The 57,122-nt window shown below is 72.1% G+C and carries 51 protein-coding genes and 1 riboswitch (1 of these 52 running past the window's edge); of the genes, 42 read left to right on the forward strand and 9 right to left on the reverse strand.

Annotated elements, in window-relative coordinates; genetic code table 11:
- Positions 1-361: 361 nt before the first annotated feature.
- From aroC to nusB, 7 genes are all read left to right on the forward strand, one after another.
- Positions 362-1,546: a chorismate synthase gene (aroC, locus tag AB0E07_RS24725; RefSeq protein WP_362256101.1), complete on the forward strand. Its 1,185-nt coding sequence runs from the start codon at positions 362-364 to the stop codon at positions 1,544-1,546.
- Positions 1,543-2,061, forward strand: coding sequence for a shikimate kinase (locus tag AB0E07_RS24730; RefSeq protein WP_362256104.1), 519 nt, complete (start codon positions 1,543-1,545; stop codon positions 2,059-2,061). Before aroC ends, AB0E07_RS24730 begins: the two co-directional genes overlap by 4 nt.
- Positions 2,058-3,149, forward strand: a complete 1,092-nt coding sequence (gene aroB, locus AB0E07_RS24735) for a 3-dehydroquinate synthase (protein WP_362256106.1) — start codon at positions 2,058-2,060, stop codon at positions 3,147-3,149. The genes AB0E07_RS24730 and aroB overlap by 4 nt, the downstream gene beginning before the upstream one ends.
- 163 nt (positions 3,150-3,312) lie before the next feature.
- Complete coding sequence (locus tag AB0E07_RS24740) at positions 3,313-4,173, forward strand: Pro-rich N-terminal domain-containing protein (RefSeq protein ID WP_362256109.1); 861 nt, start codon at positions 3,313-3,315, stop codon at positions 4,171-4,173.
- 90 nt (positions 4,174-4,263) lie between these two features.
- Positions 4,264-5,370 (forward strand): aminopeptidase P family protein, encoded by a 1,107-nt coding sequence (locus tag AB0E07_RS24745; protein WP_362256112.1) that lies wholly within the window; start codon positions 4,264-4,266, stop codon positions 5,368-5,370.
- 51 nt (positions 5,371-5,421) lie between these two features.
- Positions 5,422-5,988, forward strand: a complete 567-nt coding sequence (gene efp / locus AB0E07_RS24750) for an elongation factor P (RefSeq protein WP_055522452.1) — start codon at positions 5,422-5,424, stop codon at positions 5,986-5,988.
- A 2-nt stretch (positions 5,989-5,990) separates the two neighbouring features.
- Entirely contained in the window at positions 5,991-6,425 is a 435-nt protein-coding gene (gene nusB, locus AB0E07_RS24755) for a transcription antitermination factor NusB (RefSeq protein WP_362256115.1), read from the forward strand.
- Between the two features lie 236 nt (positions 6,426-6,661).
- On the opposite strand, the gene bldD is transcribed toward nusB, so the two are convergent.
- Positions 6,662-7,162 (reverse strand): transcriptional regulator BldD, encoded by a 501-nt coding sequence (bldD, locus tag AB0E07_RS24760; RefSeq protein ID WP_019059743.1) that lies wholly within the window; start codon positions 7,160-7,162, stop codon positions 6,662-6,664.
- A gap of 252 nt (positions 7,163-7,414) precedes the next feature.
- Between bldD and pyrR the strand changes: the two genes are divergently transcribed.
- From pyrR to AB0E07_RS24830, 14 genes are all read left to right on the forward strand, one after another.
- A complete protein-coding gene (pyrR, locus tag AB0E07_RS24765) occupies positions 7,415-7,972 on the forward strand; it encodes a bifunctional pyr operon transcriptional regulator/uracil phosphoribosyltransferase PyrR (protein ID WP_362256119.1) in 558 nt (185 codons plus the stop codon).
- A gap of 84 nt (positions 7,973-8,056) precedes the next feature.
- Positions 8,057-9,034 carry an aspartate carbamoyltransferase catalytic subunit gene (locus tag AB0E07_RS24770; RefSeq protein WP_362256122.1) on the forward strand — a complete coding sequence of 326 codons (978 nt, stop codon included), beginning with the start codon at positions 8,057-8,059 and terminating at the stop codon, positions 9,032-9,034.
- Between the two features lie 4 nt (positions 9,035-9,038).
- Entirely contained in the window at positions 9,039-10,334 is a 1,296-nt protein-coding gene (locus AB0E07_RS24775; RefSeq protein ID WP_362256125.1) for a dihydroorotase, read from the forward strand.
- The gene (locus tag AB0E07_RS24780; RefSeq protein ID WP_362256127.1) at positions 10,331-10,891 is read left to right on the forward strand and encodes a hypothetical protein; all 561 of its coding nucleotides are present in this window, start codon (positions 10,331-10,333) and stop codon (positions 10,889-10,891) included. The genes AB0E07_RS24775 and AB0E07_RS24780 overlap by 4 nt, the downstream gene beginning before the upstream one ends.
- A complete protein-coding gene (carA, locus tag AB0E07_RS24785) occupies positions 10,888-12,030 on the forward strand; it encodes a glutamine-hydrolyzing carbamoyl-phosphate synthase small subunit (RefSeq protein ID WP_362256130.1) in 1,143 nt (380 codons plus the stop codon). Before AB0E07_RS24780 ends, carA begins: the two co-directional genes overlap by 4 nt.
- Complete coding sequence (carB, locus tag AB0E07_RS24790) at positions 12,023-15,331, forward strand: carbamoyl-phosphate synthase large subunit (protein WP_362256133.1); 3,309 nt, start codon at positions 12,023-12,025, stop codon at positions 15,329-15,331. Before carA ends, carB begins: the two co-directional genes overlap by 8 nt.
- 68 nt (positions 15,332-15,399) lie before the next feature.
- Positions 15,400-16,506, forward strand: coding sequence for a quinone-dependent dihydroorotate dehydrogenase (locus AB0E07_RS24795; RefSeq protein ID WP_362256136.1), 1,107 nt, complete (start codon positions 15,400-15,402; stop codon positions 16,504-16,506).
- Entirely contained in the window at positions 16,503-17,345 is an 843-nt protein-coding gene (pyrF, locus tag AB0E07_RS24800; protein WP_362256139.1) for an orotidine-5'-phosphate decarboxylase, read from the forward strand. The genes AB0E07_RS24795 and pyrF overlap by 4 nt, the downstream gene beginning before the upstream one ends.
- Before the next feature lie 375 nt (positions 17,346-17,720).
- Entirely contained in the window at positions 17,721-18,044 is a 324-nt protein-coding gene (locus tag AB0E07_RS24805; RefSeq protein ID WP_003977346.1) for an integration host factor, read from the forward strand.
- A 60-nt stretch (positions 18,045-18,104) separates the two neighbouring features.
- Positions 18,105-18,698, forward strand: coding sequence for a guanylate kinase (gene gmk, locus AB0E07_RS24810; RefSeq protein WP_362256143.1), 594 nt, complete (start codon positions 18,105-18,107; stop codon positions 18,696-18,698).
- A gap of 50 nt (positions 18,699-18,748) precedes the next feature.
- Positions 18,749-19,021, forward strand: a complete 273-nt coding sequence (gene rpoZ / locus AB0E07_RS24815) for a DNA-directed RNA polymerase subunit omega (RefSeq protein WP_067025681.1) — start codon at positions 18,749-18,751, stop codon at positions 19,019-19,021.
- Between the two features lie 139 nt (positions 19,022-19,160).
- Complete coding sequence (gene coaBC / locus AB0E07_RS24820) at positions 19,161-20,363, forward strand: bifunctional phosphopantothenoylcysteine decarboxylase/phosphopantothenate--cysteine ligase CoaBC (protein WP_362256146.1); 1,203 nt, start codon at positions 19,161-19,163, stop codon at positions 20,361-20,363.
- A 239-nt stretch (positions 20,364-20,602) separates the two neighbouring features.
- Positions 20,603-21,811 carry a methionine adenosyltransferase gene (gene metK, locus AB0E07_RS24825; RefSeq protein WP_362256149.1) on the forward strand — a complete coding sequence of 403 codons (1,209 nt, stop codon included), beginning with the start codon at positions 20,603-20,605 and terminating at the stop codon, positions 21,809-21,811.
- Between the two features lie 122 nt (positions 21,812-21,933).
- Entirely contained in the window at positions 21,934-24,090 is a 2,157-nt protein-coding gene (locus tag AB0E07_RS24830; RefSeq protein ID WP_362256153.1) for a primosomal protein N', read from the forward strand.
- Between the two features lie 250 nt (positions 24,091-24,340).
- Here the strand turns inward: AB0E07_RS24830 and AB0E07_RS24835 are convergent, their stop codons facing one another.
- Positions 24,341-24,871 (reverse strand): hypothetical protein, encoded by a 531-nt coding sequence (locus AB0E07_RS24835; protein WP_362256156.1) that lies wholly within the window; start codon positions 24,869-24,871, stop codon positions 24,341-24,343.
- 304 nt (positions 24,872-25,175) lie between these two features.
- Between AB0E07_RS24835 and fmt the strand changes: the two genes are divergently transcribed.
- The gene (fmt, locus tag AB0E07_RS24840; RefSeq protein WP_362256159.1) at positions 25,176-26,108 is read left to right on the forward strand and encodes a methionyl-tRNA formyltransferase; all 933 of its coding nucleotides are present in this window, start codon (positions 25,176-25,178) and stop codon (positions 26,106-26,108) included.
- A gap of 96 nt (positions 26,109-26,204) precedes the next feature.
- Entirely contained in the window at positions 26,205-27,623 is a 1,419-nt protein-coding gene (locus tag AB0E07_RS24845) for a transcription antitermination factor NusB (protein ID WP_362256161.1), read from the forward strand.
- Positions 27,624-27,654: 31 nt separating this feature from the next.
- Here AB0E07_RS24845 and AB0E07_RS24850 read toward each other — a convergent pair whose 3' ends face one another.
- Positions 27,655-29,793: an MMPL family transporter gene (locus AB0E07_RS24850; protein WP_362256164.1), complete on the reverse strand. Its 2,139-nt coding sequence runs from the start codon at positions 29,791-29,793 to the stop codon at positions 27,655-27,657.
- Between the two features lie 160 nt (positions 29,794-29,953).
- On the opposite strand from AB0E07_RS24850, the gene rpe reads away from it, so the two are divergent.
- The 7 genes from rpe to AB0E07_RS24885 all read left to right on the forward strand — a co-directional run bounded on the left by rpe (position 29,954) and on the right by AB0E07_RS24885 (position 36,275).
- On the forward strand, positions 29,954-30,640 hold the full coding sequence (rpe, locus tag AB0E07_RS24855; protein ID WP_362256167.1) for a ribulose-phosphate 3-epimerase: 687 nt from the start codon (positions 29,954-29,956) through the stop codon (positions 30,638-30,640).
- Between the two features lie 86 nt (positions 30,641-30,726).
- On the forward strand, positions 30,727-31,770 hold the full coding sequence (locus AB0E07_RS24860; protein WP_362256170.1) for a sugar-binding domain-containing protein: 1,044 nt from the start codon (positions 30,727-30,729) through the stop codon (positions 31,768-31,770).
- A 40-nt stretch (positions 31,771-31,810) separates the two neighbouring features.
- A complete protein-coding gene (locus AB0E07_RS24865) occupies positions 31,811-32,185 on the forward strand; it encodes a ribonuclease domain-containing protein (RefSeq protein ID WP_362256173.1) in 375 nt (124 codons plus the stop codon).
- Positions 32,182-32,472, forward strand: a complete 291-nt coding sequence (locus AB0E07_RS24870) for a barstar family protein (protein ID WP_362256176.1) — start codon at positions 32,182-32,184, stop codon at positions 32,470-32,472. Before AB0E07_RS24865 ends, AB0E07_RS24870 begins: the two co-directional genes overlap by 4 nt.
- 131 nt (positions 32,473-32,603) lie before the next feature.
- Positions 32,604-34,046, forward strand: coding sequence for a GuaB1 family IMP dehydrogenase-related protein (locus AB0E07_RS24875; RefSeq protein ID WP_362256179.1), 1,443 nt, complete (start codon positions 32,604-32,606; stop codon positions 34,044-34,046).
- A gap of 296 nt (positions 34,047-34,342) precedes the next feature.
- Positions 34,343-35,812: an amino acid permease gene (locus tag AB0E07_RS24880; protein ID WP_362256182.1), complete on the forward strand. Its 1,470-nt coding sequence runs from the start codon at positions 34,343-34,345 to the stop codon at positions 35,810-35,812.
- A gap of 10 nt (positions 35,813-35,822) precedes the next feature.
- The gene (locus tag AB0E07_RS24885) at positions 35,823-36,275 is read left to right on the forward strand and encodes an Lrp/AsnC family transcriptional regulator (RefSeq protein WP_362256185.1); all 453 of its coding nucleotides are present in this window, start codon (positions 35,823-35,825) and stop codon (positions 36,273-36,275) included.
- Between the two features lie 25 nt (positions 36,276-36,300).
- On the opposite strand, the gene AB0E07_RS24890 is transcribed toward AB0E07_RS24885, so the two are convergent.
- Positions 36,301-36,756 carry a hypothetical protein gene (locus AB0E07_RS24890; RefSeq protein ID WP_362256188.1) on the reverse strand — a complete coding sequence of 152 codons (456 nt, stop codon included), beginning with the start codon at positions 36,754-36,756 and terminating at the stop codon, positions 36,301-36,303.
- Entirely contained in the window at positions 36,753-37,499 is a 747-nt protein-coding gene (locus tag AB0E07_RS24895) for a GntR family transcriptional regulator (RefSeq protein WP_362256191.1), read from the reverse strand. Before AB0E07_RS24895 ends, AB0E07_RS24890 begins: the two co-directional genes overlap by 4 nt.
- Before the next feature lie 223 nt (positions 37,500-37,722).
- Here AB0E07_RS24895 and AB0E07_RS24900 point away from each other — a divergent pair, with 223 nt between their 5' ends.
- From AB0E07_RS24900 to AB0E07_RS24935, 8 genes are all read left to right on the forward strand, one after another.
- On the forward strand, positions 37,723-38,877 hold the full coding sequence (locus AB0E07_RS24900) for an extracellular solute-binding protein (protein ID WP_362256194.1): 1,155 nt from the start codon (positions 37,723-37,725) through the stop codon (positions 38,875-38,877).
- Positions 38,874-39,758, forward strand: coding sequence for an ABC transporter permease subunit (locus AB0E07_RS24905; protein WP_362256197.1), 885 nt, complete (start codon positions 38,874-38,876; stop codon positions 39,756-39,758). Before AB0E07_RS24900 ends, AB0E07_RS24905 begins: the two co-directional genes overlap by 4 nt.
- Complete coding sequence (locus AB0E07_RS24910; RefSeq protein WP_362256199.1) at positions 39,746-40,558, forward strand: ABC transporter permease subunit; 813 nt, start codon at positions 39,746-39,748, stop codon at positions 40,556-40,558. Before AB0E07_RS24905 ends, AB0E07_RS24910 begins: the two co-directional genes overlap by 13 nt.
- A gap of 3 nt (positions 40,559-40,561) precedes the next feature.
- Positions 40,562-41,617 (forward strand): ABC transporter ATP-binding protein, encoded by a 1,056-nt coding sequence (locus AB0E07_RS24915; protein ID WP_362256202.1) that lies wholly within the window; start codon positions 40,562-40,564, stop codon positions 41,615-41,617.
- A gap of 11 nt (positions 41,618-41,628) precedes the next feature.
- Positions 41,629-43,089 carry an HAD-IA family hydrolase gene (locus tag AB0E07_RS24920; RefSeq protein WP_362256205.1) on the forward strand — a complete coding sequence of 487 codons (1,461 nt, stop codon included), beginning with the start codon at positions 41,629-41,631 and terminating at the stop codon, positions 43,087-43,089.
- A gap of 108 nt (positions 43,090-43,197) precedes the next feature.
- Positions 43,198-44,388, forward strand: coding sequence for an MFS transporter (locus AB0E07_RS24925; RefSeq protein WP_362256208.1), 1,191 nt, complete (start codon positions 43,198-43,200; stop codon positions 44,386-44,388).
- Positions 44,389-44,626: 238 nt separating this feature from the next.
- Entirely contained in the window at positions 44,627-45,415 is a 789-nt protein-coding gene (locus tag AB0E07_RS24930; RefSeq protein ID WP_362256211.1) for a carbon-nitrogen hydrolase family protein, read from the forward strand.
- A 45-nt stretch (positions 45,416-45,460) separates the two neighbouring features.
- Positions 45,461-47,161 (forward strand): NAD(P)/FAD-dependent oxidoreductase, encoded by a 1,701-nt coding sequence (locus tag AB0E07_RS24935; RefSeq protein ID WP_362256213.1) that lies wholly within the window; start codon positions 45,461-45,463, stop codon positions 47,159-47,161.
- Positions 47,162-47,171: 10 nt separating this feature from the next.
- On the opposite strand, the gene AB0E07_RS24940 is transcribed toward AB0E07_RS24935, so the two are convergent.
- On the reverse strand, positions 47,172-47,858 hold the full coding sequence (locus tag AB0E07_RS24940; protein ID WP_362256216.1) for a DUF5995 family protein: 687 nt from the start codon (positions 47,856-47,858) through the stop codon (positions 47,172-47,174).
- A gap of 173 nt (positions 47,859-48,031) precedes the next feature.
- Here AB0E07_RS24940 and AB0E07_RS24945 point away from each other — a divergent pair, with 173 nt between their 5' ends.
- On the forward strand, positions 48,032-49,162 hold the full coding sequence (locus AB0E07_RS24945) for a glycoside hydrolase family 6 protein (RefSeq protein WP_362256414.1): 1,131 nt from the start codon (positions 48,032-48,034) through the stop codon (positions 49,160-49,162).
- Here AB0E07_RS24945 and AB0E07_RS24950 read toward each other — a convergent pair.
- The gene (locus AB0E07_RS24950; protein WP_362256219.1) at positions 49,141-50,520 is read right to left on the reverse strand and encodes a solute carrier family 23 protein; all 1,380 of its coding nucleotides are present in this window, start codon (positions 50,518-50,520) and stop codon (positions 49,141-49,143) included. The genes AB0E07_RS24945 and AB0E07_RS24950 overlap by 22 nt on opposite strands.
- Before the next feature lie 120 nt (positions 50,521-50,640).
- Here AB0E07_RS24950 and AB0E07_RS24955 point away from each other — a divergent pair, with 120 nt between their 5' ends.
- On the forward strand, positions 50,641-51,099 hold the full coding sequence (locus AB0E07_RS24955) for a hotdog domain-containing protein (RefSeq protein WP_362256222.1): 459 nt from the start codon (positions 50,641-50,643) through the stop codon (positions 51,097-51,099).
- Here AB0E07_RS24955 and AB0E07_RS24960 read toward each other — a convergent pair.
- The gene (locus AB0E07_RS24960; protein WP_362256225.1) at positions 51,059-52,270 is read right to left on the reverse strand and encodes an MFS transporter; all 1,212 of its coding nucleotides are present in this window, start codon (positions 52,268-52,270) and stop codon (positions 51,059-51,061) included. The genes AB0E07_RS24955 and AB0E07_RS24960 overlap by 41 nt on opposite strands.
- Positions 52,271-52,389: 119 nt before the next feature.
- On the opposite strand from AB0E07_RS24960, the gene AB0E07_RS24965 reads away from it, so the two are divergent.
- Positions 52,390-53,580 (forward strand): ROK family transcriptional regulator, encoded by a 1,191-nt coding sequence (locus AB0E07_RS24965; RefSeq protein ID WP_362256228.1) that lies wholly within the window; start codon positions 52,390-52,392, stop codon positions 53,578-53,580.
- A gap of 178 nt (positions 53,581-53,758) precedes the next feature.
- Here the strand turns inward: AB0E07_RS24965 and AB0E07_RS24970 are convergent, their stop codons facing one another.
- Positions 53,759-56,101, reverse strand: coding sequence for a chitinase C-terminal domain-containing protein (locus AB0E07_RS24970; RefSeq protein ID WP_362256231.1), 2,343 nt, complete (start codon positions 56,099-56,101; stop codon positions 53,759-53,761).
- 175 nt (positions 56,102-56,276) lie between these two features.
- Positions 56,277-56,407: riboswitch (FMN riboswitch) on the forward strand.
- Between the two features lie 150 nt (positions 56,408-56,557).
- Between AB0E07_RS24970 and AB0E07_RS24975 the strand changes: the two genes are divergently transcribed.
- On the forward strand, positions 56,558-57,122 hold the 5' portion of the coding sequence (locus AB0E07_RS24975; RefSeq protein WP_362256233.1) for a riboflavin synthase. Its footprint extends 38 nt past the window's final position; only the first 565 of its 603 coding nucleotides appear in the window; it begins with the start codon at positions 56,558-56,560; its stop codon lies off the right edge, out of view.

Below are 57,122 nucleotides of genomic sequence, written 5' to 3' on the forward strand. Positions count from 1 at the left end.
AATCCACACCGAACCGGAAGGCCCTCGCCCGTTCAAGACGCCTCAGCCGAGACCTGGCTCACCCGTCCCCAACCTCACAGGGCAATACAGCTAGGACCCCTCCGGCTTCGCAGGGCGCGGTCCGGCGGAACCCCCTTCTGGGCCCCTGAGCCGCGCACGGAGGTCGGCTCCGCCCGATGCCGCAGCCGCGTCGCGGGCTGACGCATTCGCGTCCGAGTGATGGACCGGCGGCCGGGGACGACCCCGGGACGTGGGAGGATCGGACATGGCGGGCCGGGGCCGCGCACCCGGACCTGCCGTCGCCGTACGCGAGGACACGTGTACGAGGAGCAGTACGGGGCGCGAGGACTGAGGAGCATCGTTGAGCAGGTTGCGCTGGCTGACCGCGGGGGAGTCCCACGGCCCCGCACTCGTGGCGACGCTGGAGGGCCTCCCGGCCGGCGTGCCGATCACCACGGAGATGGTGGCGGACCACCTGGCCCGGCGCCGGCTCGGCTACGGCCGCGGTGCGCGGATGAAGTTCGAGCGCGACGAGGTCACCTTCCTCGGCGGCGTCCGGCACGGTCTGACCCTCGGCTCCCCGGTGGCCGTCATGGTGGGGAACACCGAGTGGCCGAAGTGGGAGCAGGTCATGGCGGCCGACCCCGTCGACCCCGAGATCCTCGCCGGGCTCGCCCGCAACGCCCCGCTGACCCGGCCCCGCCCCGGTCACGCGGACCTCGCGGGTATGCAGAAGTACGGCTTCGACGAGGCCCGGCCGATCCTGGAGCGTGCCTCGGCGCGTGAGACGGCGGCCCGGGTGGCGCTCGGCGCGGTCGCGCGGTCGTACCTGAAGGAGACCGCCGGCATCGAGATCGTCAGCCATGTCGTCGAGCTCTGCTCGGTGAAGGCCCCGCACGGGGTGTACCCCACCCCGGCCGACGTCGAGAAGCTGGACGCCGACCCGCTGCGCTGCCTGGACGCGGACGCCTCCAAGGCGATGGTCGCCGAGGTCGACCAGGCCCACAAGGACGGCGACACCCTCGGCGGCGTCGTGGAGATCCTGGCCTACGGAGTGCCGGTGGGCCTCGGCTCGCACGTGCACTGGGACCGCAAGCTGGACGCCCGGCTCGCCGGCGCGCTCATGGGCATCCAGGCGATCAAGGGCGTCGAGCTCGGCGACGGCTTCGAGCTGGCGCGGGTGCCCGGCTCGCAGGCCCACGACGAGATCGTCAACACCCCCGAGGGCATCAAGCGGGTCTCCGGCCGGGCCGGCGGCACCGAGGGCGGTCTGAGCACCGGTGAGCTGCTCCGCGTCCGCGCCGCGATGAAGCCGATCGCGACCGTGCCGCGGGCCCTGCAGACGGTGGACGTCACCACCGGCGAGGCCACCCAGGCCCACCACCAGCGCTCCGACGTCTCCGCCGTCCCGGCCGCCGGCATCGTCGGCGAGGCCATGGTGGCGCTGGTCCTCGCCGACGCGGTCGCGGAGAAGTTCGGCGGCGACAGCGTGGCCGAGACCCGGCGCAACGTCCGCTCCTACCTCGACAACCTGGCCATCCGATGAGCCCGGTGCCGGTCGTCGTCCTGGTCGGTCCGATGGGCGTCGGCAAGTCGACCGTCGGACAGCTGCTCGCCGAGCGGCTCGGGGTGGGCTACCGGGACACCGACGACGACATCGTCGCCGACCAGGGCAGGACGATCGCCGAGATCTTCGTCGACGAGGGCGAGGACGCCTTCCGCGCGATCGAGAAGCAGGCCGTGGCCCGCGCCCTCGCCTCGCACCAGGGCGTCCTGGCGCTGGGCGGCGGCGCCGTCCTCGACGAGGACACCCGCGCGGCGCTCGCCGGGCAGCGGGTCGTCTACCTCTCCATGGACGTCGAGGAGGCGGTCCGCCGCACCGGCCTCAACGCCGCCCGTCCGCTGCTCGCGGTCAACCCGCGCAAGCAGTGGCGCGAGCTGATGGAGGCCCGGCGCCACCTCTACGAGCAGATCGCCTCGGTGGTGGTCGCCACGGACGGCCGCACCCCCGAAGAAGTCACCCAAGTCGCCCTGGAAGCACTGGAGTTGAAGGAAGCATGAGCGAGGCAGCGACGCGGATCCAGGTCGGCGGCACGGCCGGCAGCGAGCCGTACGAGGTCCTGGTGGGCCGTCAGCTCCTCGGTGAACTCGGCGGGTTGATCGGCGACAAGGCCAAGCGGGTCGCCGTCATCCACCCCGAGGCCCTCGCGGAGACCGGCGACGCCCTGCGCGCCGACCTCGCCGGACAGGGCTACGAGGCCGTCGCCATCCAGGTGCCGAACGCGGAGGAGGCCAAGACCGCCGAGGTCGCCGCCTACTGCTGGAAGGCGCTCGGCCAGTCGGGGTTCACCCGCACCGATGTCGTCGTCGGCGTCGGCGGCGGGGCCACCACGGACCTCGCCGGCTTCGTCGCCGCGACCTGGCTGCGCGGGGTGCGCTGGATCGCCGTCCCCACCACGGTCCTGGCCATGGTCGACGCGGCGGTCGGCGGCAAGACCGGCATCAACACCGCCGAGGGCAAGAACCTCGTCGGCGCCTTCCACCCGCCCGCCGGCGTGCTGTGCGACCTGGCCGCGCTGGACTCCCTCCCGGTCCACGACTACGTCTCCGGACTGGCCGAGATCATCAAGGCCGGCTTCATCGCCGACCCGGCGATCCTCGAACTCATCGAGTCCGACCCCGAGGCCGCCCGCACCCCCGAGGGCCCGCACACCGCCGAGCTGATCGAGCGCTCGATCCGGGTCAAGGCCGAGGTCGTCTCCTCGGACCTGAAGGAGTCGGGACTGCGTGAGATCCTCAACTACGGTCACACCCTCGGCCACGCCATCGAGAAGAACGAGCGCTACAAGTGGCGGCACGGCGCCGCGGTCGCCGTCGGCATGCACTTCGCCGCCGAACTGGGCCGCCTGGCCGGCCGGCTCGACGACGCGACCGCCGACCGGCACCGCGCCATCCTGGAGGCCGTCGGTCTTCCCCTGCACTACCGCTACGACCAGTGGCCCAAGCTGCTGGAGAACATGAAGGTCGACAAGAAGTCCCGCGGCGACCTGCTGCGCTTCATCGTCCTGGACGGCCTGGCGAAGCCCACCGTCATGGAGGGCCCCGACCCCGCGGTGCTGCTGGCCGCGTACGGCGAAGTGGGGCAGTAAGTCCACCGGGGCGATGAACGCCCGATTTTCCCTGTGCCCGGGGGCACTTCGGACCGCCCCCGGCCGTTCACCAAACGACGGCCGGGGGCGGTACCGTTCGGTAGGGAGCGGGGTTCGCCCCACGACCAGCGCCCATGGCCCGTACGAGATGGAGTGGCACCGGATGCAGCACCCAGTGGGTTCTCCGCTGCCGCCGCCCCACCAGCCGGGGCACGGACCGGCCGCCGGCTGGTCCCCGGCCGCACCGCACCAGGGCCCGCCGCAGCCGGGCCCCCACCAGGGAGCCGCCCCCGTGCCTCCGCCGCCCCCGGCCCCCGGCTTCACCGGACCGCCCCCCGGGTCGGTTCCGCCCCCGCACCAGCACGTCCCACCACCCCCGGACACCACCGGCCATGTGCCGCTGCCGCCCGGCGGCCCGGTCGCCGTGCCCAGCACCCCGCCCGCCCCGGCCGCGCCCGACCCCTCCGGCACGACCCTCGCGGTGCTGCTCATCGGCCCGGCCGGCGCCGGAAAGACCAGCGTCGCCAAGTACTGGGCCGACCACCGCCGTGTCCCCACGGCCCACATCAGCCTCGACGACGTGCGCGAATGGGTCCGCTCCGGCTTCGCCGACCCCCAGTCCGGCTGGAACGACCACTCCGAGGCCCAGTACCGCCTGGCCCGCCGCACCTGCGGCTTCGCGGCCCGCAACTTCCTCGCCAACGGCATCTCCTGCATCCTCGACGACGCGGTCTTCCCCGACCGCCCGGTGGTGGGCCTCGGCGGCTGGAAGCGCCATGTGGGTCCGGGCCTCCTCCCGGTGGTCCTGCTGCCCGGTTTGGAGATCGTCCTGGAGCGCAACGCCGAACGCTCCGGCAACCGCCGCCTCACCGACGAGGAGGTCGCCCGCATCCACGGCCGCATGGCCGGCTGGTACGGCTCGGGACTGCCGATCATCGACAACTCCCAGCTGGACGTGGCGCAGACGGCCCAGGTGCTGGACGAGGTGCTGGCGCGGTCGATAGCGAGCCCGCCGAGCTGGTAGGCCCCTTCCCCGGGTACCGACGCCTCCCGGCGCACCCCCACTCGGCTCTCCCGACCGGCGCCCCGCCCGCACAGCTCCTACGCTCGTTCTATGTCAGAGGTGTTCGCCACCCGTCGCTCCCGGCTCCGGGACCGCTGCCAAGCCGGCGGCAGCGACTCCGCGCTGGTCACCCGCCCCGCCAACGTCCGCTATCTCGCGGGCTCGGCCCCCAGGGGCGCGGCCCTGCTGATCGGCCCGACCGAGGACGTCCTGGTGTGCACGGCACCGCCGGACGACCGCCCCGGCGAGGGCCGCCCGGACGAGGCCCTGCGGCTGCACATACTGCCCGGTGCGGGCGGCGACCCGGCGGTGGCCGCCGCCGACTTCGCCGAGGTGCAGAGCGCCGAGTCGCTCGCCGTGGAGGAGCACCACCTCACCGTGGCGCGGCACCGGGCGATCCGCTCCGTCGCCCCGCGGATCCGCCTCGCCGACCTCGGCGCGGCAGTCGAGCAGCTCAGGGTGGTCAAGGACGAGGAGGAGATCTCCTGTCTGCGCATCGGCGCCGAGATCGCCGACCAGGCCCTGGGCGAACTGCTGGAGTCGATCCTCGTCGGGCGCACCGAACGCCACCTCGCCCTGGAGCTGGAACGCCGCCTGGTCGATCACGGCGCCGACGGCCCCGCCTTCCCCACCTCGGTCGCGACCGGACCGAACTCCGGCAGGCGCGCCCACCGGCCCACCGACCGGCGGGTGGAGGAGGGCGACTTCCTCTCCGTGTGCCTGGGCGCCAGGTATCGCGGCTACCGCTGCGAGATCGGCCGGACCTTCGTCATCGGCACCTCTCCGGCGGACTGGCAGATCGAGCTGTACGACGTCGTCTTCGCCGCTCAGCGGGCGGGCCGGGAGTCCCTCGCCCCCGGTGCCGCCTACCGCGACGTGGACCGCGCGGCACGGCAGGTGCTGGACTCCGCGGGGCATGCCGAGGGGCTCTCTGCGCTCACCGGTCACGGCGTCGGACTCGAAATCGACGAGGACCCGCAGTTGGCTCCCGCGGCCATGGGTAAACTGGACGCTTGCGTGCCGGTCACCGTCGAACCGGGGGTCCACCTCCCGGGACGGGGCGGCGTCCGGATCGATGACACGCTCGTCGTCCGCCCCGAGGCGGACGGCGGACCCGAGCTACTCACCATCACGACCAAGGAGCTGCTCGCCCTCTAGGCAGGTGCGTGCCCCGGGGTCGTCCACGTCAGTCCAGGAGATTCCGCAACCGTGGCTTCCACGAACGACCTCAAGAACGGCATGGTGCTCAAGCTCGATGGCGGCCAGCTGTGGTCCGTCGTCGAGTTCCAGCACGTCAAGCCCGGCAAGGGCCCGGCCTTCGTGCGCACCAAGCTCAAGAACGTGCTCTCCGGGAAGGTCGTCGACAAGACCTTCAACGCCGGCGTGAAGGTCGAGACGGCCACCGTCGACAAGCGCGACATGCAGTTCTCCTACATGGACGGCGAGTACTTCGTCTTCATGGACATGGAGACCTACGACCAGCTGATGGTCGACCGCAAGGCCGTCGGCGACGCCGCCAACTTCCTCATCGAGGGCTTCACCGCCACCGTGGCGCAGCACGAGGGCGAGGTGCTCTTCGTCGAGCTGCCGGCCGCCGTCGAGCTCGTCATCCAGGAGACCGAGCCCGGTGTCCAGGGCGACCGCTCCACCGGTGGCACCAAGCCCGCCACCCTGGAGACCGGCCACCAGATCCAGGTCCCGCTCTTCATCACCACCGGTGAGAAGATCAAGGTCGACACCCGCACCAGCGACTACCTCGGCCGGGTGAACAGCTAACCGTGGCTGCCCGCAACACGGCTCGCAAGCGCGCCTTCCAGATCCTCTTCGAGGGCGACCAGCGCGGCGCCGACGTCCTGACGGTCCTCGCGGACTGGGTCCGGCTCTCCCGGGCCGACACCCGGCAGCCGCCGGTGAGCGAGTACACGATGCAGCTGGTCGAGGGGTACGCGCAGCACGCGCGGCGCATCGACGAGCTGATCGCCCAGTACTCGGTCGGCTGGACGCTCGACCGGATGCCGGTCGTCGACCGCAACCTGTTGCGGCTCGGCGCCTACGAGCTGATCTGGGTCGACGAGACGCCGGACGCCGTCGTGCTGGACGAGATGGTCCAGCTGGCCAAGGAGTTCTCCACGGACGAGTCGCCCTCCTTCGTCAACGGCCTCCTGGGCCGTCTGAAGGAGCTCAAGCCCTCGCTGCGCCGGGACGAGGCGTAAGGGCACCCGACATCGCCTGAGGGCCCACAGCGACATGCTGTGGGCCCTCAGGCATGTCCAGGGTCCCCGCGGGCCCGTCCGGGGTGTTCCAGGGGCGGCGGGGGCTCCTGAGGCTCCTGGGCATGTCCGAGGCGCCCGGAAACACCGCGGGGGCGCCCGGAAACACCGCCGGGGGGCCGGAACCCTTCGGTTCCGGCCGCCCCGGGCGGCACGTTTCTGCTCAGTCGGCAGAAGGCTCAGTTCTCCTCGTGGGACACCGCGCGACGGGCATCGGCGTCCAGCACGCCCCAGCTGATCAGCTGCTCCGTGAGGACGGAGGGGGACTGGTCGTAGATGACGGCGAGGGTGCGCAGGTCGTCCTGGCGGATCGAGAGCACCTTGCCGTTGTAGTCACCGCGCTGGGACTGGATCGTCGCGGCGTACCGCTGGAGGGGACCCGCCTTCTCGGCCGGCACGTGGGCCAGCCGCTCCAGGTCCAGCACCAGCTTCGGCGGCGGCTCGGCGGCCCCGCCCGGAGTGGTGCCGGGCAGCAGCTCCTGCACCGGAACGCCGTAGAAATCCGCCAGCTCGGCAAGACGCTGCACGGTCACGGCACGGTCGCCGCGCTCGTACGAGCCGACCACCACGGCCTTCCAGCGGCCCTGGGACTTCTCCTCGACACCGTGGAGGGAAAGGCCCTGCTGGGTGCGGATGGCCCGGAGCTTGGCCCCGAGCTGTTTGGCGTATTCGCTGGACATATGGCTCCCCGGACACTGTGTCGACGCGGCCGGCCGTCTTCCTGCCGCGCGGCTGGTAACTCACTGTGAGGTTACGCAGCGTGACTCTTGTGCGTCAAGCCGAATGGTCCACACCGACTCTTCCGTGGTGGTGACGGTCGATTGGGCCAAGGGGGTGATCCGGGTCCGTTTCCCGGCCTGCTACGGTGGATGACGTAAACCCGACGTCCTTTAAGGTCCGTCCCGTGAGGCGGAGAAGGAGGTCCTTTTCGTATGGACACCCAAGCGTCCGATGCGCGGCCCGTTCTCGAAGGCCCCGACATCGCACGGGTACTGACCCGTATCGCCCACGAGATCGTCGAACGCGCCAAGGGCGCCGACGACGTGGTGCTCCTCGGCATTCCGACCCGGGGCGTCTTCCTCGCCCGGCGGCTCGCCGACAAGCTCCAGGAGATCACCGAGCGCACCATCCCGGTCGGCTCGCTGGACATCACGATGTACCGCGACGACCTGCGCATGCACCCGCCGCGCGCCCTGGCCCGCACCGAGATCCCCGGTGACGGCCTCGACGGCCGCCTCGTCGTCCTCGTCGACGACGTGCTCTTCTCCGGCCGCACCATCCGCGCCGCCCTCGACGCGCTGAACGACATCGGCCGGCCGCGCGCCGTGCAGCTCGCGGTCCTCGTCGACCGCGGCCACCGCGAACTGCCCATCCGCGCCGACTACGTCGGCAAGAACCTCCCCACGTCGTTGCGGGAGACGGTCAAGGTCCAGCTCACCGAGGAGGACGGTCGCGACACCGTGCTGCTCGGTGTGAAGCCGACCCAGTAGCGGCCGACGGCGCACGCACCGCCCCGGTGCGCCCTCGCCTGCCCGGAATCTCCCGATCCTGAACTGCCTTACGGAGCCTGACAGATGCAGCGTCATCTCATCTCGGCCGCCGACCTCACCCGCGACGACGCCGTCCAGATCCTCGACACCGCCGAGGAGATGGCCCGGGTGGCCGACCGGCCCATCAAGAAGCTGCCGACCCTGCGCGGCCGCACCGTCGTCAACCTCTTCTTCGAGGACTCCACGCGGACCCGGATCTCCTTCGAGGCCGCCGAGAAGCGCCTGTCCGCGGACGTCATCAACTTCACCGCCAAGGGATCCAGCGTCTCCAAGGGCGAGTCCCTGAAGGACACCGCCCAGACCCTGGAGGCCATGGGCGTCGACGCCGTGGTCATCCGGCACGGCGCCTCCGGGGCGCCCTACCGGCTCGCCACCTCCGGGTGGATCGACGCGGTCGTCATCAACGCCGGTGACGGCACCCACCAGCACCCCACCCAGGCGCTGCTGGACGCCTTCACCATGCGCCGCCGGCTCGTCGGCCGGGACGCCGGGCTCGGCCAGGACCTGGCCGGCAAGCGCATCACGCTCGTCGGCGACGTCCTGCACAGCCGCGTCGCCCGCTCCAACGTCGACCTGCTGCACACCCTCGGCGCCGAGGTCACCCTGGTCGCCCCGCCCACCCTGGTGCCGGTCGGCGTCGAGACCTGGCCCTGCGCGGTCTCGTACGACCTCGACGCCGTGCTGCCCAAGTCCGACGCCGTGATGATGCTCCGGGTCCAGCGGGAGCGGATGAACGCCGCGTTCTTCCCGACCGAGCGCGAGTACTCGCGGCGCTACGGACTCGACGGCGAACGCATGGCGAGGATGCCCGAGCACGCCATCGTGATGCACCCCGGCCCGATGGTGCGCGGCATGGAGATCACCGCCGAGGTCGCCGACTCCGACCGCTGCACCGTCGTCGAGCAGGTCGCAAACGGAGTCTCCATCCGGATGGCCGTTCTGTACCTGCTGCTGGGCGGCAACCAGCCCGCCGTCACCCACACCCGCGTCGAGGAGAAGTAAGACCATGAGCAAGATCCTGATCCGTGGTGCGAAGGTGCTCGGCGGCGAGCCGCAGGACGTGCTGATCGACGGCGAGGTCGTCGCCGAGGTCGGCACCGGCCTGAGCGCCGAGGGCGCCGAGGGCGCCGAGGTCGTCGAGGCCGCCGGACGGGTGCTGCTGCCCGGCCTGGTCGACCTGCACACCCATCTGCGCGAGCCCGGCCGCGAGGACTCCGAGACCGTCCTGACCGGCACCCGCGCGGCCGCCTCCGGCGGCTACACCGCCGTGTTCGCCATGGCCAACACCTTCCCCGTCGCCGACACCGCCGGCGTGGTCGAGCAGGTCTACCGGCTCGGCCGGGAGCACGGCTACTGCGACGTCCAGCCCATCGGCGCCGTCACCGTCGGCCTGGAGGGCAGGAAGCTCGCCGAGCTGGGCGCCATGCACGAGTCGGCCGCCGGGGTCACCGTCTTCTCCGACGACGGCAAGTGCGTCGACGACGCCGTGATCATGCGCCGGGCGCTGGAGTACGTGAAGGCCTTCGGCGGGGTCGTGGCCCAGCACGCCCAGGAGCCGCGGCTGACCGAGGGCGCCCAGATGAACGAGGGCGTCGTCTCCGCCGAGCTGGGACTCGGGGGCTGGCCCGCGGTGGCCGAGGAGTCGATCATCGCCCGGGACGTCCTGCTCGCCGAGCACGTCGGCTCCCGCGTCCACATCTGCCACCTGTCGACCGCCGGCTCCGTGGAGATCGTGCGCTGGGCGAAGTCCCGCGGCATCGACGTCACCGCCGAGGTCACCCCGCACCACCTGCTCCTCACCGACGAACTGGTGCGCAGCTACAACCCGGTCTACAAGGTGAACCCGCCGCTGCGCACCGAGCGCGACGTACTGGCGCTGCGCGAGGCCCTCGCGGACGGCACGATCGACATCGTGGCCACCGACCACGCCCCGCACCCTCACGAGGACAAGGACTGCGAGTGGGCCGCGGCCGCCATGGGCATGGTGGGCCTGGAGACCGCGCTGTCGGTGGTGCAGGAGACCATGGTGGAGACCGGACTCCTCACCTGGGCCGGGGTCGCCGACCGTATGTCCTTCAAGCCCGCCTCGATCGGGCGGGCCAAGGGACACGGCCGTCCCGTCTCGGCTGGTGAGCCCGCCAACCTCACGCTCGTCGACACGGCATACCGTGGGTCCGTGGACCCCGCGGGCTTCGCCTCGCGCAGCCGCAACACCCCGTACGAGGGGCGTGAGCTGCCGGGCCGTGTGACGCACACGTGGCTCCGGGGCAAGGCCACGCTCGTCGACGGGAAGCTCACGTGACACCTGTAACCCTGCTCGCGGCCGAACAGAAGTCGGCCGAGGTGACCGACTGGGCAGCCAGGATCGGCTGGCTGGTCGGCCTGGCCCTCTTCGTCGCGCTCGTCTACTGGCTGATGCGCGAGGGCTGGAAATGGCGCGGCACGCTCCAGGGCGACCTGCCCGAGCTGCCCGGCGCGCCGTCCGAGCCCGGCGAGGCGACACTGACGATGAGCGGCCGCTACCACGGCTCCACCACCGCCGGACAGTGGCTGGACCGCATCGTGGCGCACGGCCTGGGCACCCGCAGCCGGGTCGAGCTCACGCTGACCGACGCGGGCCTGGACGTCGTACGCCCCGGGGCGACCGACTTCTTCGTCCCGGCCGCACAGCTGCGCGAGGCCCGGCTCGACAAGGGCATCGCCGGAAAGGTGCTCACCGAGGGCGGCCTGCTCGTCGTGACCTGGGCGCACGGCGACCGCCTGATCGACTCCGGCTTCCGCTCGGACACCGCCGCCGAGCACACCGCATGGGTCGACACCCTGAACCAGATGATCAACGACATGGAAGGCGCACGATGACGACCTCCACAAGGGGAGCCACCAAGGTTCCCGCCGTCCTCGTCCTGGAGGACGGCCGGATCTTCCGCGGCCGCGCCTACGGGGCCGTGGGGGTGACCTTCGGCGAGGCCGTGTTCTCCACCGGGATGACCGGTTACCAGGAGACCCTCACCGACCCGTCGTACCACCGCCAGGTCGTCGTGATGACCGCGCCGCACGTCGGCAACACCGGCGTCAACGACGAGGACCCGGAGAGCGCGCGGATCTGGGTCGCCGGCTACGTCGTGCGCGACCCCGCGCGCGTGCCCTCCAACTGGCGCTCGAAGCGCTCACTGGACGAGGAACTGCGCCGCCAGGGCGTCGTCGGGATCTCCGGCGTCGACACCCGCGCCCTCACCCGCCACCTGCGCGAGCGCGGCGCCATGCGCGTCGGCGTCTTCTCCGGCAACGCCCTGCCCGACGAGGGCACCATGCTCGCCGAGGTCCGCCAGGCCCCCGAGATGAAGGGCGCCGACCTCTCCGCCGAGGTCGCCACCAAGGAGGCGTACGTCGTCCCCGCGATCGGCGAGAAGAAGTACACCGTCGCCGCCGTGGACCTCGGCATCAAGGGCATGACCCCGCACCGGATGGCCGAGCGCGGCATCGAGGTGCACGTGCTGCCCGCCACCGCCACCGTCGAGGACGTCTACGCGGTCGCCCCGGACGGCGTGTTCTTCTCCAACGGCCCCGGTGACCCGGCCACCGCCGACCACGCCGTCTCCGTCATGCGGGGCGTGCTGGAGCGGAAGACCCCGCTCTTCGGCATCTGCTTCGGCAACCAGATCCTGGGCCGCTCGCTCGGCTTCGGCACCTACAAGCTGAAGTACGGCCACCGCGGCATCAACCAGCCCGTGCAGGACCGTACGACCGGCAAGGTCGAGGTCACCGCGCACAACCACGGCTTCGCCGTCGACGCCCCGCTCGACAAGGTGTCCGACACCCCCTACGGCCGCGCCGAGGTCTCCCACGTCTGCCTCAACGACAACGTGGTGGAAGGCCTCCAGCTGCTCGACCAGCCCGCCTTCAGCGTCCAGTACCACCCGGAAGCGGCGGCGGGCCCGCACGACGCGGCCTACCTGTTCGACCGTTTCGTCTCCCTGATGGAGGGCCAGCGTGCCTAAGCGCACCGATATCCAGTCCGTCCTGGTCATCGGCTCCGGCCCGATCGTCATCGGCCAGGCCGCCGAGTTCGACTACTCCGGCACCCAGGCGTGCCGGGTGCTCAAGTCCGAGGGCCTGCGCGTCATCCTCGTCAACTCCAACCCGGCGACGATCATGACCGACCCGGAGATCGCCGACGCGACCTACGTCGAGCCGATCACCCCGGAGTTCGTCGAGAAGATCATCGCCAAGGAGCGCCCCGACGCCCTGCTGCCCACCCTGGGCGGCCAGACCGCGCTGAACACCGCGATCTCGCTGGACCAGGCCGGCACCCTCGCCAAGTACGGCGTCGAGCTGATCGGCGCCAACGTCGAGGCGATCAACAAGGGCGAGGACCGCGACCTGTTCAAGGCGGTCGTCGAGGCCGTGCGCGGCAAGATCGGGCACGGCGAGTCCGCCCGCTCGGTGATCTGCCACTCCATGGACGACGTCCTCCAGGGCGTCGAGACGCTCGGCGGCTACCCGGTCGTCGTCCGCCCCTCCTTCACCATGGGCGGCGCCGGCTCCGGCTTCGCACACGACGAGGAGGAGCTGCGCCGCATCGCCGGACAGGGCCTCACCCTCTCGCCGACCACCGAGGTGCTCCTGGAGGAGTCCATCCTCGGCTGGAAGGAGTACGAGCTGGAGCTGATGCGCGACAAGCACGACAACGTCGTGGTCGTCTGCTCCATCGAGAACTTCGACCCCATGGGCGTGCACACCGGTGACTCCATCACCGTCGCCCCGGCGATGACCCTGACCGACCGCGAGTACCAGGTGCTGCGCGACGTCGGCATCGCGATCATCCGCGAGGTCGGCGTCGACACCGGCGGCTGCAACATCCAGTTCGCGGTGAACCCCGAGGACGGTCGCGTGATCGTCATCGAGATGAACCCGCGTGTGTCGCGGTCCTCGGCGCTCGCCTCCAAGGCGACCGGCTTCCCGATCGCCAAGATCGCCGCCAAGCTCGCCGTCGGCTACACCCTCGACGAGATCCCGAACGACATCACCCAGGAGACCCCGGCCTCCTTCGAGCCCACGCTCGACTACGTGGTGGTGAAGGCCCCGCGGTTCGCCTTCGAGAAGTTCCCCTCCGCCGACTCCACCCTCACCACCACCATGAAGTCGGTCGGCGAGGCCATGGCCATCGGCCGCAACTTCACCGAGGCCTTCCAGAAGGCGCTGCGCTCGCTGGAGAGGAAGGGCAGCCAGTTCACCTTCGTCGGCGAGACCGGCGACAAGGAGGAACTGCTCCGCGAGGCCGTGCGCCCCACCGACGGCCGGATCAACACCGTCATGCAGGCCATCCGCGCGGGCGCCACGCCCGAGGAGGTCTTCGAGTACACGAAGATCGACCCCTGGTTCGTCGACCAGCTCTTCCTGATCAAGGAGACCGCCGACGAGCTGGCCGAGGCCGCCGAGCTGACCCCCGAACTGCTCGCCGAGGCCAAGCACCACGGCTTCTCCGACCAGCAGATCGGTGAGATCCGCGGCCTGCGCGAGGACGTCGTCCGCGAGGTCCGGCACGCGCTCGGCATCCGCCCGGTCTACAAGACCGTCGACACCTGCGCCGCCGAGTTCGCCGCGCGGACCCCGTACTTCTACTCGTCCTACGACGAGGAGACCGAGGTCGCCCCGCGCGAGAAGCCCGCGGTGATCATCCTCGGCTCCGGCCCCAACCGCATCGGCCAGGGCATCGAGTTCGACTACTCCTGCGTCCACGCCTCCTTCGCGCTGAGCGAGGCCGGGTTCGAGACCGTCATGGTCAACTGCAACCCGGAGACCGTCTCCACCGACTACGACACCTCCGACCGGCTCTACTTCGAGCCGCTCACCCTGGAGGACGTGCTGGAGATCGTCCACGCGGAGGCCCAGGCCGGCCCGATCGCGGGCGTGATCGTGCAGCTCGGCGGCCAGACCCCGCTGGGCCTGGCGCAGGCGCTCAAGGACAACGGAGTGCCGGTCGTGGGCACCTCCCCGGAGGCGATCCACGCCGCCGAGGACCGCGGCGCCTTCGGCCGCGTGCTGAAGGAGGCCGGCCTCCCGGCGCCCAAGCACGGCACCGCCACCACCTTCGCCGAGGCCAAGGCCATCGCCGACGAGATCGGCTACCCGGTCCTCGTGCGGCCCTCCTACGTCCTCGGCGGACGCGGCATGGAGATCGTCTACGACGAGACCCGGCTGGAGTCGTACATCGCCGAGTCGACCGAGATCAGCCCCACCCGGCCGGTCCTCGTCGACCGCTTCCTGGACGACGCCATCGAGATCGACGTCGACGCCCTCTACGACGGCGAGGAGCTCTACCTCGGCGGCGTGATGGAGCACATCGAGGAGGCCGGCATCCACTCCGGCGACTCCGCGTGCGCGCTGCCCCCGATCACCCTCGGCGGCTTCGACATCAAGCGCCTGCGCGCCTCGACGGAGGCCATCGCCAAGGGCGTCGGCGTCCGCGGACTGATCAACATCCAGTTCGCGATGGCGGGCGACATCCTCTACGTCCTGGAGGCCAACCCGCGCGCCTCCCGCACCGTCCCCTTCACCTCGAAGGCCACCGCGGTGCCGCTGGCCAAGGCCGCCGCCCGGATCTCGCTCGGCGCGACCGTCGCCGAACTGCGGGCCGAGGGGCTGCTGCCGCGCACCGGCGACGGCGGCGAGCTGCCCCTGGACGCGCCGATCTCCGTCAAGGAGGCCGTCATGCCGTGGTCGCGCTTCCGCGACATCCACGGCCGCGGCGTCGACACCGTCCTCGGCCCGGAGATGCGCTCCACCGGCGAGGTCATGGGCATCGACTCCGTCTTCGGCACCGCCTACGCCAAGTCCCAGGCCGGCGCCTACGGCCCGCTGCCCACGAAGGGCCGCGCCTTCATCTCGGTCGCCAACCGGGACAAGCGGTCGGTGATCTTCCCCGCGCGCGAGCTGGTCGCGCACGGCTTCGAGCTGCTGGCCACCTCCGGCACCGCCGAGGTCCTCAAGCGCAACGGCATCAACGCCGCCGTGGTGCGCAAGCAGTCCGAGGGCACCGGCCCCAACGGCGAGAAGACCATCGTCCAGCTCATCCACGACGGCGAGGTCAACCTCATCGTCAACACCCCGTACGGCACCGGGGGCCGCCTGGACGGCTACGAGATCCGTACGGCGGCCGTCGCACGGTCCGTGCCGTGTCTGACGACCGTGCAGGCGCTCGCCGCCGCCGTCCAGGGCATCGACGCCCTCAACCACGGCGACGTCGGCGTCCGCTCGCTCCAGGAACACGCGGAACACCTGACCGCGGCCCGCGACTAGCAGCCCTGAGGGGGACACCGGAAACGGTGTCCCCCTCTTGGTGAGCACACCACTTCCCGGTGAGGACCATGTACAAGATCTTCTTCAACCTCGTCTTCCAGCGGATGGACCCCGAGCGGGCCCACCACCTCGCCTTCCGCTGGATCCGGCTCGCCGTCCGCGTCCCCGTGCTGCGCACCTTCGTCGCCGCGGTCCTCGCGCCCCGGTACAAGGAACTGCGGACCGAGGCCTTCGGCCTGCGCATGCACGGCCCGTTCGGGCTCGCCGCCGGCTTCGACAAGAACGCGGTCGCCGTCGACGGCATGTCGATGCTCGGCTTCGACCACGTCGAGATCGGCACCGTCACCGGGCAGGCCCAGCCCGGCAACCCCAAGAAGCGGCTGTTCCGGCTCGTCCCGGACCGTGCGCTGATCAACCGGATGGGCTTCAACAACGAGGGCTCGCTGGCCGTCGCCGCCCGCCTGGCCTCCCGCAACCCGGTCTTCCGGACCGTCGTGGGCGTCAACATCGGCAAGACCAAGGTGGTCCCGGAGGCCGAGGCGGCCGCCGACTACGTGCAGTCGACCGAGCGGCTCGCCCCGTACGCCGACTACCTGGTCGTGAACGTCTCCTCCCCGAACACCCCCGGGCTGCGCAACCTCCAGGCCACCGAGTCGCTGCGCCCGCTGCTGACCGCGGTGCGGGAGGCCGCCGACCGGACCGTCCCCTCCCGCCGGGTCCCGCTCCTGGTCAAGATCGCGCCGGACCTCGCCGACGAGGACGTCGACGCCGTCGCCGACCTGGCCGTCGAGCTGGGCCTGGACGGCATCATCGCCACCAACACCACCATCGCGCGCGAGGGACTCGGACTGGCCTCCGCGCCCGAGCTGGTCCAGGAGACCGGCGGACTGTCCGGCGCCCCCCTCAAGGAGCGCTCCCTGGAGGTGCTGCGCCGCCTCTACGCGCGCGTGGGCGACCGGATCACCCTGGTGGGCGTCGGCGGCGTGGAGAACGCCGAGGACGCCTGGCAGCGCATCCTGGCCGGAGCCACCCTGGTCCAGGGCTACAGCGCCTTCATCTACGAGGGCCCCTTCTGGGCCCGCGCCGTCCACAAGGGGCTCGCCGCCCGCCTGCGCACCAGCCCGTACACCACCCTCGCCGACGCGGTCGGCGCCGACGTCAGGAAGGCCGTATGACTCTCGAACCCTTCGGCGCGCGACTGCGCCACGCCATGGACGAGCGGGGCCCGCTGTGCGTCGGGATCGACCCGCACGCCTCCCTGCTCGCCGAGTGGGGTCTGAACGACGACATCGCCGGGCTGGAGCGGTTCAGCCGCACCGTCGTCGAGGCGATGGCCGACCGGGTCGCGGTGCTGAAGCCGCAGAGCGCGTTCTTCGAGCGCTTCGGCTCGCGCGGAGTGGCGGTGCTGGAGAAGTCCGTCGAGGAGGCGCGGGCGGCCGGTGCGCTGGTCGTGATGGACGCCAAGCGCGGTGACATCGGCTCGACCATGGCCGCGTACGCCGAGTCCTTCCTGCGCAAGGACTCCCCGCTCTTCTCGGACGCGCTGACCGTCTCCCCGTACCTCGGCTACGGCTCGCTCTCGCCCGCCGTGGCGCTGGCCCGGGAGAGCGGCGCGGGTCTGTTCGTGCTGGCGCTGACCTCCAACCCGGAGGGCGGCGAGGTCCAGCACGCGGTACGGGCCGACGGGCGCACCGTGGGCGCGACCATGCTGGCCCACCTGGCGGCCGAGAACACGGGGGAGGAGCCGATGGGCTCCTTCGGCGCGGTCGTCGGCGCCACACTCGGCGATCTGTCCTCCTACGACCTGCGGATCAACGGGCCGCTCCTGGCGCCCGGCATCGGCGCCCAGGGGGCCACGCCCGCCGACCTTCCCCGGGTCTTCGGGGCGGCGGTGCGCAATGTCGTGCCCAACGTCAGCCGGGGGGTGCTGCGGCACGGTCCCGACACCGGGGCGCTGCGGTCGGCGGCGGAGCGGTTCGCGGAGGAGATCCGGGCGGCCGTGACCGCCGCGTGAGCCCGGGTGAGACGCGGGTGAGCCCCGGTTGAGCCCTGGGTGAGTCGCGAGGGAGGTCGGCCGGGAGTATTTAGACGCTTGTTCGAGTGCTCCGACGGGTGACTCCGGGCCGCCCTCCGTCTGAATACATCCTCAAATCCGGGGCGGTATGACCGAAATGTCCGCCCTGGCGGAGGCTGACCAGGACTTTTCCGCTGTTCTCGCTGACTCTGGCGGACTTGCCCGCTAGTCTCCGAGGCGTGGGGGCGCCTCCCACACTCTCCGAGCAGGTGGGGGAGGGCGGGCGAGCGTGTTGCTCGTGGCCCCCCAGGTGTGGGGCGACTAGGTTCCTCACCGGTCCGTATCCGACAGTTCAACATCCGAGGTGACGTAGGCGTGGCTCTTCCGCCCCTTACCCCTGAACAGCGCGCAGCCGCGCTCGAAAAGGCCGCCGCGGCTCGCCGGGAGCGGGCCGAGGTCAAGAATCGACTCAAGCACTCCGGCGCCTCCCTGCACGAGGTCATCAAGCAGGGCCAGGAGAACGACGTCATCGGCAAGATGAAGGTCTCCGCCCTGCTCGAGTCCCTGCCGGGCGTGGGCAAGGTCCGCGCCAAGCAGATCATGGAGCGACTCGGCATCTCCGAGAGCCGCCGGGTGCGTGGCCTCGGCTCCAACCAGATCGCTTCCCTGGAGCGTGAGTTCGGCAGCACCGGTTCCTGATCCCGGGCACTGCCGGGAAGGGAGTCCCGGGCACCCCGGGATTGCTGGAATAATCGCTGCATGGCTGCAACATTCCGGGGGACGACCCCCGAGCCCCCGGACGTACGTCCGCGGCTGACCGTGCTCTCCGGCCCCTCCGGAGTCGGCAAGAGCACGGTCGTCGCTCATATGCGCAAGGAACACCCCGAGGTCTGGCTCTCGGTGTCGGCGACGACCCGCAGGCCCCGTCCCGGCGAGCAGCACGGTGTCCACTACTTCTTCGTCACCGACGAGGAGATGGACAAGCTGATCGCCAACGGCGAGCTGCTGGAGTGGGCCGAGTTCGCCGGCAACCGCTACGGCACGCCGCGCGCGGCGGTGCTGGAGCGCCTGGAGGCGGGTGAGCCGGTGCTGCTGGAGATCGACCTCCAGGGCGCCCGGCAGGTCCGCGAGTCCATGGCGGAGGCACACCTGGTGTTCCTCGCCCCTCCCTCCTGGGAGGAGCTGGTGCGCAGGCTCACCGGTCGCGGCACCGAACCGCCCGAGGTGATCGAGCGTCGCCTTGAGGCGGCGAAGGGCGAGCTGGCCGCCGAGCCGGAGTTCGACGAGACCCTGGTCAACACCTCCGTCGAGGACGTGGCGCGCGAGCTGCTAGCCTTGATGGACGTTGTGTGATCGTCTCTGATCGCCTGACTGAATCTTTCCCATCCATCGGAAGGTAGAGCGTGTCCTCTTCCATCTCCGCGCCCGAGGGCATCATCAACCCGCCGATCGACGAGCTCCTCGAGGCCACCGACTCGAAGTACAGCCTCGTGATCTACGCGGCCAAGCGTGCCCGCCAGATCAACGCGTACTACTCGCAGCTCGGCGAGGGCCTCCTCGAGTACGTCGGTCCGCTCGTCGACACCCACGTCCACGAGAAGCCGCTCTCGATCTCCCTGCGCGAGATCAACGCGGGACTGCTCACGTCCGAGGCCATTGAGGGCCCGGCGCAGTAGTATTTCCTGCTCGCAGCAGACTTTTCCACAGGCCCGGCAGCACCGTCTGCCGGGCCTGTGGTCTGCTCGGGGGGCACGGAGGTCCGCCGCCCGCCGTGATGCAGCATGGGGTTGTACGTTTCCGAGCCGGGGAGAGACCGTGGACAAGCCGAGGGTCGTTCTGGGTGTGAGCGGTGGCATCGCCGCCTACAAGGCCTGTGAGCTGCTGCGCAGGCTGACCGAGTCGGGACACGACGTACGGGTGGTGCCCACCGCCTCCGCCCTGCACTTCGTCGGTGCCGCCACCTGGTCCGCCCTGTCCGGCAACCCCGTCTCCACCGAGGTCTGGGACGACGTCCACGAGGTGCCGCACGTCCGCATCGGCCAGCACGCCGACCTGGTCGTGGTCGCTCCGGCCACCGCGGACCTGCTCGCCAAGGCCGCCCACGGCCTCGCCGACGACCTGCTGACCAACACCCTGCTCACCGCCCGCTGCCCGGTCGTCTTCGCCCCCGCGATGCACACCGAGATGTGGGAGCACCCGGCCACCCAGGAGAACGTGGCGACCCTGCGCCGTCGCGGCGCCGTCGTCATCGAGCCCGCCGTCGGCCGCCTCACCGGAGTGGACACCGGCAAGGGACGCCTCCCGGACCCCGGGGAGATCTTCGAGGTCTGCCGCCGGGTCCTCGCCAGAGGCGTCACCGAGCCCGACCTCGCAGGCCGGCACGTCGTGGTCAGCGCCGGCGGCACGCGCGAGCCCCTCGACCCCGTCCGCTTCCTCGGCAACCGCTCCTCCGGCAAGCAGGGCTACGCCCTCGCCCGCACCGCCGCGGCGCGCGGCGCCCGGGTCACCCTGGTCGCCGCCAACACCGGCCTGCCCGATCCGGCGGGCGTGGACGTCGTCCGGGTGGGCACGGCCGTGCAGCTGCGCGAGGCGGTGCTGAAGGCGGCCGCCGACGCGGACGCGGTCGTCATGGCCGCGGCCGTCGCGGACTTCCGTCCGGCCGAGTACGCCGCCGGGAAGATCAAGAAGAAGGACGGGCAGGAACCGGCCCCGATCGTCCTGGTGCGGAATCCGGACATCCTCGCGGAGATCTCCTCCGATCGGGCGCGGCCCGGCCAGGTGGTCGTCGGCTTCGCCGCCGAGACGGACGAGGTGCTGGCCAACGGCCGCGCCAAGCTCGCCCGCAAGGGCTGCGACCTGCTGGTGGTGAACGAGGTGGGGGAGCGCAAGACCTTCGGCGCCGAGGAGAACGAGGCCGTGGTACTGGGCGCCGACGGCACCGAGACACCCGTTCCGTACGGCCCCAAGGAGGCCCTGGCCGAAACCGTGTGGGATCTGGTCGCCCCGCGGCTGAGCTGAACGTCGCAATCGTTTTGCAGCAGCGCGAAACCCCGCACTTTGGGGCGTGGCGCCCCTGGCCAAGGCCGCGGAGGATTGGGCAGAATGCCCGTGCCGCAGGTCACAGCGCTCCCGAGAGGCGAGACAGGTGGGCCCGCGGCCGAGCGCGACCGATAAACTGTTCTCGGACGACGCCGGGCGCAGCCCCCGTCCCGTCCGCCAATGATCAGCCAGCAGCCGCTGCAACCCCAGGGAGCGTTGTGTCCCGTCGCCTGTTCACCTCGGAGTCCGTGACCGAGGGTCACCCCGACAAGATCGCTGACCAGATCAGCGACACCATTCTCGACGCGCTTCTGCGCGAGGACCCGACCTCCCGGGTCGCCGTCGAGACGCTGATCACCACCGGCCTGGTGCACGTGGCCGGCGAGGTCACGACCAAGACGTACGCGGACATCGCGACGCTGGTCCGGAACAAGATCCTCGACATCGGCTACGACTCCTCGAAGAAGGGCTTCGACGGCGCCTCCTGCGGCGTGTCGGTGTCCATCGGCGCGCAGTCCCCGGACATCGCCCAGGGCGTCGACACGGCCTACGAGAACCGGGTCGAGGGCGACGAGGACGAGCTGGACCGGCAGGGCGCCGGTGACCAGGGCCTGATGTTCGGCTACGCCACAGACGAGACGCCCACGCTGATGCCGCTGCCGATCTTCCTGGCGCACCGGCTGTCCAAGCGTCTGTCCGAGGTCCGCAAGAACGGCACCATCCCCTACCTGCGCCCCGACGGCAAGACCCAGGTCACCATCGAGTACGACGGCGACAAGGCCGTCCGTCTCGACACCGTCGTCGTCTCCTCGCAGCACGCCTCCGACATCGACCTGGAGTCGCTGCTCGCTCCCGACATCCGCGAGTTCGTCGTGGAGCCGGAGCTGAAGGCGCTCCTGGACGAGGGCATCAAGCTGGACACCGAGGGCTACCGCCTGCTGGTCAACCCGACCGGGCGCTTCGAGATCGGCGGCCCGATGGGCGACGCCGGCCTCACCGGCCGCAAGATCATCATCGACACCTACGGAGGCATGGCCCGCCACGGCGGCGGCGCCTTCTCCGGCAAGGACCCGTCCAAGGTGGACCGCTCGGCCGCGTACGCGATGCGCTGGGTCGCCAAGAACGTGGTCGCCGCGGGCCTGGCCTCCCGCTGTGAGGTCCAGGTGGCCTACGCCATCGGCAAGGCCGAGCCGGTCGGTCTGTTCGTCGAGACCTTCGGCACGGCCAAGGTCGACGCCGAGAAGATCGAGAAGGCGATCGACGAGGTCTTCGACCTCCGCCCGGCCGCGATCATCCGCGACCTCGACCTGCTCCGCCCGATCTACGCCCAGACGGCCGCGTACGGCCACTTCGGCCGCGAGCTTCCGGACTTCACCTGGGAGCGCACGGACCGCGTGGACGCGCTGCGCAAGGCGGCGGGCCTGTAAGGTCCCCCTCCGTCCGGCCGACGAGGCCCGGTGCCCCCTGGTGGGGCGCCGGGCCTCGTCGCATGTCCCAGGGGCGCTCCGGCTCAGGACCAATGTCAGTGCCGTTTGGTAAGAATGCAGGCGTGAGCAGCGAGGACGGGCAGGTGAGCGGTGGCGCCGAGGGGGCGCCGCCGGAGCAGCTCGCGTTCATTCGGGAGAGTGCGCGCAAGGCCGGGACCCCGCGGGCCAAGCCGCGGACCTGGCGGGGGGCCGCGCTGGCCCGGGAGCTGCCGGTCGCCCGGGTGCTGGTCGACAAGGGCGTGCTCCATCTCGACCGGTACTTCGACTACGCGGTGCCCGAGGAACTCGACGCCGAGGCGCAGCCCGGGGTGCGGGTGCGGGTGCGGTTCGGGGCCGGCCGGGGCCGGGTCCGGGAGGGGCGCCGTGAGGGCGGCGGGCTGATCGACGGGTTCCTGGTCGAGCGGCTCGCCGAGTCCGACTACGCGGGGCCGCTCGCGGCGCTGGCGCAGGTGGTCTCACCCGAGCGGGTGCTCGACGGGGAGCTGCTGGGGCTGGCCCGGTCCGTCGCCGACCGGTACGCGGGGAGCCTCGCCGACGTGCTCCAGCTCGCCGTCCCGCCGCGCAGCGCCCGCGCCGAGCAGCGGCCCTCGCCCGAGCCGCTGCCGCCGCCCGCGGAGCCCGCGCCGGGGTCCTGGGAGCGGTACGAACACGGTCCCGCCTTCCTCCGGGCGCTGGCGTCGGGCGGGGCGCCCCGGGCGGTGTGGAACGCGTTGCCGGGGCCGCTCTGGAGCGAGGAGATCGCCCGCGCCGTCGCCGCGACGCTCTCCTCCGGGCGGGGGGCGCTGGTCGTGGTGCCGGACGGACGGGCCGTCGCCCGGGTCGACGCCGCGCTGACCGGGGTGCTCGGGGAGGGCCGGCACGCCGTGCTCACCGCCGACGCGGGGCCCGAGAAGCGGTACCGGGAGTGGCTCGCGGTCCGGCGGGGTTCCGTGCGGGCCGTGGTGGGCACGCGGGCCGCGATGTTCGCGCCGGTGCGGGACCTGGGACTGGTGGTCATCTGGGACGACGGGGACGACAGCCACAGCGAGCCGCACGCGCCTCAGCCCCATGCCCGCGATGTGCTGCTGTCCCGGGCCGCGCAGGACAGGTGCGGCTTCCTGCTGGGCGCCTGGAGCTGCACGGTGGAGGCCGCGCAACTGGTGGAGAGCGGCTGGGCCCGGCCCTTGATCGCCGTCCGGGAGCAGGTACGGGCCGCCGCGCCGCTGGTACGGACCGTGGGCGACGGGGACCTGGCCCGGGACGAGGCCGCGCGGGCCGCCCGGCTGCCGTCGATCGCCTGGCAGGTCGTCAGGGACGCCCTGAAGCAGGGGCCCGTGCTGGTGCAGGTGCCCCGACGGGGGTACGTGCCGAGGCTGGCCTGTGCGAACTGCCGGGCGCCCGCCCGGTGCCGGCACTGCGCGGGCCCGCTGGAGGCGCAGGACGCGGGGGCGCTGCGGTGCGGCTGGTGCGGGCGGGAGGACGGCTCCTGGCACTGTCCCGAGTGCGGCGGGTTCCGGCTGCGGGCACAGGTCGTCGGTGCCCGGCGGACCGCCGAGGAGCTGGGACGGGCCTTTCCGGCCGTGCCCGTGCGGACCTCCGGGCGGGAGCACGTGCTGGACACGGTGCCGGGGACACCGGCGCTGGTGGTGAGTACGCCGGGGGCCGAGCCGGTCGCGGAGGGCGGCTACGCGGCGGCCCTGCTGCTGGACGGCTGGGCCATGCTGGGGCGGCCCGATCTGCGGGCCGGGGAGGACGCGTTGCGGCGGTGGATCGGGGCGGCGGCGCTGGTGCGGCCGCAGGGGGCCGGCGGCACGGTGGTGGCGGTGGCCGAGCCGACCCTGCGGCCCGTGCAGGCCCTGGTGCGGTGGGATCCCGTCGGGCACGCGGTGCGGGAGCTGGCGGAGCGGGCCGAGCTGGGGTTTCCGCCGGTGTCGCGGATGGCGGCGGTGTCCGGCGGTGCGGAGGCCGTCGGGGAGTTCCTGCGGGCGGTGGAACTGCCCGCGGAGGCAGAGGTGTTGGGGCCGGTACCGGTGCCGGTCAGCGCGCCGGGCGGGGCCAGGCGGCCGGGTGGGCCGCCGCCGGGGGAGGCGTGGGAGCGGGCGCTGATTCGGGTGCCGCCGGGGAGGGGGGCGGCGTTGGCGGTCGCGCTGAAGGCTGCGCAGGCCGCGCGGATGGCGCGGGGGGGTTCGGGTGGGGAGGCGGCGGTTCGGGTGCGGATCGATCCGCCGGACATTGGTTGAGGCGGGGCGGACGGCGGGGGCGGGGGTGTCGGCTTAGGGTGCGGCGCCGTGGGGGTTGGTCGCGCAGTTCCCCGCGCCCCTGGGGTGGTGGTCGTGTTCTTGCGGGTGCGGTGTTGTGGGGGCTGGTCGCGCAGTTCCTCGCGCCCCTGGCGGGGGTGCGGCGGCTTGGTGGGTTGGGTGTGGGTGTCTGCGCACCCTGGCGGGGGCCCGTCCTCCCTGGGTCGGTGGGGGGAGGACGGGGCTCGGGGGGTCAGCCGTTGCGGGGGGAGGGGAAGGCCGGGGGGCGGGGGTCGTCCCGTAGGGCGGGGGTGGACGCCGTCGGCTGCGTCGGCATCGAGCGGGCCGCGGGCACCGTCGGCATCCCCGTGTTGACGCCCACCGTCCGGCTCGCCTGCTCGGTCGTGCGCTCCGCCTCGGCCGCCGCCTGGGTCGCCGCGCGACGGGCGCCGTAACGGCGGTGCACCGCCTGCTTGGTCACGCCGAGGGCGGAGCCCACCGCGTCCCACGAGAAGCCGAGCGAGCGGTCGAAGTCCACCGCCGCCGTCACCAGCGTCTCGACGCTGTCCCGCAGCTCCTGCGCGAGACGGACCGTCGGGGCTGGGGCACGCCCGTAGACGACGAAGCCCGTGGACGGGCCGGAGCGGCGCGGGCGGTAGACGTTGCCCAACTGGGCGGTGAGCGTGCGCAGTGCGTCCACCTGCCGGCGGACCCGCTCGATGTCCCGCACCAGCAAGTGCAGGCTGGCCCGAGCCTGGGCGTCGTGGGTTGCGTGGTCGGCCATGAACAAGCCTCTCGAACCGGCGTTGAAAGGGATCGGGCCGAGCGATGTGCGGCCCGCTGGGGTCAACTCTTTCTTGACCAACGCGGTTACGCTCCGCTGGTCACGCAGAGGGGGCGTACCGGCATATGCGTGCGCCGGGGAGGGCGCGGGTGCCCCGCCTCGGTTCGGGGGGTGCGCGGCGACCGGGGCCGCCGACGGTGCGGGTCCGGGTGGGCCCCCGTGGCCTCGGCAACCCCCGGGAGGCATCCCCCAATAGACTGGTGTGCTGCCCCACCGAACCCGACCGAGAGGCCCGTACGCACTCATGAGGCTCGTCTTCGCCGGTACCCCCGAGGTCGCCGTTCCCGCCCTGGACGCCCTGATCGCCTCCGGGCGGCACGAGGTGGCCGCCGTCGTCACCCGCCCCGACGCCCCCGCCGGGCGCGGCCGCCGCCTGGTCGCCTCGCCCGTGGCCCAGCGGGCCGAGGAGGCCGGGATCGAGGTGCTCAAGCCCGCCAAGCCGCGCGACCCGGAGTTCCTGGAACGCCTGCGGCAGATCGCGCCGGACTGCTGCCCCGTCGTCGCCTACGGCGCGATCCTCCCGCGGGTCGCCCTCGACGTCCCGGCCCACGGCTGGGTCAACCTGCACTTCTCGCTGCTGCCCGCCTGGCGCGGGGCCGCGCCCGTCCAGCACTCGATCATGGCGGGCGACGAGATCACCGGCGCCACCACCTTCCTGATCGAGGAGGGCCTCGACTCCGGACCCGTGTACGGGACGGTCACCGAGGAGATCCGGCCCACCGACACCAGCGGCGACCTGCTGACCCGGCTCGCCTTCGCGGGCGCCGGACTGCTCGCCGCCACCATGGACGGGATCGAGGACGGCGCCCTGAAGGCCGTGCCGCAGCCGGGTGACGGCGTCAGCCTCGCGCCCAAGGTCAATGTCGAGGACGCCCACGTCGACTGGAGCGCCCCCGCGCTGCGGGTGGACCGGTTGGTGCGCGGCTGCACCCCGGCGCCGGGCGCGTGGACGGTGTTCCGCGGCGAGCGGCTCAAGCTGATCCAGGTGCGTCCGGTGCCGGAGCGCACCGAACTGGCGCCCGGCGCGCTCGCCGTCGGCAAGAACAGCGTGCACACGGGCACCGGTTCGTACGCCGTGGAGCTGCTGTGGGTGCAGGCGCAGGGCAAGAAGCCGATGCGGGCGGCGGACTGGGCGCGCGGCGTGCGGATCGCCGACGGCGAGCTGCTCGGCGCCTGACCGGCCGCGCACCGGGCGCCCGGTGCGACGTACGCTGGACGCATCCGGCGGCCGCGGCGGCCGGTCCGTCTTCCAGCAATCCGGAGCACCTTTTTCGTGAGCGACACCTCCCGTCGGCCCCACAAGCCCGGCAAGCCCTACCGTCGGCCCAAGAAGGACCCCGTCCGCATGCTCGCCTTCGAGGCGCTGCGGGCCGTGGACGAACGGGACGCCTACGCCAACCTCGTCCTCCCGCCCCTGCTGCGCAAGGCGCGGGAGAAGGGCGACTTCGACGGCCGGGACGCCGCGCTCGCCACCGAGCTGGTCTACGGGACGCTGCGCCGGCAGGGGACGTACGACGCGGTCATCGCGGCCTGCGTCGACCGGCCGCTGCGGGAGGTCGATCCGCCGGTGCTGGACGTGCTGAGCCTCGGGGCGCACCAGTTGCTCGGCACCCGGATCCCCACGCACGCCGCGGTCTCCGCCTCGGTGGAGCTGGCCCGGGTCGTCCTCGGCGACGGCCGGGCCAAGTTCGTCAACGCGGTGCTGCGCAAGATCGCCCAGCACGACCTCGACGCGTGGATCGAGCGGGTCGCGCCGCCCTACGACGAGGACCCCGAGGACCATCTCGCCGTCGTGCACTCCCACCCGCGCTGGGTCGTCTCCGCCCTGTGGGACTCGCTCGGCGGAGGCCGCGCCGGGATCGAGGAACTGCTCGCCGCCGACAACGAGCGGCCCGAGGTGACGCTGGTCGCCCGGCCGGGGCGGGCCACCACCGAGGAACTGCTCGGCGAGGAGGCCGCGGTGCCGGGCCGCTGGTCGCCGTACGCGGTGCGGCTGGCCGAGGGCGGTGAGCCCGGTGCCATCGACGCCGTGCGCGACGGGCGGGCCGGGGTGCAGGACGAGGGCAGCCAGCTGGTCGCCCTCGCGCTCGCCAACGCGCCGCTCGACGGCCCGGACCGGACCTGGCTCGACGGATGCGCCGGACCCGGCGGCAAGGCCGCCCTGCTCGGCGCGCTCGCCGCGGAGCGCGGTGCCCTGCTGCTCGCCTCCGAGAAGCAGCCGCACCGGGCCGGCCTCGTCGCCCGTGCCCTCGACGGAAACCCGGGTCCCTGGCAGGTCATCGCCGCCGACGGGACCCGCCCGCCGTGGCTGCCCGGCAGCTTCGACCGGGTGCTGATGGACGTGCCGTGCACCGGGCTCGGCGCGCTGCGGCGGCGGCCGGAGGCCCGGTGGCGGCGCAGGCCCGAGGACCTCGACGGGTTCGCGCCGCTCCAGCGGGGCCTGCTCGACACCGCCCTCGACTCCGTGCGGGTGGGCGGGGTCGTCGGCTACGCCACCTGCTCCCCGCACCTCGCCGAGACCCGTGCCGTCGTCGACGACCTCCTCAGGAAGCACCCGGAGGCGGAACTGATCGACGCCCGTCCGCTGCTGCCCGGCGTGCCGGACCTCGGTGAGGGCCCCGACATCCAGCTGTGGCCGCATGTGCACGGCACGGACGCCATGTACCTGGCCCTGATCCGCCGCACCGGCTGACCGGCCGGCGGCGCTTCCGCGCCGTGGGTCGTCAGCCCGTGCGGGATTCCTCCGGCGGCTCGGGGGCCGGGGTGTGCCCGTCCTCCCTCGCCAGCCGGTGCGGCCACCACACCTTTGGGCCCACGTCCAGGAAGAGCGCCGTGACCAGGACGGACCGGACGACGAAGGTGTCCAGCAGCACGCCCAGCGCGACCGCGAAGCCGATCTCGGCGAAGGCCACCATCGGGAGCGTGCCGAGGGCGGCGAAGGTGCCCGCCAGCACCAGCCCCGCCGAGGTGATCACCGCGCCGGTCGCGGCGAGGCCGGTCACCACGCCCGCTCTGGTGCCCTGGTGGGTGGCCTCCTCGCGGATTCTGGTGGTCAGGAAGATGTTGTAGTCGATGCCCAGGGCGACCAGGAACACGAAGACGAAGAGGGGGAAGTCCGTCGACTCGCCCGCGTAGTCGAAGACGTACCGGAAGGCGAGCGCGCTGATGCCCAGCGCCGCCGCGAAGGACAGGATCACCGTTCCGATCAGCAGGAGCGGGGCGATCAGGGCGCGCAGCAGCACGCACAGGATCAGCAGCACCACGACCAGCACCAGCGGGATGATCAGGATGTTGTCGTGCGTGGTCGCCTCGTCCATGTCGAGCAGGGCGGCCGTACCGCCGCCCACCTGGGCGTCGGCGTCCGGCACCGCGTGCACGGCGTCCCGTACCCGCTCCACCGTCTGCTTCGCGGCCTCGCTGTCGGCCGGGTCGGACATGGTGGCCTCGAACAGGACCCTGCCGTCGACGGACGGCGCGGTGCCCGGTGGCAGCCCGAGGGAGTCCGGGACCACGCCCGGGGTCTCCGCGACCACCCGGCCGACCTCCCGGGCCTGCTCCTGATTGCTGATGACGACCAGCGGATCGCCGCTGCCCGCCGGGAAGTACCGTTCGGAGATCTCCTGGCCGGTGATCGAGTCGGGGGTGCCGGTGAACGCGTCCGCGTTGCTGATGCCCTCGGCGCGCAGCTGGATCAGGCCCAGCGAGCAGATGGCGAGGACCACCGCGGTGATCGCCCAGGTCATGCGCGGCCGGGCGGAGATCCGGCGGCCCATGCGCGCCCAGACGCCGCTGTCGGCCGGGTTCGGGGCTCCGAGGTGGGGCTTGACCGGCCAGAAGATCCACCGGCCGAAGATCACCAGCAGTGCCGGGAACAGCGTCATCATGGCGAGCACCGCGACCGCGACGCCGATCGCCGCGACCGGGCCCAGACCGCTGGTGGAGTTCATCTCGGCGAACATCAGCACCAGCATGCTGAGCACGACGGTCGAGCCGGAGGCGATCACCGCCGGGCCGGCCCGGTGCAGGGCCAGGGCCATCGCCTCGTGCCGGTCCTCGTGGCGGCGCAGCTCCTCCCGGTAGCGCGCGACGAGCAGCAGGGCGTAGTCCGTCCCGGCGCCGAAGACCAGCACGGTGAGGATGCCCGCGCTCTGGCCGTTGACGGTCAGACCGGCGTGCTCGGCGAGGAAGTAGATCACCGCCTGCGCGGTGAACAGCGCGGCGACCACCGACAGCAGCGGGACCAGCAGCAGAGTCGGGCTGCGGTAGGTGATCAGCAGCATCACGATGACGACGGCCATCGCCGCCAGCAGAAGCGTGGAGTCGATGCCCTCGAACGCCTCGGCGAAGTCCGCCGAGGTGCCGCCCGGCCCGGTGATGTGCACGGTGAGCCCGCCGCCGCCCTCCCCGACGACGTCCCGGATCTCGTCTACGGCCGGCGCGATGCGCTCCCAGCCCTGCTCGTCCATCGTGATCGGCACGTACACCTGGGCCGCGCGCGGGTCGACGTCGCGGTCGTAGGTGGGGCCGCGGGTCTCGTCCCCGCGGATCCCGTGGGCGGTGAGCTGCTTCAGCTCCCGCACGTCCTCCTCGATGGCGGCCCGGTCCTCGGCCGTGAGGCCGTCGTCCCGGGCGTAGATGACCACGGCGGGGATCTGCTCGGGCCTGAAGTCCTCGGAGATCTGGAGGACTTGGGTGGACTCCGCCGAACCGGGCAGCCAGGAGGCGGCGTCGTTGTCCTGCGCGCCGGTGAGTTTCTGGGCGAACGGAGCCGTAAGGAACAGCAGGATGAGCCAGAGGACCAGCACGACCCACTTGGCCCGGCGCCCGCAGACGAGATGCGCAATGCCCCGGTTATCCGGCATGGAGACCTCCGCGACGGCACCGCTGGGGCGCTCGGCTGTGTTCGATCCGCGGCGGCCGCCGCGCGGGCGCGATCAGCCACATCCAATCCGCACCGGGCCGGAAACCGCCACCCCTTGGGCCCCCACGGCTCAAGTCCGGCGGAGCGCATACGCTTGGGGCATGGCCGCGCAGATCAATCCCAGCATCCTGTCCGCCGACTTCGCCCGTCTCGCCGACGAGGCGAAGGCGGTCGAGGGAGCCGACTGGCTCCATGTCGACGTCATGGACAACCATTTCGTCCCGAACCTCACGCTCGGTGTGCCGGTCGTAGAGTCCCTGGCCCGTGCGACGGACACCCCGCTGGACTGCCATCTGATGATCGAGGCCCCCGATCGGTGGGCGCCCCAGTACGTGGAAGCGGGGGCCGGTTCCGTCACCTTCCATGTCGAGGCCGCCGCCGCTCCGGTGCGGCTGGCCCGGGAGATCCGGGCCAAGGGCGCGCGGGCCTCCATGGCGCTCAGGCCCGCGACACCGATCGAGCCGTACGAGGACCTGCTCCCCGAGCTCGACATGCTGCTGATCATGACGGTCGAGCCGGGATTCGGGGGTCAGGCGTTTCTCGACATCATGCTCCCCAAGATTCGCCGCACCCGCGAGTTGATCAGCAAGCACGGCCTTGAGCTGTGGCTCCAGGTGGACGGCGGGGTCTCGGAGGCCACCATCGAGCGCTGCGCGGAGGCCGGCGCGGATGTCTTCGTCGCCGGGTCCGCGGTGTACGGGGCGGCGGACCCCGCCCAGGCGGTCCGCGCCCTGCGCGAGCGGGCCGAGGAGGCGACGAGGTCCGCGGCCTGGGCGTGCGACCACTGAGCCAAGGGAACGTGAACGGCGCCCTTCAGGGCGGATCCAGCGCGCCGGATCTGCAAGGATGAACGGCGAATCCAGAGTGTGAACAGTTGAACAGTAGTGAGGAGATCGCCGTGTCGGGTATGTCGGCGGGCCGGTCAGCCATGCGGATGGGACCCGCTGAGCTGGTGCAGGCGGCGGCCATGGCCCGCCGCTTCTACCTCGAGGGCAAGTCCAAGATCCAGATCGCCGAGGAGTTCGGCGTCAGCCGCTTCAAGGTGGCCCGGGTCCTGGAGACCGCCCTCGAACGGGATCTCGTGCGTATCGAGATCCGAGTCCCCGCCGAGCTGGACGCCGAGCGCTCCGACGCGCTGCGCGCCCGCTACGGCCTCAGGCATGCCGTCGTGGTGGAGTCGCCGGCGGAGGCCGAGGACTCTCCCGACCCGGAGAACCTGGGGGAAGTGGCCGCCGATCTGCTCGGCGAACTGGTGAACGAGGGTGATGTGCTGGGCCTGGCCTGGGGCCGGTCCACCATCCACATGGCGGCGGCGCTGGACCGGCTGCCGCCCTGCACGGTGGTGCAGTTGACGGGTGTCTACGACGCCGGGACCGCCGAGCGCGGCTCGGTGGAGGCGGTCCGCCGGGCCGCCCAGGTCTCCGGCGGCGACGCGCACCCCATCTACGCGCCGATGCTGCTGCCGGACGCGGCCACCGCGGCCGCGCTGCGCAACCAGACCGGGATCGCCCGCGCCTTCGAGTACTTCGACAAGGTCACGGTCGCCTGTGTCTCCATCGGCTCCTGGGAGCCGGGCATCTCCACGGTCCACGACATGCTCAGCGACCAGGAGCGGGCGCACTACGCCTCGCTCGGGGTGGCCGCCGAGATGTCGGCGCACCTCTTCGACGCGGACGGCCGCCGGGTCGGCCGGGACCTCGGCGAGCGGTGCATCACGGTCAAGGCCGACCAGCTGCGCCGTATCCCCGAGGTGGTCGCCATCGCGGGCGGGGCCCGCAAGGCCTCCGCGATCGACGCGGTCCTCCGGTCGGGGCTGGTGACCAGCCTGGTGACCGACACCTCCGCCGCGGACGTGCTGATGACCGTCGGTCCCACTCCGAAGCCCGCGCTCAACAGGGCCGACCCGGACGGACTCTGACGGAAGGTCGGCCCGGACGGGCCGTGGCAGCATCGCTGACATGCTGCTGCGGTTCGTCCCCCGGGTCCTGCTCTGTCTCCTCGTCCTGCTCGTCGGATGCGCCACGCAGGACACCACCGCCCCGGCCCCGCCGCGCGGCATGGCCACCGTCGCGGAGACCGACCTGCCCGCCGAGGCCCGGCACACCCTGGACCTCATCGACGAGGGCGGACCCTTCCCGTACGCCAGGGACGGTTCGGTCTTCGGGAACTTCGAGGGGCTGCTGCCCCGGCGCGAGCGCGGCCACTACCGCGAGTACACCGTCCCCACCCCGGGCTCGCGCGACCGCGGGGCCCGGCGCATCGTCACCGGGAAGGACGGGGAGATCTACTACACCGACGACCACTACGACTCGTTCAGGGCGGTACAGAGATGACGGAAGTCCTGGTCACGCTGGATCTCGACGGGGTCACCGACAAGGCGGGCCTGATGGACCGGTGTCGTCGGGACCTGGGGCTGCCCGACTGGTTCGGCCGCAACTGGGACGCCCTGGCCGACGTCCTGTCCGACCCCGTCCTGTGGCCCGAGGAGCCCGTCGTGGTCGTCGTACGGAACTGGCTGCCCTACGCCGAGGCGCACCCGCGGGAGTGGGACACCGCCCGCGAGGTGTTCGCGCACGCCGCCGCGGTCACCGTGGCCCTCGCCCTTGGACGATCCTCCTAGGGCGTCTCCGCGGGCCTGGACGAACCGACCGTGTATGACGCGGCGGTCACCATGGGAGAATGAAGTACGTGCTCTTTCCCCCTGGCTGACCTGTCCGGGGGCCACCTCTGAACGACTGGGATGTGCAGCACGTGCGTTTCCTGAATGACATCCAGCCCCCGTACGACCTGACGTACGACGACGTCTTCATGGTCCCGAGCCGCTCGGCGGTCGGTTCCCGGCAGGGCGTGGACCTCGGCGCCCCGGACGGCACGGGCACCACGATCCCGCTGGTCGTCGCCAACATGACCGCCATCGCCGGCCGCCGGATGGCGGAGACGATGGCCCGGCGCGGTGGTCTGGTGGTCATCCCGCAGGACATCCCGATCGAGGTCGTCACCGACGTCGTCTCCTGGGTCAAGAGCCGGCACCACGTGCTGGACACCCCCATCGTGCTGGCCCCGCACCAGACGGTCGCCGACGCCCTCGCCCTGCTCCCGAAGCGGGCGCACAACGCCGGTGTCGTGGTGGACGAGAACCACAGGCCCGTCGGCGTGGTCACCGACGCCGACCTGACCGGCGTGGACCGCTTCACGCAGCTCGCCGAGGTCATGTCCCGCGATCTGCTGCTGCTCGACGCGGACATCGACCCGCGCGAGGCGTTCAACACCCTCGACCACCACAACCGCCGCTACGCCCCGGCCGTGGACGCGGAAGGCCGTCTCGCGGGCATCCTCACCCGCAAGGGCGCCCTGCGGGCCACGCTGTACACGCCGGCCGTAGACGCGCGGGGCAGGCTGCGGATCGCCGCCGCCGTCGGCATCAACGGCGATGTGGCGGGCAAGGCCAAGCAGTTGCTCGACGCGGGCGTCGACACGCTCGTCATCGACACCGCGCACGGCCACCAGGAGTCGATGATCAGCGCGATCAAGGTGGTCCGCGCGCTCGACCCGCAGGTCCCGATCGTGGCCGGCAACATCGTCGCCGCCGAGGGCGTGCGCGATCTCATCGAGGCGGGCGCGGACATCATCAAGGTCGGTGTCGGACCCGGCGCGATGTGCACCACCCGGATGATGACCGGCGTCGGCCGCCCGCAGTTCTCCGCGGTGCTGGAGTGCGCCGCCGAGGCCCGCAAGTACGGCAAGCACGTCTGGGCCGACGGCGGTGTGCGGCACCCGCGTGACGTGGCGATGGCACTGGCCGCCGGTGCCTCCAACGTGATGATCGGCTCCTGGTTCGCGGGCACCTACGAGTCCCCGGGCGACCTCCAGCAGGACGCCAACGGCCGCCTGTACAAGGAGTCGTTCGGCATGGCCTCGGCGCGCGCCGTGCGCAACCGCACCTCCGAGGAGTCGTCCTACGACCGGGCCCGCAAGGCGCTGTTCGAGGAGGGCATCTCCACCTCCCGGATGTTCCTCGACCCGGCGCGTCCGGGCGTGGAGGACCTGATCGACTCGATCATCGCGGGCGTCCGCTCGTCCTGCACCTACGCCGGTGCGGGCTCCCTGGAGGAGTTCGCCGAGAAGGCCGTCGTCGGCATCCAGAGCGCCGCCGGCTACGCCGAGGGCAAGCCGCTGCACGCCAGCTGGAGCTGACCCGACGCGCTCGCACGGCCCCCGTTCCTCCCCTCGCCCGGGAGGGGCGGGGGCCGGTGTCGTGAGCCGCCGCGCAACGGTCCGCAGCCGTGGCGCAACGAACACCCACCCCGTGCCGATGAACGCAATGATCTTGCGGCCATGCGCAAGGTTGCTGCATTACTACGGCAACGCCGCAGCTCGTAGGCTGTCGCCTCGTACGTGGCGTGGCGGGGACCCCGCTCGGTGGGTCCCTGCTGCAGGGGGTGCTGCCGGTCCCCGTCCCCCTGACCGGCAGCGATGAAGGAGCCAAGCGCGTGCTCGACCAAGGCGCACCCCCGCACGACCCAAGCAAGACCGCCCCCTCGTCCCCGGGGCTCGGCGCGCGCCTGCTGCGACGCAAGCCCGTGGAACGCCTGGTCGCGGAGGGCGGTCAGGGCGAGGGAGGCTCGCTGCGGCGCTCCCTCGGCCTCTGGCAGCTCACCATGATCAGCATCGGTGCCACCCTCGGCACCGGCATCTTCGTCGTCCTCGGCGACGCCGTCCCCGAGGCCGGACCCGCGGTCACCCTCGCCTTCGTCATCGCCGGTCTCACCGCCCTGTTCTCGGCCCTGTCCTACGCGGAGCTGGCCGGCAGCATCCCGGTCGCCGGCTCCTCCTACTCGTACGCGTACGCAACGATGGGCGAACTCGTCGCCTGGGTCTGCGGCTGGTGTCTGGTGCTGGAGTACGGCGTCTCCGTCGCCGCGGTCGCGGTCGGCTGGGGCGAGTACCTCAACGAACTCCTCGACGGCACCATCGGTGTCACCATCCCCGCCGCGCTCTCCTCGGCGCCGGGCGAGGGCGGCATCGTCAACCTGCCGGCGCTGATCGTCGTCCTGCTGGCGATGGTGTTCCTGCTCGGCGGTGTCCGTGAGTCGGCCCGCGCCAACACGATCATGGTCGCGGTGAAGATAGCCGCGCTGGTGCTGTTCTGCGCCGTCGGCTTCACGGGCTTCAAGTCCGGCAACTACGAGGACTTCATGCCGCTGGGCATGGCGGGCGTCAGCGCCGCCGGCGCCACCCTGTTCTTCTCCTACATCGGCTTCGACGCCGCCTCCACCGCCGGTGAGGAGGCGAAGAACCCGAAGAAGGACCTGCCGCGCGCGATCATGCTCTCGCTGATCATCGTCACCGCGCTCTACGTCCTGGTCGCCGGGGTCGCCGTCGGCGCCTGGAACTGGACGAAGTTCGAGGGCTCCGAGGCCTCCCTCGCCGCGATCATGAACGATGTCAGCGGCCAGACCTTCTACGGCACCCTGCTCGCCCTCGGCGCGGTCATCTCCATCGCCTCCGTCGTCCTCACCGTGCTCTACGGCCAGACCCGCATCCTCTTCGCGATGTCCCGCGACGGGCTGGTGCCCAAGGCGCTCGGCAAGGTCGACGCGAGGACGGGGTCGCCCCGCCTCAACACCGTGATCGTCTCCCTGTTCTGCGGTGTCCTCGCCGCGATGATCCCGCTGGGCAAGCTGGTGGACGCCACCAGCATCGGCACCCTGTTCGCCTTCGCCCTGGTCAACATCGCGGTGATCGTGCTCCGCTACAAGCGGCCGGAACTGGAGCGGACCTTCCGGGTGCCCTTCGGCCCGGTGCTGCCGGTCCTGGGCTTCGCGTTCTGCGCGTACAACATGTTCAGCCTCGACACCGTGACCTGGGTGGTCTTCGGGTGCTGGATGGCGGCCGGTCTCGTGTTCTACTTCCTGTACGGCTATCGCCGTTCCCGTCTCGCCGTGCCTGAAGCGAAGTGAACCACCCGCAGTGCTGAACGATCTCGACGAACGAATCGTGCATGCCCTCGCCGAGGACGCCCGCCGCTCCTACGCGGACATCGGCATGCTCGTCGGCCTGTCCGCGCCCGCCGTGAAGCGCCGTGTGGACCGGCTGCGGGCCACCGGGGCGATCACCGGATTCACGGTGCGCGTCGACCCTGCGGCCCTGGGTTGGGAGACCGAGGGGTTCGTCGAGATCTACTGCCGGCGCAACACCTCTCCGGAGACCATCCAACGCGGTCTGGAGCGCTACCAGGAGGTCGTGGCCGCGTCCACGGTCACCGGTGAGGCCGACGCCGTGGTGCAGGTCTTCGCCTCCGACATGCGGCACTTCGAGCGGGTGCTGGAGCGGATCGCGGGAGAGCCGTTCGTGGAGCGGACGAAGTCCGTGCTGGTGCTCTCGCCGTTGCTGCGGAGGTTCTCGTCGGGGTCGCCGACGTAGCGGTCCGGGTGCGGGGTGGGCGGGCTCAGGGCGCCGGCTGCTCTTCGGCCCGGGTTCTGACCGTGGCCATCAGGCGCTTCATGCCCAGGCGGTGGGCGCCCGTGCCGATCACGAGTCCTCGGTAGAGGCGGCCCGAGAGGCCGGGGAACGCGGCCCGGGTCTCCGCCCGCAGCAGCAGACGGCCGGGGCCCGCTTCCTCGATGCGGAAGGTCAGGGCGTAGACCGAGTAGCGGTGGCTGCCGGTGAGCGCCAATTCCCGGCCCGGGGTGGCCGAGGACACCCGGAAGCCCGGCAGGGCCGAGCCCTCGGCCAGGGGACGCGGTCCGGCCGCCACCACGTCGGCGCAGCCCACCAGACGGGCGTAGCGGCCGCCCCGGCCGGCGGCCCCGTCCAGCGCCGCGCTCAGCCCCCGCCAGAGCGCGTCGGGGTCCGCCACCACGATCGTCGTGTGCTCGTCGACGTAGGGCAGGGCGGTCGTCATGTCGAGTCCCCCGTCTTGCGGGCCAGCGCGTTGTTCCCGATCGAATTGTGCACGCTGAAGCTCACCGCGTCCGAGCGGTAGCGGTCGTCCGACCATTCCACCGGGCGCCCCTCCCGGGTGGTGGTCACCCGGCGCACCCGCAGCAGCGGACTCGTCCGGCGGATGCCGAGCAGCTCAGCGTCCTGGGCGCCCGCCGCCACCGCGTCGATGACATGCTCGCCGTAGGCGAAGACGAGGCCGGTGTCCTCGTAGAGCCGCTGGGTGACGGAAGCGCAGTCCGGCTCGATCGCCGCCACGGCCGGGGAGATCCAGTCCGCGTAGACGGTCCGCTCCAGCAGCACCGCCTCCCCGTCCAGCCCGCGCACCCGCAGCACGTGCAGCACCTCGGTGCCGGCGGCCAGTTGGAGGCGCACCGCGTCCTCGGCGGTCGCCGCGCGCGGCTCCTGGGAGACCACGCGGCCGGTCGCCTCACGGCCCATGGCACGCGCCCACTGGGCGAAGCTGCGCAGTTCGGCGAAGCTCTGGCTGCGCCGGCTGGCCAGCACCACCCGGCGGGCGCCCTGGCGGGAGCCGATCAGCCCTTCGGCGGTGAGCGCCGCCACGGCCTGGCGGACCGTGCCGCGCGAGACGCCGTAGTGGGCCGCGAGATCCGTCTCGGCGGGCAGCAGACTGCCCACGGTGTACTCCTCGCGGTCGATCGCCCGGCGCAGTTCGCCCGCGATCTCCTCGTGTCGGGCCGTCATGCTTCCCCTCTGGATCGGTGGCTGTGCACAGCGTGACCAGCCTAATCGAGATCCTCGGCCGCTCAGCGCCCGCCTGGATTGTGCAGGGAATCGGGGTTCAGGGTTTCGCTCACGTTTACAGAGCCGTCACCCATGCCGGGCGTACTGAGGCCAACTTGTTCAGACAAGTTCGCAGCACCTTCGGATTCCCTCCCGGTTCCTCACGCGTCCCCCTGGAGCAGTCGTGTCCCTGTCCCTGCCGAGAACCGCCGCCCTCGGCGTCGCCACCGCCCTCGCCCTGAGCGCCCTGAGCGCCTGTGGCGCCGCCCCCGACGACGCCGCCACCACCGCCGACGGCAAGAGCGCCGCCACCGCCACCTCCGCCGCCGACTTCGGCGGCATGGACGCCCTGGTGAAGGTCGCCCGGAAGGAGGGCACGCTCAACGCCATCGCGCTGCCCCGCGACTGGGCCAACTACGGAGCCCTCATCGACGGCTTCGAGAAGAAGTACGGCATCGAGGTCGAGGTCGAGAACCCCGACGGCTCCAGCCAGGACGAGATCAACGCCGTCACCTCCCGCAAGGGCCAGGACCGCGCCCCCGACGTCCTCGACCTCGGCAGTTCCTTCGCGCTCAGCGCCGCCGAGCAGGGCCTGCTCGCGCCCTACCGGGTCGCCGCCTTCGACGACATCCCCGAGGAGCAGAAGGACGCCAAGGCCCGCTGGTACAACGACTACGGCGGCTACGTCTCCATCGGCTGCGACGCGGCCCGCGTCAAGAAGTGCCCGACCACCTTCCAGGAACTCCTGGACGGCGAGTACAAGGGTCAGGTCGCGCTCAACGGCAACCCCACCAAGTCCGGCTCCGCCTTCGCCGGCGTCTACGCCGCGGCCCTCGCGGGCGGCGGCTCCTTCGACGACATCCAGCCCGGCCTGGACTTCTTCGCCGAGCTGAAGAAGAACGGCAACTACACGCCCGTCGAGTCCACTCCGGCCACCGTCGAGAAGGGCGAGACGCCGATCAGCATCGACTGGGACTACCTCAACGCCGGTTACGCCGACGAGTTCAAGTCCAAGGGCGTCGACTGGCAGGTGGCCGTGCCGACCGACGGCGTCTTCTCCCAGTACTACTCCCAGGCCATCAACAAGGACGCCCCGCACCCCGCGGCCGCCCGGCTGTGGCAGGAGTACCTCTACAGCGCCGAGGGCCAGAACCTCTGGCTCAAGGGCTACGCCCGGCCCGCGCTGATGCCCGCCATGGAGCAGGCCGGCACCCTCGACAAGACGGCCGCGGCCAAGCTGCCCGATGTCTCGGGCACGCCGAGCTTCCCGACCGAGGCCCAGCAGAACGAGGCCAAGACGGTCCTCGGACAGGGCTGGGCGAAGGCCGTCTCCGGATGACCACCACGCTCACGCGCACGGACGTGACGCCGGCCGCCTCCCCCGGGCGCCGGCGCCACGTCCCGGGCGGGCTCGCCGTCGTCCCGCTGCTCGCGTTCACCGCGGTCGCCTTCGGACTGCCCGCCTGGGCCGTCCTGAACGGCGCCCTCACCGCCAAGGACACCGGCGCCTACACCACCGCCAACCTCACCGGCTCGCTCCAGGGCGCCTATCTGACGGCCCTCCTCGGCAGCGTGAAGCTGTCGGCGGTCTCCGCGCTCCTCGCCGCACTGCTCGGACTGCCGCTCGCCCAGGCCGTGGTGACCTCCCGCTCCCGCGCGCTGCGCGAGGCGGTGCTCACCGCCTCCGGGGTGCTCGCCAACTTCGGCGGGGTCCCGCTCGCCTTCGCCTTCGTCGCCACCCTCGGCAACGCCGGCGTCCTCACCCGGCACCTGGGCCTGAGCGACCGGGGCTGGGACCTCTACAGCTTCTGGGGACTGGTCCTCGTCTACCTGTACTTCCTCATCCCGCTGATGGTCCTCACCATCGCCCCCGCCCTGGAGGGGCTGCGCGCCCAGTGGCGCGAGGCCGCCCGCAACAACGGCGCCACCACCGTCCAGTACTGGCGGCACGTGGCCCTGCCCGTGCTGCTGCCCTCCCTGCTCGGCGGCCTCGTGCTGCTCTTCGGCAGCGCCTTCGCCGCGTACGCCACCGCCGCCGCCATGGTGGGCAGTTCGGTGCCGCTGGTCACCCTCCAGATCGCCGACGCCCTCTCCGGCAACGTCCTGGTCGGCCAGGAGAACGTGGCGCTCGCCCTCAGCCTCGACATGGTGCTCGTCGCCGGCCTGGTCATGGCGGTCTACCTGCCCCTGCAACGACGGAGCGCGCGATGGCTCGCCTGAACCTGTGGCGGTGGGGCGTGCTCGGCCTCGCCGCGCTGTACTTCCTGGTGCCGCTCGCCGCGTCCGTGGTCTTCACGGTCGACGTGCCCGGACAGGGCGTCACCTTCGACGCCTACACCCGGATCTTCGCCACCGAGGGATTCACCTCCAGCCTGCTGCTCTCCCTCGGCCTCGCCGCCGCCACCATCGCCCTGGTCCTGCTGCTGACGGTGCCCGCCGCCGTCGCGCTCCGGCTCGGCGCCTCCCGGCTGCGGCCCGTCGTGGAGGTGGTCTGCTCACTCCCGCTCGTGGTCCCGCCGATCGCGTTCGTCGCCGGCATCGGCACCGTCCTCAAGTGGGGCCCCGAACACCTCTCCCGGACACCCCTGTTCCAGACCTTCGTGGCCCTGCAGAACCCCGACTTCCCGTTCGTCCTGGTCCTCGCCTACGTCGTGATGGCCCTGCCGTTCGTGTACCGGGCCCTGGACTCGGGCCTCCGCGCCGTCGACGTCCGCACCCTGGTCGAGGCCGCCCGGAGCTGCGGCGCGACCTGGCCGCAGGCCCTCGTGACGGCCGTCCTGCCCAACCTGCGCGGAGCGCTGCTCAACGCCTCCTTCCTCACCCTCGCCCTGGTGCTGGGCGAGTTCACGGTGGCCCAGCTGCTCGGCTTCCGGCCGTTCGCCGTGTGGATCGTCAACGTCAGCGGATCGCAGGCCCAGTTGTCCGTCGCCGTGTCCGTGCTCAGCCTGCTCGTGACCTGGCTGATGCTGCTCGTTCTCGCCGGCCTCGGCGGACGCGCCCGAACCGAAACCCGGGGTTGAACCATGAACACGCCCACCCAGGCGGCCACCGTCGAATTCCGTTCCCTGCGACGGCGGTTCGGCGCCACCGCCGCCCTCGACGGACTGGACCTGACCGCCCGCCCCGGTGAACTCCTCGCCCTGCTCGGCCCGTCGGGCTGCGGCAAGACCACCGCGCTGCGCATGCTCGCCGGGTTCGAACACCCCGACTCCGGCGAGGTGCTGGTCGACGGCACGGACGTCACCCGGGTCCCCGCGCACCGCCGCGACGCCGGAATGGTCTTCCAGTCGTACAGCCTCTTCCCGCACCTGGACGCCCTCGACAACGTCGCCTTCGGGCTGCGGATGCGCAAGGTCAAGGCGTCCGAACGGCGCTCCAGGGCAGCGGAGTTGCTGGAGCTGGTGGGCCTCGCCGACCAGGGTGGCCGCTACCCCCACCAGCTCTCCGGCGGACAGCAGCAGCGGGTGGCGCTCGCCCGCGCGCTCGCCCTGCGCCCCCGTGTGCTGCTCCTCGACGAGCCGCTCTCCGCGCTCGACGCCAAGGTCCGCCTCAGCCTGCGCGAGGAGATCCGCCGGCTCCAGCAGGAACTCGGCATCACCACCCTCTTCGTCACCCACGACCAGGAGGAGGCGCTCTCCCTCGCCGACCGGGTCGCCGTGATGCGCGCCGGCCGCCTCGAACAGTGCGCGGAACCCGCCGAGTTGTACGGCAGGCCCGCGACCGCCTTCGTCGCCGAGTTCGTCGGCACCATGAGCCGGATCCCCGGCCGGCTCGACCGCGACACCGTCGAAGTGCTCGGACAGCGGCTGCCCGTCGAAGGGCCGGTACCGGCCACCGCCGACGTGGACGTACTGGTGCGGCCGGAGACGGTCCGCGTCGGCGCCGACCCGGCCGGGGACGCGACCGTCGTCGCCTCCTCCTTCCTCGGCGCCGTCACCCGACTGACCGTACGGCTCGCCGACGGCACCGAGGTGAAGGCCGACCTGCCCGCCGACGAGGCCGTCGCCCCCGGCGCGGCCGTCCGGCTGACCCTGCCCGCCCGGCCGATGCTGGTGGCGGAACGCGCCCCCCACGCATGAGAGAGAACGACATGACCCGACTCCCGCTCCAGGCCGTGCTGTTCGACATGGACGGCACCCTCGTGGACACCGAGCGCCTGTGGTGGGAGGCGGTGACCCGGGTCGCCGGCCGGCCGCTCACCGGGGCCGACGAGCCCCAGGTGCTCGGCCGGCCCGTCGAGCACACCGCCGCATGGCTCGCCGCGACCACCGGGCGGCCCGCCGCCGACCTCGCCGAGGCGCTCCACCGCGAGTTCGCCGACCGGGTCCGCGCCGGGATCGTGCCCCGACCCGGCGCCCTCGGCCTGCTCGACGCCCTGGCCCGCGAGGGCGTCCCCACCGCCCTGGTCACCGCCTCGCCCCGGGCCGTCGCCGACACGGTCCTCGCCGTGCTGGGCGCCGACCGGTTCGCCGTCTCCGTCACCGCCGACGACACCGAGCACACCAAACCGGCCCCCGACCCCTACCTCGCCGCCTGCCGGGCGCTCGGCGTCGACCCCGCCGCCTGCGTGGCCGTCGAGGACACCCCGACCGGCGTCAGCTCCGCCGAGGCGGCCGGCTGCACGGTGCTCGCCGTGCCCTCGCTCGCGCCGATCCCACCGGCACCCGGCCGGACCGTCCGGCCCGGCCTGACCGACGTCACCCCCGACGCGCTGCGCGCCCTGCTGCCGCACACCCTGAAGGTCATGAGCTGGAACCTCTGGTGCGGCGGCACCGAGGTCCACGACCACCGGGCCAAGCAGCTGAAGACGATCGCGGAGACCGGCGCGGACGTGGTGGGCCTCCAGGAGACCTTCGGCACGGCGGCGCGGGAGCTGGCTGAGGCGCTCGGCTGGCACCACCACCGGGCGGGGGAGAACCTCGGGATCATCAGCCGGTACCCGATCACCGCCCGGCTCGGCGACCCCGAGGTCGGCTTCTACGGAGCGGCCGGTGTCCGGATCGCCGTGGCTGGCCGAGAGGTCGAGATCTGGACGGCCCACCTCGACTACGAGCACTACGGGCCGTACCTCACCGAGGGCGACCCGACCCGGAACGAGGGCGTACGGCTCGCCCAGATGCGGGACACGCTGGAGCGGATCGCAGCGGCCGACCCCGCCGTGCTGGTCGGCGACTTCAACTGCCCGTCCCATCTGGACCGGCCCGGCGTGGAGTGGCCGGTCACCAGGGCCGCCGCGGAGGCGGGCTTCCGGGACTCCTACCGCGAGGCCCACCCCGACCCGGTGCGGGACCCCGGGCACACCTGGTCCCCGGTCCAGCCCGAGCCGGAACCCCAGGACCGGATCGACTTCGTGCTGCACCGCGGACTGACGGTGCTGGACTCCCGTACCCACGTCAGCGGGGTGCCCCGGCCCTGGCCGGACGTCGCCGACAACGAGTGGACCTCCGACCACGCGGCCGTGCTCACCACGTTCTCGCTGCACGGGAGCGCCGAATGTTCGCTGCACGGGAGCCCCGAATTTCCGCTGCACGAGGGCCCCGAACCGGCCTAAGCTCGATGGCATGACCTGGCGACATTGATCCACGACCCGTAGCGCCTCCCGAGGGCCGCCGCGGACGCCGCACCTCACGCGTCCGCATCGCTCCCACGGGAAGGCCCCATGACACTCTCACCCGCACGCGTGCCCACCACCGGCGGCGTCCGACGGCTCACGGCCACGCTGTACGGCTACGCGTTCCTCGACGACCTCGTCCTGCTCTACCCGCTGTACGCGCTGCTCTTCGCCGACAGCGGACTGTCGCTGTGGCAGATCTCCTCGCTGTTCGCCCTCTGGTCCGTCACCGGGGTGCTCCTGGAGGTGCCCTCCGGCGCCTGGGCCGACGCCGTGTCCCGCCGCACCCTGCTCTGGCTCGGCCCGCTGCTCGGCGCGGCCGGCTTCACCCTGTGGGTGACCGTCCCCTCGTACGGGGCCTTCGCGGTCGGCTTCGTGCTGTGGGGGGCCGGCGGAGCCTTGGCCTCCGGTGCCCTGGAGGCCCTGGTCTACGACGAACTGGACCGGCACGGCGCCGCCGACCGCTACGCCCGCGTCCTGGGCCGGGCCCGAGCGGCGGGACTGCTCGGCGTGATGGCGGCGATGGCGGCCGCCGGCCCGGTGTTCGCACTCGGCGGCTACCCGGCGGTGGGCGCGGCCAGTGTCGCGGCCTGTCTGCTGGCCTCGGCGGTGGCGTGCCGGTTCCCGGACGACCGGGAGCGGGCCGCCGACGCCGAGGGCTGGGCGGCCACCCTGCGCACCGGGCTCGCCACCGTGCGCCGGGACCGCTCCCTGCGCGGGGCGCTGCTGCTGGTCCCGGCCGTGGCCTGCGTCTGGAGCGCGCTCGACGAGTACTCGCCGCTGCTGGTCCGTGAGACCGGCGTCCCGGACGGCTACGTGCCCTACGCGCTCCTGCTGATCTGGGCGGCCGTCACCGCCGTCAGCCTGCTGGCCGGCCCCGCCGAACGGCTCGGCCGGGCCGGGTTCACCCGGCTGGTCGCGGTCTCCGCGCTCGCCCTCGCCGTGGGCGCGCTGTTCCGCACCCCGGCCGGGCTGGTCCTGGTCGCCGTGGCCTTCGCCGGATTCCAGCTGGCGACCCTGCTCGCCGAGGTCCGTCTCCAGCACCGCATCGAGGAGGGCGGCCGGGCCACCCTGACCTCGGTTTCCGGCCTGGGCACGGAACTGCTGACGATCACGGTCTACGCCGCGTACGCGGCGGCCGGCGACCACGCCTCCCACGCCACGGTCTTCGCCGCCTTCGCCGTCCCCTACCTGGCCGCGGCCCTGCTCCGAGCGGCGATGCCCACGAAGCGGGCCTGACACCGGAACGGGCCCGGCGGGCGCCGGGCCCGTTCCGGCGGGGAGGTGTCGAGAGGCGCCACCGGGGACGGGCGGCGGGAGGCGTGGCGGGGGGCGCGCAATGAATCGCCGCCTTCGTGGGGCTCGACGCAACGAACTGCGCACCGGCGCGCAACGGCTCCTTCTTGTCCGGCCGAGGGCGTCGACCGTACCGTCTACAAGGCCCCCAAACCCCCCTTCAGTCCGGTGAGGAACACGCATGCGCACCGCCCTGCTCCAGAGCTCCGGCCGGCCCGGCTCGGTCGCCGAGAACCTCAAGGTGCTCGACGAGGCCGCCGGCCGTGCCGCGTCCGCGGGTGCCGGGCTGCTGATCACGCCGGAGATGTTCCTGACCGGGTACGCGATCGGCGACGACATCGCCCGGCTCGCCGAGCCCGCCGACGGCGACAGCGCGGACGCGGTCGCCGAGATCGCCTCCCGGCACGGACTCGCCGTCGCCTACGGCTACCCCGAGCGCGCCGCCGACGTGGTCCACAACTCCGCGCAGCTGATCGGCGCCGATGGAAGCCGTCTCCTGAACTACCGCAAGACCCACCTCTTCGGCTGCTTCGAGCGCGACCACTTCGTCCCGGGCGAGCAGCAGGTGGTCCAGACGGAGCTGAACGGCCTCCGCGTCGGCATCCTGATCTGCTACGACGTCGAGTTCCCGGAGAACGTCCGCGCCCACGCGCTGGCCGGCACCGACCTCCTGCTGGTGCCGACCGCGCAGATGCACCCGTTCCAGTTCGTCGCCGAGTCGATGATCCCGGTGCGCGCCTTCGAGAACCAGATGTACGTCGCCTACGTCAACCGGACCGGCCGGGAAAGGGAGTTCGAGTTCGTCGGCCTCTCCACCCTCGCCGGCCCCGACGGCGTCGCCCGCACCCGCGCCGGACGCGGTGAGGAGCTGGTGTTCGCCGACACCGACCCCGCGTTCCTCGCCGCCTCCCGCGAGGCCAACCCGTACCTGAAGGACCGCCGGCCCGGCCTCTACGGGTCCCTCGTCTGAACCTCCTCCCCCCCGCACGCAGCTTTCGCAAGGAGTCCGTACCCCATGACGTCCACCGTGCCCAACGCCGTCGAGCACGCCGACGAGCAGCAGCCGCCGATCACCATGTTCGGGCCGGACTTCCCGTACGCGTACGACGACTTCCTCGCCCACCCGGCGGGCCTCGGCCAGATACCCGCCACCGAGCACGGCACCGAGGTCGCGGTGATCGGCGGTGGCCTGTCCGGCATCGTCGCCGCGTACGAGCTGATGAAGATGGGCCTCAAGCCCGTCGTGTACGAGGCGGACCGGATCGGCGGCCGGCTGCGCACCGTCGGCTTCGACGGCCCCGGCACCGAGGGCCTGAGCGCCGAGATGGGCGCCATGCGCTTCCCGCCCTCCTCCACCGCCCTCCAGCACTACCTCGACCTGGTCGGCCTGGAGACGCGCCCCTTCCCCAACCCCCTGGCCGAGGCGACCCCTTCGACGGTCGTCGACCTCAAGGGCGAGTCCCACTACGCCGAGACCGTCGACGACCTCCCGCAGGTGTACCGGGACGTCGCCGCGGCGTGGAACAAGTGCCTCGAAGAGGGCGCGGACTTCTCCGACATGAACCGCGCGATGCGCGAGCGGGACGTGCCGCGCATCCGCGAGATCTGGGCGAAGCTCGTCGAGAAGCTCGACAACCAGACCTTCTACGGCTTCCTCTGCGACTCCGAGGCGTTCAAGTCCTTCCGGCACCGCGAGATCTTCGGCCAGGTCGGCTTCGGCACCGGCGGCTGGGACACCGACTTCCCCAACTCCATCCTGGAGATCCTCCGCGTCGTCTACACCGAGGCCGACGACCACCACCGCGGCATCGTCGGCGGCTCCCAGCAGCTGCCGCTGCGCATGTGGGAGCGCGAGCCGCAGAAGATCGTCCACTGGGCGTACGGCACCTCGCTGTCCTCCCTGCACGAGAACGGCGCCCCCCGCCCGGCCGTGACCCGGCTGACCCGCACCGCAGGCAACCGGATCACCGTGACGGACGCCGACGGCGACATCCGCACCTACCGGGCCGCGGTCTTCACCGCGCAGTCCTGGATGCTGCTGTCGAAGATCGCCTGCGACGACTCGCTCTTCCCGATCGACCACTGGACGGCGATCGAGCGCACCCACTACATGGAGTCCAGCAAGCTGTTCGTCCCGGTCGACCGGCCGTTCTGGCTGGACAAGGACGAGGAGACGGGCCGGGACGTCATGTCGATGACGCTGACGGACCGCATGACCCGCGGCACGTACCTGCTGGACGACGGCCCGGACAAGCCCGCGACGATCTGCCTGTCGTACACCTGGTGCGACGACAGCCTGAAGTGGCTGCCGCTGTCCGCGAACGAGCGGATGGAGGTCATGCTGAAGTCGCTCGGCGAGATCTATCCCAAGGTCGACATCCGCAAGCACATCATCGGCAACCCGGTGACCGTGTCCTGGGAGAACGAGCCCTACTTCATGGGCGCGTTCAAGGCCAACCTGCCCGGCCACTACCGCTACCAGCGGCGCCTGTTCACGCACTTCATGCAGGACCGGCTGCCCGAGGACAAGCGCGGCATCTTCCTCGCCGGCGACGACATCTCCTGGACGGCCGGCTGGGCCGAGGGCGCGATCCAGACCGCGCTGAACGCGGTGTGGGGCGTCATGCACCACCTCGGCGGGTCGACCGACGCGACCAACCCCGGACCGGGCGACCTGTACGACGAGATCGCGCCGGTGGAGCTGCCGGAGGACTGACCGGACCGGGTCAGCCGGGCAGCGGGGTCAGCAGCATCCGGCCCGCGAACCCGACCGCGGTGTCCAGCCGCTCGGTGAACTCCTCGGCCAGCTCGGGGAGTCGCCGCAGCGCCCACAGGGCCCGGGCCGCCGACCAGGTGGCGTCCCGGGCCCGCTCCAGGCTCCAGGCGCCGAGCAGATGGGTCAGCGGGTCGGCGATCTGCAACAGATCGGGGCCCGGCATCAGCTCCTCGCGGATGTGCTCCTCCAACGACACGAGGAGGTCGCCCACGCGATCGAACTCGTCCTCCAGCTCGGCGGGTTCGCAGCCGAGCGTACGACAGGTGTCCACGACGGCGAGCGCGAGATCGTGGCCGATGTGCGCGTTGATGCCCGCCAGCGCGAACTGAAGCGGGCGTACCCCGGGATGGCGGCGGAACTGGAACAGCGGCCGCCAGCAGGCCGGCGCGCGCCGCTCGTCCTCCGCCGCCTGAACCGCCGCGAGATAGCGCTCCGCGAACCGTACGTCCAGCGTGATCGCGGCCCGCGCGTCCGGGAATCGGCCCGCGTCGATGCACCGGTCCACCGCCTCCGTCACCGTCAGGTAGACACGGTTGAACACGGCGACCCCGTCCCGCGCCGGAAGGGCCGCGTCCAGGGCGCGCATACGCGAGACGACCGCGTCGACGGGGGTGGTGAGTTGTTCGCATTGCGCCATGGGGGCAGATTCGCAGCTTTAGGCTTTCGGGAGTGACGGCGGGCCCGACACTTCCCCAGAACGGGGGAACGCGCCCGTCGTGGGGGAGGGGGAACCGGCTCGTGGCTGTCTCACGTGCCCAGCGGCGCGCCGCACGCAGGTCCGCGCGGCGGCGGTCCACCGGGCGGGGCGCCATGGTCGTGGCCGCCTCCGTCGTGGTCGCCGTGGGCACCGCGACCGGGATGATCTCGGCCCTGGAGGACGGCACGGGCTCCGACGAGGCCCGGCCCGACACGACCCACTCGCCGTCTTTGGAGACGCTGCCCGTGGTGCCCCCGCCGTCCGCGTCCGAGTCGGCGAGCCCGTCACCCTCGGCGACGCCCACGCTCAAGAGGATGAAGGCGAGCCCGAAGCCGGCGCCCAGCAGGACCGAGCGTCAGCGGCCGACGACGCCGGCCTCCACCGCGCTGTACCGGCACCCCGACTCCCAGGTGCTGGACTGGGTCCGGGACAACGCGGGCGACCCGCGGCACGGGGTCATCCAGTCCCGGATCGCCGCGCAGCCCGCCGCGGTGTGGTTCGCCGACTTCACCCCGGACACCATCACCTCCCGGGTCCGCGCGGTGACCTCCGGCGCCGCGGCCCAGGGCCGGGTGCCGCTGGTGGTGGCCTACGCGATCCCGGACCGCGACTGCGGCGGGGCCAGCCAGGGCGGGGCGCCCGACCTCGGCGCGTACGACGACTGGATCGACCGGTTCGCGGCCGGGCTCGGCTCCGGCGAGGTCATCGTGGTGCTGGAACCCGACTCGGTCGCCCAGGCCGAGTGCCTGTCCGACGGCGAACGCGCGGCCCGTTTCGCCTCGTTGGCCCGGGCCGGCCGGGTCCTGAAGGCGGCCAACCCCGACGCCCGCGTCTACTACGACGCCGGCCACTCCGGCTGGCACGCGGCCGGGAAGCAGGCGGGCTGGCTGCGGCAGGCCGGCGCCGCCTCGGCCGCGTCCTCCGACGGGATCTTCAGCAACGTCTCCAACTTCCACACCACGGCCGACGAGATCGCCTACGACCGGCAGGTCCTCGACGCCCTCGGCGGTCCCGCCTCGCTGGGCGCCGTCATCGACACCAGCCGCAACGGCAACGGCGCCCCGGCCGACGGCGAGTGGTGCGACCCCGCGGGACGGGCGCTGGGCCGGACCCCGACCCTGAGCACCGGCGAGGCCCGGATCCACGGGTACGTGTGGGTGAAGCTGCCGGGCGAGTCCGACGGCTGCAAGGGGACGCCGGGGACGTTCTCCGCCTCGTACGCCTACGACTTGGCGTCGTCGTAGCGTGAAGTGCCCTCGTCCAGCAGGGGTTCCTGCGTCTTGAGGTGGGCCGGGGCCATGAAGCGCAGGGCGTGGTAGCCGGTGATCACGACCACCGTGCCCAGCGCGATGCCGCTCAGCTGGAAGGTGTCGGTGAACTCCATGGTGACGTTGCCGACGCCGATGATGATGCCCGCCGCGGCCGGGACCAGGTTCAGCGGATTGCGCAGGTCCACCTTGGCGTTGATCCAGATCTGCGCGCCGAGCAGGCCGATCATGCCGTACAGGATGACGGTGATGCCGCCGAGGACACCGCCGGGGATCGCGGCGACGACCGCGCCGAACTTCGGGCACAGGCCGAAGAGCAGGGCGAAGCAGGCGGCGGCCCAGTAGGCGGCCGTGGAGTAGACGCGGGTCGCCGCCATCACGCCGATGTTCTCGGAGTAGGTGGTGGTGGGCGGGCCGCCGACCGCGGTGGAGAGCATGGAGCCGACGCCGTCGGCGGAGATCGCGGTGCCGAGCTTGTCGTCCAGGTTGTCGCCGGTCATCTCGCCGACCGCCTTGACGTGTCCGGCGTTCTCGGCGACCAGGGCGATGACCACGGGCAGGGCGACGAGGATCGCCGACCACTCGAACGATGGGCCGTGGAAGGCGGGCAGACCGATCCAGTCGGCCTGCCCGACGCCGGAGAGGTCCAGCCGCCAGTGGTCGGTGACCTTGCCGCTCGCGTCGACCGAGTGGATCCGCCCGAAGATCCGGTCGAAGGCCCAGGAGATGCCGTAGCCGAAGAGCAGGCCGAGGAAGATCGCGATCCGGGACCAGAAACCGCGCAGACAGACCACGGCCAGACCGGTGAGGAGCATCACCAGCAGGGCCGTCCACTGGTCCTGCGGCCAGTAGGTGGTGGCGGTCACCGGCGCCAGGTTGAAGCCGATCAGCATCACGACGGCGCCGGTGACGATCGGCGGCATCGTCGCGTGGATGATCCGCGCCCCGAAGCGCTGGACGGCGAGTCCGACGAGGAAGAGGACCGCCGCGACGACCAGGACCGCGCCGGTGACGGTCGCGCTGGTGCCGCCCTCGGCGCGGATGACCGCCGCCACGCCCACGAACGACAGCGAGCAGCCCAGGTAGCTGGGCACGCGGCCGCGGGTGGCGAGCAGGAAGACCATGGTGGCGACGCCGGACATCATGATGGCCAGATTGGGGTCGAGGCCCATCAGCACCGGGGCCACGAACGACGCCCCGAACATCGCCACCACGTGCTGGGCGCCGAGCCCGGCCGTGCGCGGCCAGGAGAGCCGTTCGTCGGGCCGGACCACCGCTCCGGGTGCCGGCGTGCGTCCGTCGCCGTGCAGTTTCCAGCGGACGCCAAGATCCATGGTGCGGTTTCGCTTTCGCTCGTGCGAATGGGTCCGGACCATTGTCAGGGGTGAAAGGGGATGCTGAGCGTCCGCTTAGGATGGAGTGTCCTCGTTCCACCTGCCCCAGGAGCACCACCCGTGACCGCCGAAGCGCCCGCAGCCCCCGTCCTCACCCACGGCCGGCTGATACCCGTCACCGTCCACTTCGACGATCTGGACGCGCTCGGCCTGCTGCACAACGCCCGCTACCCGGTGCTGGTCGAGCGGGCCTGGACCGAGCTGTGGCACGCCCACGGCTTCCGCTTCGAGGGGGACTGGGCCGCGGCCGGCGACGCCTGCAACGCCGTCAGGGAACTGCGGATCGGCTACGAGGCGCCGGTGACCAAGCCCGGCGCGTACGCCGTCCACCTGTGGCTGGAGCGGCTCGGCACCACCGGCCTCACCTACGGCTTCCGCTTCTGCTCGGTGGACGGCGCGATGACCTACGCGCAGGGCACCCGGGTGCTGGTCCGGCTCGACTCCGCGACGCTCAGGCCGGCGCCGTGGAGCGAGGAGTTCAGGACCGTGGGCCGGGAACTGCTGCGTCCGGCCGGCTGACCACGGCCGGCTTGCGCTCGGCGGTGCGCAGCACGCCCGCGAAGGCCGCCAGACCGGTGGCCAGCAGGGTCACCAGCGCGAACGACACGACCAGGCTGGTGAGTTGGGCCAGCCCGCCGATGGCGCCGGGGGCCACCAGACCCGAGGTGTAGGTGATGGTCGCGACGCCCGCGATGGCCTGACTGGGGTTGGGGCCGCTGCGGCCCGCCGCCGCGAAGCACAGCGGCACCACGACCGCGATGCCCAGGCCCATCAGACCGAACCCGGTCATCGCCAGGGCGGGATGATCGGCCGTCACGATCAGCAGACCGCCGACGGCGGCGAGGATCCCGCCCGAACGGACCGTGCGCACGGCCCCGTAGCGGTCCACGACCTTGTCGCCCGCGATCCGGGCGACGGCCATCGTGAGCGTGAAGCCCATGGTGCAGGCGGCGGCCAGACCGGCCGAGCTGTCCAGTTCGTCGCGGAGGTAGACCGCGGACCAGTCCAGGCTCGCGCCCTCCGCGAACACCGCGCAGAAACCGACCGCGCCGATGAGCAGCGCCGAGCGGGGCGGCAGCGCGAACCGGGGCGGTGCCTCCTCGTCGTCCGCCGGCTGGAGGTCGAGCACCCAGACGCAGGCGGCCAGTCCGGCGACCGTCAGGACGGCCGCGGCCAGCGCGTGGTGCAGCCGGGCGTCGGTGCCGAGGTGCGCGGCGAAGGTGCCGCCCAGCGACCCCAGTACGGCGCCCGCGCTCCACATGCCGTGCAGTGAGGACATGATCGACCGGCCCAGCCGGTTCTCCACGTCCACCCCGAGCGCGTTCATCGCGACGTCCGCCATCCCGGCGGTCGCGCCGAAGACGAAGAGTGCCAGGCACAGGGTCGCGAGGTTGGGGGCCAGGGACGGCAGCACCAGGGCCAGCGTCCACAGCGCGAGGAGCCCGCGCAGGGCGGCTCGGGCGCCGAAGCGATGGGTGATGCCCCCCGCCAGCGGCATCGCCAGGGAAGCGCCGAGCGCGGGGAAGGCCAGCGCGAGCCCCAACTGGCCCGCGCTCACCGACGCGTGGTCCTGGATCCACGGCACCCGGGTCGCGAACGAGCCGGTCACCGCGCCGTGCACGGTGAAGACGGCGGCGACGGCGTACCGCGCCCGCTTCACCTCGCGTGGGTCGTACACCACGTCACTCATCGTCGGTCCCCTCCCTGTCCGGCTGCTGCGGGCGTAAACTATCAGGAACCTTGCCTGATAGATAGGGATCAACGATGGCCGCGCACCGCACGGGACGGCCGATCTGGAAGGATCCCGGTATGCCCGCTTCCCCCAGCACCGCCCGGGCCATCAACGACCGGCTCGCCCTGCGCCTGCTCCAGCAGGAGGGCCCGCTGACGGCGGGCCGCCTCAAGGAACTGACCGGCCTGTCCCGGCCGAGCGTCGCCGACCTCGTCGAACGCCTCACCGCCGCCGGTCTGATCGAGGTGGTGGGGGAGTCCGGCGAACAGCGCCGCGGCCCCAACGCCAAGGTCTACGGCATCGTCGCCGGCCGGGCCCATCTGGCCGCCCTCGACGTGCGCACCGAGGGCGTCTCCGTGGCCGTCTGCGACCTGGTGGGCCATGTGCTGGCCGAGGCGTCGGCGCCGATCGACGGCGGCGTGGGCACGGGTCCCGCGGTGGAACAGGCGGTGGCGCTGGTGGAGCGGGCGGTGAAGGAGGCGGGCGTCGACCGGCCGCACACCGTCGGCATCGGCGCCCCCGGCCTGATCGACCCGGCGACCGGCGAACTGCGCCGGACCTCGGGACTGCCCGAGTGGCACCGGCGTCTGGTCGCTGCCCTCCAGGAGCGGCTCGCGCCCGCCCGGGTCAGCGTGGAGAACGAGACCAACCTGGCGGCGCTGGCGGAACAGCGCGTCGGCGCGGCCCGCGACCGGGACACCTTCGTGCTGCTCTGGCTCGGCATGGGCGTGGGCGCGGCGGTCGTCCTGGACGGCGCCCTGCGCCGGGGTGCCTCGGGCGGCACCGGTGAGATCGGCTTCCTGCCGGTACCGGGGACGACGGGACTGCCCTCGGCGACGGACTGCGCCGGCGGCTTCCACTCCCTGGCGGGGGAGGGGGCGGTGACCGCGCTGGCCGCGGAGCACGGGGTGACGGCGGCGGCCGTGACGGGCGAGGCACCGGGGGCGGCCCTGGTCCGTGCGGCGGCGGCCGATCCGGGCCTCCCGCACCACGCCCGCTTCCTCGACACCCTCGCCGACCGTGTCGCCCTCGGCTCAGCGGCCGTCATCGCGGTGCTGGACCCGGGCTGCGTGGTTCTCGGCGGCGAGACCGGCCGCGCGGGCGGACCGGAGCTCGCCGCGCGCGTCCAGGAGCGCCTGGCCCGGATGTCACCGCTGCCCACGGAGGTACGGGCGGCCGCCCTGGGCGGGGAGGCGGTCCTGCGCGGAGCCCTGCTGACCGCCCGGGACCGTGCCCAGGACGAACTCTTCGCACCCCCACCGCGCTGAGCCCCGGACGCGACGAAGCGGCCCGCTCCCCGTGAGCGGGCCGCCGCGCCGCGCGGTCCCCTCGTCCGCGGTGCCGTGGGTCAGGTCCGGCATTCCGGGTCCGGACGTGGGGAGTTGAGAGGCCCGGCGGCGGGCAAGGGCCGTCGTCACCGCCGCCGGACCGGTCCTGGCCGGAGGGTCAGCAGGCTCCCAGGTCCTGCCACACCCCCCATTCACCGGTGGTCCCGGGCTCCTCGCCCTTCGTCCACCACTTCGACTTCCACGTGTGTCCCTTGTGGGAGACCTGGGTGCCGCCGCCGTACTCCGTGGCGGTGTTCCACGCCGGCGCGGTGCAGGCACCGGACGTCGGGGTCGGCGTCGGGGTCGGCGAGCCGGTCGGGTCCGGGGTGGGTGTGCCGCCCGTGCCCGGTTCCACCAGCGTGGTGCCGCGCGCCAGGTTCCCGGCGAGGGCGTACGTGGTGCCGCTGATCGTCACCGTCCAGTTCCACGGCGTGGACACCGGCAGGTAGTAGTTGAAGGAGAGATCCACCGACGCGCCCGGCGCCAGCGACTGCCAGGCCGGCAGCTTCAGCGAGACCCGGTGGAAGTCGCCCTTCAGCCCGCCCACGTTGGAGCCGGTGTGGTCGCTGCTGATCACCTTCGCGCCGAAGCCCGACTGGTCGGAGGCGTTGGCCGGGGCCGCGGTGGAGTAGTCGAACTGGAACTCCGTGCCGCCCGGCAGGGCCGTCTTCGTGTTGTTGGTGATCTTCACCTTGGGCGTGATCGGGTAGTTGGAGTCGCCGAGCTTGAAGTCGCCGAACTCCACGCCGATGTCGACGGCCTGCGTGGGCATCGCCTTGTTGGAGACCTTCGCGCCGTACGGGGCGGCCGACTTGAACTTGTCGTACATCGCGGTGGTCAGCGTCGAGCCCGGCTCGTACTGGCCCTTCGCCGCGTTCCAGTCGTAGTCGCCGGCCATCTCCCACACCATGGTGCCGCCGATGCCGTTCGCCACCACGTAGTCGGCCTTGGCCTTCACCGACTGCTCGTCCTCGGTGGACAGGAACACCTTCTTCTCGGCGTTCCACAGCCACGGCGCGACCAGGGTCGAGTCGTACTTGCGGGCGTAGGTGCCGGTCAGCCTGGTGTCGGAGGGGAAGCCGTACTGGGTGACGTAGTCGCCGACGACCCCCTTCTCCAGGTTCTTGGCGTGCCACATCGGGTTCGAACCCGCGGGCGACTCCTTGCCGTTGGTGTCCTTGTCGTGCCAGAGGTTGTCGATGCCGCTGGCGCCGTCACCGCACTTGGTCAGCCCGGACCCGGCCGGGCAGTTCGTGGCGACCGCCTTGCCCCACAGCCCGTCGGTCCCGCCCGTGACGTTCTTGAACCCCCGGGTGTAGTACGGGAGTCCGATGTTGATCCGCCCGGCCGGCATCGACCCGCGGAAGTAGTGGTACGCCCAGTCCGTGTTCAGGTAGCCGATGCCGCCGTACTGGGAGGCCCCGTACACGCCCGCGGCCGCCAGCTCGGCGTCCTTGCCGTCGTCGAAGAGCGAGGCGTTCGGGCCCACGTACTCGTTCCAGGCGCCGTGCAGGTCGTAGGACATGATGTTGACGTAGTCCAGGTACTTCTGGACCTGGAAGGTCTCCATGCCGCGCAGCAGGTAGCCGGAGGAGGGCGCCGCCACCGTGAGGAGGTAGTGCTTGCCGTCGGCCGCGCCCGCCCGGTCGAGCTTCTCGCGCAGCGTCTTCATCAGGGCCGCGTAGCCCTTGACCAGCCCCGCCCGGCGGCCGTTGGAGACCGACCAGTCCAGCGGGTTGCCCGCGTCCTTCATCGTCGTCGGGTACTCGTAGTCGATGTCGACGCCGTTGAAGCCGTACTTCCTGATGAAGTCGACCGAGGACTGCGCGAAGGTGTCGATGCCCGCCTGGTTCACCGAGCCGTCGGCGTTGGTGGCCATCGAGTAGAAGCCGCCCGAGTCCACCCGGGTGCCGTCGTCCGCGAAGTAGCCGCCGGTCTCCGCCCAGCCGCCCACGGAGATCAGCGTCTTGACGTCCGGGTGCTGCTTCTTGAACTTGTTGAGCAGGTTGAAGTGGCCCTTGTAGGTGAAGCCCGGGTCCATCTCGGCGCCCGCCACGCCCGGCCAGGTCATCCCGGTCGCCGCGTTGGTGGCGCCGTCCGAGCCCACGGAGATCTTGTTCGCTCCGTCGACGTGTGCGAAGGCGTAGTTGATGTGGGTGATCTTGTCCCACGGGATGTCGGAGGCGAGGTAGGCGGGGGTGCCGTCCTTGCCGGTGCGCCAGCCGGTGAAGTAGCCGATCACCCGGCGCTGGTGGTCGGCGCCCATCTTCTCCCGGCCCTCGGCGTCGTACACCGAGCAGTACGGGACGTCCACGCCGGGCGTCTTGTACAGCCCGTCGGGGCGACAGGACTCCTGGTCGGCGGCGTGCGAGACGGTGGCCGGGAGGCCGGCGAGCACGAGGCCGGCGATGGCCGCGGCGCTCGCGAGCAGGGCGGGTCTCGCTCGGTTGCGTGACAGCAAGTCGGTTCCTCTCCACGGAAGTTGGCCAGACAGTAAGGAGGACTAGACCAATGCGTCAATAGGTATGGACCAATTAGGGGTCGAAGAAGTCCAGCCGGACGCCCTGTGAGCCACCCCACAGCGGTCACCCGCATGGACGCCCACCGGGCGTGGCACACTGGCCCTGTACCAGAAGCAGCGCACTCCGGGGTCGGTGAAAGTCCGAACCGGCGGTTACAGTCCGCGACCCGGTCGCCTCCAGCGGCCGGTTGACCAGGTGAAATTCCTGGACCGACGGTTAAAGTCCGGATGGGAGGCAGTGCGCGGCGGGCGGGCATTCGTGCGCGCCGCCGACTTGAGCTCGTCCCCTCGGGGCGGGTCTTTCCGGCGTCGCTCCCGGTGTCGTCGTCCGTACGTTCTGTCGCCTTCGACAGTGCCCCGGAGTCCGTGCCCCCATGAGGCAGGAGGACCCGGGACGTGTTCACCGGAATCGTCGAAGAGCTGGGCGAGATCACCGCGGTCGAGAACCTCGGCGACGCCTGTCGTTTCCGTCTGCGCGGTCCCGTGGTCACCGAGGGCGCCAAACACGGTGACTCCATCGCGGTCAACGGTGTCTGCCTCACGGTCGTCGACCACGAGGGCGACGAGTTCACCGCCGACGTCATGGCCGAGACCCTCGACCGCTCCAGCCTCGGCGCCCTCGGCGTCGGCTCCCGGGTCAACCTGGAGCGGCCCACCGCGGTCGGCGCGCGCCTCGGCGGGCACATCGTGCAGGGCCACGTCGACGGCACCGGCGCGGTACTGGAGCGCAAGCCCTCGGAGCACTGGGAGATCGTCAAGGTCTCGCTCCCCGCCGACCTCTCCCGCTACGTCGTGGAGAAGGGCTCCATCACCGTCGACGGCATCAGCCTGACCGTCGTCGACGCCGGCCCCGACTACTTCACCGTCAGCCTCATCCCCACCACCCTCGCCCTGACCACGCTCGGCCTCAAGCAGCCCGGCGACCCGGTCAACCTGGAAGTGGACGTCGTCGCCAAGTACG

It is taken from the genome of Streptomyces sp. NPDC048002, from assembly GCF_040653275.1.
GTDB lineage: Bacteria > Actinomycetota > Actinomycetes > Streptomycetales > Streptomycetaceae > Streptomyces.

Bases quoted from the DNA above. Each gene is read 5' to 3' on its own strand.
- AB0E07_RS24730 (WP_362256104.1), top strand. From the start codon at position 1,543: ATGAGCCCGGTGCCGGTCGTCGTCCTGGTCGGTCCGATGGGCGTCGGC.
- aroB (WP_362256106.1), top strand. From the start codon at position 2,058: ATGAGCGAGGCAGCGACGCGGATCCAGGTCGGCGGCACGGCCGGCAGC.
- AB0E07_RS24740 (WP_362256109.1), top strand. From the start codon at position 3,313: ATGCAGCACCCAGTGGGTTCTCCGCTGCCGCCGCCCCACCAGCCGGGG.
- AB0E07_RS24745 (WP_362256112.1), top strand. From the start codon at position 4,264: ATGTCAGAGGTGTTCGCCACCCGTCGCTCCCGGCTCCGGGACCGCTGC.
- bldD (WP_019059743.1), bottom strand. From the start codon at position 7,162: ATGTCCAGCGAATACGCCAAACAGCTCGGGGCCAAGCTCCGGGCCATC.
- pyrR (WP_362256119.1), top strand. From the start codon at position 7,415: ATGGACACCCAAGCGTCCGATGCGCGGCCCGTTCTCGAAGGCCCCGAC.
- AB0E07_RS24770 (WP_362256122.1), top strand. From the start codon at position 8,057: ATGCAGCGTCATCTCATCTCGGCCGCCGACCTCACCCGCGACGACGCC.
- AB0E07_RS24775 (WP_362256125.1), top strand. From the start codon at position 9,039: ATGAGCAAGATCCTGATCCGTGGTGCGAAGGTGCTCGGCGGCGAGCCG.
- carA (WP_362256130.1), top strand. From the start codon at position 10,888: ATGACGACCTCCACAAGGGGAGCCACCAAGGTTCCCGCCGTCCTCGTC.
- AB0E07_RS24795 (WP_362256136.1), top strand. From the start codon at position 15,400: ATGTACAAGATCTTCTTCAACCTCGTCTTCCAGCGGATGGACCCCGAG.
- pyrF (WP_362256139.1), top strand. From the start codon at position 16,503: ATGACTCTCGAACCCTTCGGCGCGCGACTGCGCCACGCCATGGACGAG.
- gmk (WP_362256143.1), top strand. From the start codon at position 18,105: ATGGCTGCAACATTCCGGGGGACGACCCCCGAGCCCCCGGACGTACGT.
- AB0E07_RS24835 (WP_362256156.1), bottom strand. From the start codon at position 24,871: ATGGCCGACCACGCAACCCACGACGCCCAGGCTCGGGCCAGCCTGCAC.
- fmt (WP_362256159.1), top strand. From the start codon at position 25,176: ATGAGGCTCGTCTTCGCCGGTACCCCCGAGGTCGCCGTTCCCGCCCTG.
- AB0E07_RS24850 (WP_362256164.1), bottom strand. From the start codon at position 29,793: ATGCCGGATAACCGGGGCATTGCGCATCTCGTCTGCGGGCGCCGGGCC.
- rpe (WP_362256167.1), top strand. From the start codon at position 29,954: ATGGCCGCGCAGATCAATCCCAGCATCCTGTCCGCCGACTTCGCCCGT.
- AB0E07_RS24865 (WP_362256173.1), top strand. From the start codon at position 31,811: ATGCTGCTGCGGTTCGTCCCCCGGGTCCTGCTCTGTCTCCTCGTCCTG.
- AB0E07_RS24870 (WP_362256176.1), top strand. From the start codon at position 32,182: ATGACGGAAGTCCTGGTCACGCTGGATCTCGACGGGGTCACCGACAAG.
- AB0E07_RS24890 (WP_362256188.1), bottom strand. From the start codon at position 36,756: ATGACGACCGCCCTGCCCTACGTCGACGAGCACACGACGATCGTGGTG.
- AB0E07_RS24895 (WP_362256191.1), bottom strand. From the start codon at position 37,499: ATGACGGCCCGACACGAGGAGATCGCGGGCGAACTGCGCCGGGCGATC.
- AB0E07_RS24905 (WP_362256197.1), top strand. From the start codon at position 38,874: ATGACCACCACGCTCACGCGCACGGACGTGACGCCGGCCGCCTCCCCC.
- AB0E07_RS24910 (WP_362256199.1), top strand. From the start codon at position 39,746: ATGGCTCGCCTGAACCTGTGGCGGTGGGGCGTGCTCGGCCTCGCCGCG.
- AB0E07_RS24915 (WP_362256202.1), top strand. From the start codon at position 40,562: ATGAACACGCCCACCCAGGCGGCCACCGTCGAATTCCGTTCCCTGCGA.
- AB0E07_RS24920 (WP_362256205.1), top strand. From the start codon at position 41,629: ATGACCCGACTCCCGCTCCAGGCCGTGCTGTTCGACATGGACGGCACC.
- AB0E07_RS24925 (WP_362256208.1), top strand. From the start codon at position 43,198: ATGACACTCTCACCCGCACGCGTGCCCACCACCGGCGGCGTCCGACGG.
- AB0E07_RS24930 (WP_362256211.1), top strand. From the start codon at position 44,627: ATGCGCACCGCCCTGCTCCAGAGCTCCGGCCGGCCCGGCTCGGTCGCC.
- AB0E07_RS24935 (WP_362256213.1), top strand. From the start codon at position 45,461: ATGACGTCCACCGTGCCCAACGCCGTCGAGCACGCCGACGAGCAGCAG.
- AB0E07_RS24940 (WP_362256216.1), bottom strand. From the start codon at position 47,858: ATGGCGCAATGCGAACAACTCACCACCCCCGTCGACGCGGTCGTCTCG.
- AB0E07_RS24945 (WP_362256414.1), top strand. From the start codon at position 48,032: ATGGTCGTGGCCGCCTCCGTCGTGGTCGCCGTGGGCACCGCGACCGGG.
- AB0E07_RS24950 (WP_362256219.1), bottom strand. From the start codon at position 50,520: ATGGATCTTGGCGTCCGCTGGAAACTGCACGGCGACGGACGCACGCCG.
- AB0E07_RS24960 (WP_362256225.1), bottom strand. From the start codon at position 52,270: ATGAGTGACGTGGTGTACGACCCACGCGAGGTGAAGCGGGCGCGGTAC.
- AB0E07_RS24965 (WP_362256228.1), top strand. From the start codon at position 52,390: ATGCCCGCTTCCCCCAGCACCGCCCGGGCCATCAACGACCGGCTCGCC.